The organism is Acaryochloris thomasi RCC1774 (genome assembly GCF_003231495.1).
In the GTDB taxonomy this organism is placed as follows: domain Bacteria; phylum Cyanobacteriota; class Cyanobacteriia; order Thermosynechococcales; family Thermosynechococcaceae; genus RCC1774.
Genome location: NZ_PQWO01000015.1, coordinates 57,672 through 115,055, shown reverse-complemented (window position 1 = coordinate 115,055; position 57,384 = coordinate 57,672). Strand labels below are relative to the sequence as shown.

The 57,384-nt window shown below is 50.8% G+C and carries 57 protein-coding genes and 1 pseudogene (1 of these 58 cut by a window edge); 36 read left to right on the top strand and 22 right to left on the bottom strand.

From position 1 onward, the window contains the following. Together C1752_RS20385 and C1752_RS30345 are read left to right on the top strand one after the other, a co-directional pair. Nucleotides 1-802 carry the 3' portion of a M20 metallopeptidase family protein gene (locus C1752_RS20385; RefSeq protein WP_110987897.1) on the top strand. 407 nt of this gene lie to the left of the window's left edge, so the window shows 802 of its 1,209 coding nt (coding positions 408-1,209); its start codon lies beyond the left edge, outside the window; the stop codon is at nt 800-802. A gap of 1 nt (nt 803) precedes the next feature. Next, nucleotides 804-1,365 (top strand): annotated as a pseudogene (locus tag C1752_RS30345) (Uma2 family endonuclease). 10 nt (nt 1,366-1,375) lie between these two features. Here the strand turns inward: C1752_RS30345 and C1752_RS20375 are convergent. Both C1752_RS20375 and C1752_RS20370 read right to left on the bottom strand, forming a co-directional pair. Then, entirely contained in the window at nt 1,376-1,678 is a 303-nt protein-coding gene (locus C1752_RS20375; RefSeq protein WP_110987896.1) for a hypothetical protein, read from the bottom strand. Between the two features lie 140 nt (nt 1,679-1,818). Further along, nucleotides 1,819-2,835 (bottom strand): Rieske 2Fe-2S domain-containing protein, encoded by a 1,017-nt coding sequence (locus C1752_RS20370; protein WP_110987895.1) that lies wholly within the window; start codon nt 2,833-2,835, stop codon nt 1,819-1,821. A 441-nt stretch (nt 2,836-3,276) separates the two neighbouring features. On the opposite strand from C1752_RS20370, the gene C1752_RS20365 reads away from it, so the two are divergent. From C1752_RS20365 to C1752_RS20350, 4 genes are all read left to right on the top strand, one after another. Continuing rightward, entirely contained in the window at nt 3,277-4,788 is a 1,512-nt protein-coding gene (locus C1752_RS20365; protein WP_110987894.1) for a UbiD family decarboxylase, read from the top strand. Nucleotides 4,789-4,852: 64 nt separating this feature from the next. After that, a complete protein-coding gene (locus tag C1752_RS20360; protein WP_199464465.1) occupies nt 4,853-6,277 on the top strand; it encodes a circularly permuted type 2 ATP-grasp protein in 1,425 nt (474 codons plus the stop codon). A 579-nt stretch (nt 6,278-6,856) separates the two neighbouring features. Then, entirely contained in the window at nt 6,857-8,035 is a 1,179-nt protein-coding gene (locus tag C1752_RS20355) for an ATP-grasp domain-containing protein (RefSeq protein ID WP_233501770.1), read from the top strand. 137 nt (nt 8,036-8,172) lie between these two features. Further along, the gene (locus C1752_RS20350; protein WP_110987893.1) at nt 8,173-9,114 is read left to right on the top strand and encodes an isoaspartyl peptidase/L-asparaginase family protein; all 942 of its coding nucleotides are present in this window, start codon (nt 8,173-8,175) and stop codon (nt 9,112-9,114) included. Nucleotides 9,115-9,143: 29 nt separating this feature from the next. Here the strand turns inward: C1752_RS20350 and C1752_RS20345 are convergent, their stop codons facing one another. Further along, nucleotides 9,144-10,082, bottom strand: a complete 939-nt coding sequence (locus tag C1752_RS20345) for an FHA domain-containing protein (protein ID WP_158535151.1) — start codon at nt 10,080-10,082, stop codon at nt 9,144-9,146. A gap of 235 nt (nt 10,083-10,317) precedes the next feature. Beyond that, nucleotides 10,318-10,497, bottom strand: a complete 180-nt coding sequence (locus C1752_RS20340; RefSeq protein ID WP_110987891.1) for a hypothetical protein — start codon at nt 10,495-10,497, stop codon at nt 10,318-10,320. 168 nt (nt 10,498-10,665) lie between these two features. Between C1752_RS20340 and C1752_RS20335 the strand changes: the two genes are divergently transcribed. Then, nucleotides 10,666-11,592: a tetratricopeptide repeat protein gene (locus tag C1752_RS20335; RefSeq protein WP_110987890.1), complete on the top strand. Its 927-nt coding sequence runs from the start codon at nt 10,666-10,668 to the stop codon at nt 11,590-11,592. Nucleotides 11,593-11,636: 44 nt separating this feature from the next. Continuing rightward, entirely contained in the window at nt 11,637-12,275 is a 639-nt protein-coding gene (locus C1752_RS20330) for a GNAT family N-acetyltransferase (RefSeq protein ID WP_146242388.1), read from the top strand. On the opposite strand, the gene C1752_RS20325 is transcribed toward C1752_RS20330, so the two are convergent. From C1752_RS20325 to C1752_RS20315, 3 genes are all read right to left on the bottom strand, one after another. Then, nucleotides 12,272-12,802 carry a YbhB/YbcL family Raf kinase inhibitor-like protein gene (locus C1752_RS20325; RefSeq protein ID WP_199464464.1) on the bottom strand — a complete coding sequence of 177 codons (531 nt, stop codon included), beginning with the start codon at nt 12,800-12,802 and terminating at the stop codon, nt 12,272-12,274. The two genes, C1752_RS20330 and C1752_RS20325, sit on opposite strands and share 4 nt — an antisense overlap. A 131-nt stretch (nt 12,803-12,933) precedes the next feature. Next, a complete protein-coding gene (locus C1752_RS20320; RefSeq protein WP_110987887.1) occupies nt 12,934-14,727 on the bottom strand; it encodes an ABC1 kinase family protein in 1,794 nt (597 codons plus the stop codon). A 186-nt stretch (nt 14,728-14,913) separates the two neighbouring features. Next, a complete protein-coding gene (locus tag C1752_RS20315; protein ID WP_110987886.1) occupies nt 14,914-15,249 on the bottom strand; it encodes a metal-sensing transcriptional repressor in 336 nt (111 codons plus the stop codon). 75 nt (nt 15,250-15,324) lie between these two features. Here C1752_RS20315 and C1752_RS20310 point away from each other — a divergent pair, with 75 nt between their 5' ends. After that, on the top strand, nt 15,325-15,963 hold the full coding sequence (locus C1752_RS20310; RefSeq protein WP_110987885.1) for a hypothetical protein: 639 nt from the start codon (nt 15,325-15,327) through the stop codon (nt 15,961-15,963). Here the strand turns inward: C1752_RS20310 and lptC are convergent. The 3 genes from lptC to metG all read right to left on the bottom strand — a co-directional run bounded on the left by lptC (nt 15,953) and on the right by metG (nt 19,508). Next, a complete protein-coding gene (lptC, locus tag C1752_RS20305; RefSeq protein ID WP_110987884.1) occupies nt 15,953-17,215 on the bottom strand; it encodes an LPS export ABC transporter periplasmic protein LptC in 1,263 nt (420 codons plus the stop codon). The genes C1752_RS20310 and lptC overlap by 11 nt on opposite strands. Next, nucleotides 17,178-17,801, bottom strand: coding sequence for a LabA-like NYN domain-containing protein (locus C1752_RS20300; protein ID WP_339373425.1), 624 nt, complete (start codon nt 17,799-17,801; stop codon nt 17,178-17,180). The genes lptC and C1752_RS20300 overlap by 38 nt, the downstream gene beginning before the upstream one ends. A gap of 114 nt (nt 17,802-17,915) precedes the next feature. Continuing rightward, nucleotides 17,916-19,508 (bottom strand): methionine--tRNA ligase, encoded by a 1,593-nt coding sequence (gene metG, locus C1752_RS20295; RefSeq protein ID WP_110987920.1) that lies wholly within the window; start codon nt 19,506-19,508, stop codon nt 17,916-17,918. A 241-nt stretch (nt 19,509-19,749) separates the two neighbouring features. On the opposite strand from metG, the gene ftsH reads away from it, so the two are divergent. From ftsH to C1752_RS20260, 7 genes are all read left to right on the top strand, one after another. After that, nucleotides 19,750-21,690, top strand: a complete 1,941-nt coding sequence (ftsH, locus tag C1752_RS20290; RefSeq protein WP_110987919.1) for an ATP-dependent zinc metalloprotease FtsH — start codon at nt 19,750-19,752, stop codon at nt 21,688-21,690. An 11-nt stretch (nt 21,691-21,701) separates the two neighbouring features. Continuing rightward, entirely contained in the window at nt 21,702-22,400 is a 699-nt protein-coding gene (locus tag C1752_RS20285) for a sirohydrochlorin chelatase (RefSeq protein ID WP_146242387.1), read from the top strand. A gap of 29 nt (nt 22,401-22,429) precedes the next feature. After that, nucleotides 22,430-23,236, top strand: coding sequence for a uroporphyrinogen-III C-methyltransferase (gene cobA / locus C1752_RS20280; RefSeq protein ID WP_110987881.1), 807 nt, complete (start codon nt 22,430-22,432; stop codon nt 23,234-23,236). A gap of 136 nt (nt 23,237-23,372) precedes the next feature. After that, nucleotides 23,373-24,356 (top strand): c-type cytochrome biogenesis protein CcsB, encoded by a 984-nt coding sequence (gene ccsB / locus C1752_RS20275; RefSeq protein ID WP_110987880.1) that lies wholly within the window; start codon nt 23,373-23,375, stop codon nt 24,354-24,356. Between the two features lie 21 nt (nt 24,357-24,377). Beyond that, nucleotides 24,378-25,391 carry a tRNA lysidine(34) synthetase TilS gene (gene tilS, locus C1752_RS20270; protein WP_110987879.1) on the top strand — a complete coding sequence of 338 codons (1,014 nt, stop codon included), beginning with the start codon at nt 24,378-24,380 and terminating at the stop codon, nt 25,389-25,391. 60 nt (nt 25,392-25,451) lie between these two features. After that, complete coding sequence (gene aat, locus C1752_RS20265; RefSeq protein WP_110987878.1) at nt 25,452-26,021, top strand: leucyl/phenylalanyl-tRNA--protein transferase; 570 nt, start codon at nt 25,452-25,454, stop codon at nt 26,019-26,021. 26 nt (nt 26,022-26,047) lie between these two features. Next, complete coding sequence (locus tag C1752_RS20260; RefSeq protein ID WP_158535150.1) at nt 26,048-26,545, top strand: rhodanese-like domain-containing protein; 498 nt, start codon at nt 26,048-26,050, stop codon at nt 26,543-26,545. A 29-nt stretch (nt 26,546-26,574) separates the two neighbouring features. Here C1752_RS20260 and C1752_RS20255 read toward each other — a convergent pair whose 3' ends face one another. Then, complete coding sequence (locus C1752_RS20255; RefSeq protein ID WP_110987876.1) at nt 26,575-28,212, bottom strand: acetolactate synthase large subunit; 1,638 nt, start codon at nt 28,210-28,212, stop codon at nt 26,575-26,577. Between the two features lie 8 nt (nt 28,213-28,220). Then, nucleotides 28,221-29,591, bottom strand: a complete 1,371-nt coding sequence (locus tag C1752_RS20250) for an NAD-dependent succinate-semialdehyde dehydrogenase (RefSeq protein ID WP_110987875.1) — start codon at nt 29,589-29,591, stop codon at nt 28,221-28,223. Nucleotides 29,592-29,844: 253 nt separating this feature from the next. On the opposite strand from C1752_RS20250, the gene C1752_RS20245 reads away from it, so the two are divergent. The 7 genes from C1752_RS20245 (at nt 29,845) to trpA (ending at nt 36,470) form a co-directional block, all read left to right on the top strand. Further along, nucleotides 29,845-30,798, top strand: a complete 954-nt coding sequence (locus C1752_RS20245) for an ABC transporter ATP-binding protein (RefSeq protein ID WP_110987874.1) — start codon at nt 29,845-29,847, stop codon at nt 30,796-30,798. Further along, a complete protein-coding gene (locus C1752_RS20240; RefSeq protein WP_110987873.1) occupies nt 30,799-32,472 on the top strand; it encodes a hypothetical protein in 1,674 nt (557 codons plus the stop codon). It abuts the gene before it with no gap. 149 nt (nt 32,473-32,621) lie between these two features. Next, nucleotides 32,622-33,032: a hypothetical protein gene (locus tag C1752_RS20235; RefSeq protein WP_110987872.1), complete on the top strand. Its 411-nt coding sequence runs from the start codon at nt 32,622-32,624 to the stop codon at nt 33,030-33,032. 225 nt (nt 33,033-33,257) lie between these two features. Continuing rightward, nucleotides 33,258-35,033 (top strand): aspartate kinase, encoded by a 1,776-nt coding sequence (locus C1752_RS20230; protein WP_110987871.1) that lies wholly within the window; start codon nt 33,258-33,260, stop codon nt 35,031-35,033. Nucleotides 35,034-35,133: 100 nt separating this feature from the next. Further along, a complete protein-coding gene (gene ndhL, locus C1752_RS20225; RefSeq protein ID WP_110987870.1) occupies nt 35,134-35,355 on the top strand; it encodes an NAD(P)H-quinone oxidoreductase subunit L in 222 nt (73 codons plus the stop codon). 2 nt (nt 35,356-35,357) lie between these two features. After that, nucleotides 35,358-35,666 (top strand): DUF3007 family protein, encoded by a 309-nt coding sequence (locus C1752_RS20220; protein WP_110987869.1) that lies wholly within the window; start codon nt 35,358-35,360, stop codon nt 35,664-35,666. 3 nt (nt 35,667-35,669) lie between these two features. Then, nucleotides 35,670-36,470, top strand: a complete 801-nt coding sequence (trpA, locus tag C1752_RS20215) for a tryptophan synthase subunit alpha (RefSeq protein ID WP_110987868.1) — start codon at nt 35,670-35,672, stop codon at nt 36,468-36,470. A 45-nt stretch (nt 36,471-36,515) separates the two neighbouring features. Here trpA and C1752_RS20210 read toward each other — a convergent pair whose 3' ends face one another. The 6 genes from C1752_RS20210 to C1752_RS20185 all read right to left on the bottom strand — a co-directional run bounded on the left by C1752_RS20210 (nt 36,516) and on the right by C1752_RS20185 (nt 39,737). Next, nucleotides 36,516-36,728, bottom strand: coding sequence for a DUF3565 domain-containing protein (locus C1752_RS20210; RefSeq protein ID WP_110987867.1), 213 nt, complete (start codon nt 36,726-36,728; stop codon nt 36,516-36,518). Between the two features lie 6 nt (nt 36,729-36,734). Then, nucleotides 36,735-37,439 (bottom strand): DNA alkylation repair protein, encoded by a 705-nt coding sequence (locus tag C1752_RS20205; RefSeq protein WP_110987918.1) that lies wholly within the window; start codon nt 37,437-37,439, stop codon nt 36,735-36,737. Nucleotides 37,440-37,602: 163 nt separating this feature from the next. Continuing rightward, a complete protein-coding gene (locus C1752_RS20200) occupies nt 37,603-37,881 on the bottom strand; it encodes a hypothetical protein (protein WP_110987866.1) in 279 nt (92 codons plus the stop codon). A 52-nt stretch (nt 37,882-37,933) separates the two neighbouring features. Further along, nucleotides 37,934-38,488, bottom strand: coding sequence for a GNAT family N-acetyltransferase (locus tag C1752_RS20195; protein WP_199464463.1), 555 nt, complete (start codon nt 38,486-38,488; stop codon nt 37,934-37,936). 477 nt (nt 38,489-38,965) lie between these two features. Beyond that, nucleotides 38,966-39,445 (bottom strand): Dps family protein, encoded by a 480-nt coding sequence (locus tag C1752_RS20190; RefSeq protein WP_110987865.1) that lies wholly within the window; start codon nt 39,443-39,445, stop codon nt 38,966-38,968. Between the two features lie 28 nt (nt 39,446-39,473). Continuing rightward, nucleotides 39,474-39,737: a sulfiredoxin gene (locus tag C1752_RS20185; RefSeq protein ID WP_110987864.1), complete on the bottom strand. Its 264-nt coding sequence runs from the start codon at nt 39,735-39,737 to the stop codon at nt 39,474-39,476. A 142-nt stretch (nt 39,738-39,879) separates the two neighbouring features. Between C1752_RS20185 and C1752_RS20180 the strand changes: the two genes are divergently transcribed. Both C1752_RS20180 and C1752_RS20175 read left to right on the top strand, forming a co-directional pair. Further along, entirely contained in the window at nt 39,880-41,616 is a 1,737-nt protein-coding gene (locus C1752_RS20180) for a SpoIID/LytB domain-containing protein (RefSeq protein ID WP_110987863.1), read from the top strand. 627 nt (nt 41,617-42,243) lie between these two features. After that, a complete protein-coding gene (locus C1752_RS20175) occupies nt 42,244-43,944 on the top strand; it encodes a pentapeptide repeat-containing protein (RefSeq protein ID WP_158535149.1) in 1,701 nt (566 codons plus the stop codon). 61 nt (nt 43,945-44,005) lie between these two features. Here the strand turns inward: C1752_RS20175 and C1752_RS20170 are convergent, their stop codons facing one another. Further along, nucleotides 44,006-45,109: a tetratricopeptide repeat protein gene (locus tag C1752_RS20170; RefSeq protein ID WP_110987861.1), complete on the bottom strand. Its 1,104-nt coding sequence runs from the start codon at nt 45,107-45,109 to the stop codon at nt 44,006-44,008. Nucleotides 45,110-45,468: 359 nt separating this feature from the next. Between C1752_RS20170 and def the strand changes: the two genes are divergently transcribed. Then, on the top strand, nt 45,469-45,996 hold the full coding sequence (gene def, locus C1752_RS20165) for a peptide deformylase (protein WP_110987860.1): 528 nt from the start codon (nt 45,469-45,471) through the stop codon (nt 45,994-45,996). 10 nt (nt 45,997-46,006) lie between these two features. Here the strand turns inward: def and C1752_RS20160 are convergent, their stop codons facing one another. Further along, nucleotides 46,007-47,383, bottom strand: a complete 1,377-nt coding sequence (locus C1752_RS20160; protein WP_110987859.1) for an L-serine ammonia-lyase — start codon at nt 47,381-47,383, stop codon at nt 46,007-46,009. A 201-nt stretch (nt 47,384-47,584) separates the two neighbouring features. Here C1752_RS20160 and C1752_RS20155 point away from each other — a divergent pair, with 201 nt between their 5' ends. The 8 genes from C1752_RS20155 (at nt 47,585) to C1752_RS20120 (ending at nt 54,508) form a co-directional block, all read left to right on the top strand. Further along, nucleotides 47,585-47,803 (top strand): hypothetical protein, encoded by a 219-nt coding sequence (locus C1752_RS20155; RefSeq protein WP_110987858.1) that lies wholly within the window; start codon nt 47,585-47,587, stop codon nt 47,801-47,803. A 104-nt stretch (nt 47,804-47,907) separates the two neighbouring features. Continuing rightward, nucleotides 47,908-48,102 carry a hypothetical protein gene (locus C1752_RS20150; RefSeq protein ID WP_110987857.1) on the top strand — a complete coding sequence of 65 codons (195 nt, stop codon included), beginning with the start codon at nt 47,908-47,910 and terminating at the stop codon, nt 48,100-48,102. Continuing rightward, nucleotides 48,095-48,559 (top strand): protein-tyrosine phosphatase family protein, encoded by a 465-nt coding sequence (locus C1752_RS20145; protein WP_110987856.1) that lies wholly within the window; start codon nt 48,095-48,097, stop codon nt 48,557-48,559. Before C1752_RS20150 ends, C1752_RS20145 begins: the two co-directional genes overlap by 8 nt. 4 nt (nt 48,560-48,563) lie before the next feature. Next, on the top strand, nt 48,564-49,724 hold the full coding sequence (locus tag C1752_RS20140) for a glycosyltransferase (protein WP_110987855.1): 1,161 nt from the start codon (nt 48,564-48,566) through the stop codon (nt 49,722-49,724). A gap of 65 nt (nt 49,725-49,789) precedes the next feature. Beyond that, nucleotides 49,790-51,319, top strand: coding sequence for a signal recognition particle-docking protein FtsY (ftsY, locus tag C1752_RS20135; RefSeq protein WP_110987854.1), 1,530 nt, complete (start codon nt 49,790-49,792; stop codon nt 51,317-51,319). Between the two features lie 363 nt (nt 51,320-51,682). Further along, nucleotides 51,683-53,092: a PP2C family protein-serine/threonine phosphatase gene (locus tag C1752_RS20130; RefSeq protein ID WP_110987853.1), complete on the top strand. Its 1,410-nt coding sequence runs from the start codon at nt 51,683-51,685 to the stop codon at nt 53,090-53,092. Between the two features lie 97 nt (nt 53,093-53,189). Next, a complete protein-coding gene (locus tag C1752_RS20125) occupies nt 53,190-53,741 on the top strand; it encodes a hypothetical protein (protein WP_158535148.1) in 552 nt (183 codons plus the stop codon). 161 nt (nt 53,742-53,902) lie between these two features. Beyond that, nucleotides 53,903-54,508: a Uma2 family endonuclease gene (locus C1752_RS20120; RefSeq protein WP_274704531.1), complete on the top strand. Its 606-nt coding sequence runs from the start codon at nt 53,903-53,905 to the stop codon at nt 54,506-54,508. 4 nt (nt 54,509-54,512) lie between these two features. Here the strand turns inward: C1752_RS20120 and C1752_RS20115 are convergent, their stop codons facing one another. After that, the gene (locus tag C1752_RS20115; RefSeq protein ID WP_199464462.1) at nt 54,513-54,806 is read right to left on the bottom strand and encodes a small RNA NsiR4-regulated ssr1528 family protein; all 294 of its coding nucleotides are present in this window, start codon (nt 54,804-54,806) and stop codon (nt 54,513-54,515) included. Nucleotides 54,807-54,982: 176 nt separating this feature from the next. Here C1752_RS20115 and yaaA point away from each other — a divergent pair, with 176 nt between their 5' ends. Then, on the top strand, nt 54,983-55,741 hold the full coding sequence (gene yaaA, locus C1752_RS20110) for a peroxide stress protein YaaA (protein ID WP_110987916.1): 759 nt from the start codon (nt 54,983-54,985) through the stop codon (nt 55,739-55,741). A 302-nt stretch (nt 55,742-56,043) separates the two neighbouring features. On the opposite strand, the gene C1752_RS20100 is transcribed toward yaaA, so the two are convergent. After that, complete coding sequence (locus C1752_RS20100; RefSeq protein WP_110987849.1) at nt 56,044-56,337, bottom strand: hypothetical protein; 294 nt, start codon at nt 56,335-56,337, stop codon at nt 56,044-56,046. Between the two features lie 108 nt (nt 56,338-56,445). On the opposite strand from C1752_RS20100, the gene C1752_RS20095 reads away from it, so the two are divergent. After that, nucleotides 56,446-57,243, top strand: a complete 798-nt coding sequence (locus tag C1752_RS20095; RefSeq protein WP_110987848.1) for an ABC transporter permease — start codon at nt 56,446-56,448, stop codon at nt 57,241-57,243. Nucleotides 57,244-57,384: the final 141 nt, after the last annotated feature.

Here is a 57,384-nt window from a genome sequence, read left to right as displayed (position 1 = left end):
CCTCAAACTGATCTTCCAACCCGCCGAAGAATCGCCGGGGGGAGCCAAGCCCATGATTGAAGAAGGGGCGCTCAAAAATCCTGACGTAGACGCCATTATCGGTCTCCATCTTTGGAACAACTTGCCCCTCGGAACCATTGGTGTCCGCAGCGGTCCCCTGATGGCGGCAGTCGAGTTATTTGAATGTCACATCCAAGGAAAAGGCGGTCACGGAGCGATGCCCCACCAGACCGTTGATTCTGTCGTAGTGGCGGCTCAAATTGTGAATGCGCTGCAGACCATTGTTTCTCGCACCGTCAATCCGCTAGAGTCTGCCGTTGTAACCGTAGGCGAACTCCATGCGGGGGTTGCCAATAACGTGATTGCCGACTCCGCCCGCATGACCGGCACGGTGCGCTACTTCAACCCCGAACTAGAAAACGTGATTGGCAAGCGCGTCGAAGACATTGTTGCCGGAATTTGCCAAAGCCACGGCGCGACCTACGACCTCAACTATTGGCCCTTGTATCCGGCCGTGATCAACGATGACAAGATGGCACAGCTAGTGCGTTCAGTGGCTGAAACCGTTATCGAAACCCCGGTGGGCGTTGTTCCTGAGTGTCAGACTATGGGCGGTGAAGATATGTCTTATTTTTTGCAGGAAGTGCCAGGCTGCTACTTCTTTGTCGGCGCAGCTAATAAGGAACGTGGCTTAGCCTATCCCCACCACCATCCTCGCTTCGACTTCGACGAAACGGCTTTAGGGATAGGGGTAGAAATTTTTCTGCGCTGTATCGAAAAATTTAGTTCAGAATCTCACTAACATGCTTCAAGTACCTCAAAAAGTACTCACGCTGGAAGCTTTTCTGGACCTACCAGAAACAGAACCTGCCGGTGAGTACATTGATGGAAATATTATTCAAAAGCCGATGTCGCAAGGAAAACATAGCGTCATTCAAGGAGTTAGTATCGGCCCTCAACTCTGTCGTCAAAGCGCAGCGAATAGCTCGGACATTCCCTGAACTGCGCTGTACCTTTGGAGATCGCTCTACTGTTCCTGATATTGCCGTTCTCCTTTAGGACCGTATTCCCCGTGATCAAAAGGGAGAAGTTACAAATATATTTTCTCTTGTGCCTGACTGGACAATCGAGATTTTGTCGCCGGGACAAAGTTATACAGAAGTTGTGAAAAATATTTTGCACTGTCTCAGTCATGGCACTCAAATGGGGTGGCTCATCGACCCCGCAGAACAGTTGGTTTTTGTTTACTGCCCTAATCAGTCGACCGCCTTCTACGAAGAAATGGAGGCGAAGTTACCCGTGCCTGATTTTGCTGAAGCCTTTGACTTAACGGTCAAAGAACTGTTTGCTTGGCTGAAAGAATAGGAAAACCGCGCTAGCCAATCATGCCGAGGGTGGCGATATACGATTGGTCTGCAGCATTAAAACTAAACCGGCGGATGATGGTTTCCACTGATTCGATGGGCAGCGTATCAATCACCGTTGCCCGAAACGTAATGGCCGGAACCTCAGGTACCTCTAAAGCACAGTGGTCAGAATGAATAAAGATGCGTTGAATCGGCTTTAGGTCGTAGGAGACTTCTACCTCCAGTTCAGGATGGCCGATAAACACATGGAACATTTCCATCTGCCGCCAGAACTGAAGCGTACTCCGCTTAAACTCAGGATGCAAGACCATAACGGTACCCCTGATTAAGTTTTGCTTAAGTTTGACTTATTATGCCCGCAGCCAAACTTGAGACTGCAGTATATTGCGAATTCTTTAAGCACTCGCAGCCGTCGAGTGCCAATATGCCCATGTTAGAAAGCCGCTGATGGCTACCGTTCCTGCCAATCAGGGCTGCTTTGCTCAATCTGATTGCGCCAGCGACGATAGCTAATCCCTAACTTGTCATATCCCACAGGTGTTCGCCAAATGTCCGCGCCTGCAGCAAGTCGATCTTGCTGACCTACGACCAACCGCAGGTCTTCGTCAATCACGCGCTGGGCCATCGAGCGCCAGAACCGATCTTTACCAGGCAGAAATCTGGCCCAGCCATAAAAATCCAGCGAAAGTTGATAGAGCAGTCGGGTTTTACCCTGACCTGCGGGTAGGCAGCAGTGTAGCTGATGCAGATGGCGACCGCAGGTTTTGCCGCGTAGACCAATGGTACTGATCACGTAGCAAGGTGGCTCAAAGGACATTTCAATGGGGTAAGGATCCCAATGTCCCGTCAGGGGAGTCTGGGGGGTCATAAACCTTACTAAGTCAGGTACAGACCAGCCCCTAGCAAACGTACCGGTGTGAGTGAAAGGTGCATGGGCAAGGTCCAGGAGATTTTCCAGCAGTAAGCCATGCTCAACGGGTAGCTCCATCGCGACTTCAGCATGGAGCTGAAACCCCTCTGGAAGCTGATAAATGTGTTCAGACAGTTCCGTTGGCTGTGCTGAACCTGGCCAGACCCAAATCATCCCATTTTGTTCTTGGCAGGGTAGGCTTTTGATCTGCACCTGAATGTGCTGACAAGATGGCATGTGGGTACAGCTACCGCTGGCATCGTACTGCCAACCGTGGTAGCCACACTGCACGGTTCCGTCTACCACTTGCCCTAGAGATAGCGGGCAGGCACGGTGAGCGCATTCGTCTTGGATACAGCCAACTTGCCCCTGGCGATCTCGAAAAAGAACCCAGGGCTGATCAAAAAGTTCAAAGGAGATGAGGGTTGCGTCCTGAAGCTTAGAAGAAAATTCAACAGCGTACCAATAGTCTTTCAAACCGCTAGCCAGGAGACCTGTCGTTGGCGCTGTCAGGGTTGTCTGACGCGTTTTCTTCTCTCTGTCAACAACCTGTTCCATTAAGGTGATGGCCTTGCTATAGTACCTGCGATTTCCTGACACGTTCAAATTTCGAGAGTTGCTCACAAGCTGTCAGCAGAGAACAAAACGCTCAGAACACTTTTATCCTAAGGCGATTGCACGGCCTCCATTAAGATAAAGTCCCCTGCCCATGAAGGCAAGATGGATGGACTCAGATGCGAAGGGGGTGGGCAAGGTTTTTTAAGGTCATGTTTATTGTGAAAATAGTGGAATAAAACCTGACAACTGAGTTTTGCAGTTAATGAGGCATTTCCCCGCAGTCTGTATAAAAAATTTAACCGAGCTAGCCTTTCTGGAATGGGGCTATTACTCTTCAGTGAGACCTTCCCACCCCCGATAAGTCACAAATAGGAGTCAATAAAATCCCCGTATAACTTCACTTCTCGCAATAATGAAGGATGTATCCACAATGAGAGAGTCATGGCTAGAGACCTACGGGGATTTATCAAGCTTCTAGAGCAGCGAGGACAATTGCGGCGGATTACGGCGCTGGTAGACCCTGATTTAGAAATTTCTGAAATTGCCAATCGCATGCTGCAGCAGGGTGGTCCGGCTCTTCTATTTGAGAATGTAAAGGGAACTGATCAGTCTGTCGCCGTCAATCTGATGGGCACGGTGGAGCGGGTTTGCTGGGCGATGAATGTGGAGCAGCCGGAAGAGCTTGAGGCACTAGGGCAAAAGCTAGCGCTACTCTATCAACCGAAGCCGCCAAAGACGCTGGCGCAGACGGTGAACTTTGGTAAGGTGCTTTTTGATGTGGTGCGCGCCAAGCCCGATCGTGACTTGTTCCCGCCCTGTCATCAGGTGGTGCTCAAGGATGAGCAGGTTGATTTGACCCAAGTTCCAATGCTGCGCGTTTATTCAGGTGATGCGGACAAAGTGATCACGCTGGGTCTGATGATTACCCGCGATCCAGAGAGCAAGATTCCTAATGTGGGTGTCTATCGGCTGCAGATTCAGTCTAAAAATACGATGACGGTGCAGTGGCTGTCGGTGCGGGGAGCCACGCGACATCTGCGGAAAGCTGCGGAGCGGGGGGAGAAGCTAGAGGTTGCGATCTCACTCGGCGTAGATCCCCTCGTGATCATGGCGGCAGCCACTCCTCTACCCATCGATTTATCAGAATGGCTATTTGCCGGACTCTACGGCGGTAAAGGCATTAACCTCTCCAAGTGTAAAACGGTGGATTTAGAAGTTCCTGCTGATGCCGAAATGATTCTTGAAGGAACGATTACCCCTGGTGACGTGGCGGTGGATGGCCCCGCAGGAGATCACATCGGTTTCTACGGCCCCGTCAATGAGAAGGCCCCGCTGATTCGCTTCAACTGCGTTACCCATCGCAAGAATCCGATCTACTTAACGGCTTTCAGCGGACGCCCACCCAAGGAAGATGCCATGATGGCCATCGCCCTCAATCGAATTTATACGCCAATCCTGCGGCAGCAGGTCACTGAGATTGTTGATTTCTTTCTACCGATGGAAGCGCTCAGCTATAAAGCTGCCATTATTTCCATCAAGAAATCCTATCCAGGGCAGGCGCGTCGAGCGGCATTAGCCTTCTGGAGCGCCCTCCCCCAGTTTTCCTACACCAAGTTTGTGATTGTCGTGGATGAGACCATTAATATCCGCGATCCGCGCGCGGTGGTGTGGGCGATCAGTTCTCAGGTTGATCCGGCGCGCGACGTCTTTATTTTGCCGGACAATCCCTTTGATAGCCTTGACTTTGCCACGGCTCAGCCTGGTTTGGGTGGCAAGATGGGGATTGATGCCACCACCAAGATCTATCCTGAGACCGACCGTGAATGGAGCGAACCCCTGACTCCAGATCCTGAGACGGCTGCGATTGTTGATCGACGCTGGGCTGAATATGGTCTGGCCGATTTGCAGCTGACTGATGTGGACCCTAACTTGTTTGGCTACGACATGAAGTGAGCTGAATACAGTGAGATGTCAAAGGCTGTGTCACAATCTTCAGCAGTCTGTACTTCTAAAAGCCGTGCTGTTTGATACCTACGATCCCGAGCAGTTTTATGACGAATACTTCTCTGCTCCAGGGCGTCCTCGCCCTGATATGGAATCGATTGTGCAGTGGCTACAGCAGCTATCGGCAGGCGATCTGGTGCAGGCCAATGCCAGGGCTGAAGAGGTTCTCGCCCAATTAGGTGCAACCTTTACCTTTGATGGCGAACCGCGTGTTTTGCCCTTTGATGTGATTCCCCGCGTGATCTCAGCAACGGAGTGGCAGCGGCTGTCGGCCGGTCTCAAGCAGCGAGTGGCGGCCCTCAATCTGTTTTGTGCCGATGTCTACGGCAAACAGCAGATCATTAATGACGGCAAAATTCCGAGAGCGGTTGTGGAGTCGGCAGAACGGTTTTTGCCGGACTGTATAGGAATGCAGCCTCGAAATGGGGTCTGGTGCCACGTGAGCGGGATTGATCTGATTTGCGATCGCAACGGCACCTGGCACGTTTTAGAAGACAACCTGCGCGTCCCCTCAGGAATCGCCTACGTGATCAAAAACCGAGAAGCCTTGACCCGAGTCCTGCCGCCACCCCAGTCTATTGGCATCGAACCCATTGCCCACTATCCTCAACAGCTACGCTCAACGCTCCTCAATCTCGCCTCAGACAGCAGTACCGCACCCAACATTGCGGTGCTCACCCCCGGCCCCATTGAGTCCGCATATTTTGAACATGCCTTTTTAGCAGAGCAGATGGGAGTGGCCCTCGTTGAACCGCAAGACCTCGTCATTGCAGATGACTCCCTCCATCGCAGAACCCCCACAGGACTGCAGCGAATTGAGATTCTCTATCGACGGCGTAACGCCGACTTCTTTGAACCACTCGATTTCGGCACCCGTCACGCCTCTGGACTCGCAGCCATCATCGAGCTGTGCCAGCAAGGACGATTAATCGTTGCCAACGCCTTTGGAACCGGCGTTGCTGACGATAAAGTGATCTATGCCTACGTCCCTGAGATGATTCGCTACTATCTGGGCGAAGACCCTCTGCTGCCCAACGTGCCCACCTATCTGTGCTGGCGAGAACAGGATCGTCAGTATGTTTTAGAACATCTCGATCAGTTAGTGATCAAACCTGCCGGTGGTGAAGGAGGCAAAGGATTGCTGATTGGTCCCCACGCTAGCTCAGCAGGGCGGGAAGAATTTGCGCAGCTTATCAAAGCTCAACCGAGAGCCTATATTGCCCAACCCACTATCTATCTATCTCGGATTCCGACCGCTGTGAATCGAACCCTAGAAGGACGACACGTTGACCTGCGGCCCTATGTTCTTCATCGTGGCGAAGACATCTATGTGCATCCGGGTGGATTGACGCGCGTTGCCCTTAAAAAAGGCTCCCTTGTTGTTAACTCAACCCAAGGTGGCGGCAGCAAAGATACCTGGGTGTTGTCCAACTCGTGAATGCCTTCCGAACTGTCCAGCTTCCAGATCTCGAAAGTTTAGAAAACTTGAAATATTAAGACAATATATTCTTTGGGCAGAAAATATTGGTGTGATGCATTGCAATTTGTCTAGGATACCCTTGCTCTCTAAAACTCTCAGACGGTTGTACCTCAAGGCTGTTTCTCCTGAGAGAAACAGCCTATGTCAAACATTGATGACATGCCCCCTAAGGATCAATTTTAAGTTGCTGCTGTGACTCAAATATCTGTGTTATATCTAGAACAGTAAAATCCGATACCATTTCGGGTTTTATTGAATAGCTCTCTACAAAATTGCGGAGTATCCCGTCTAGAGACTAAAGGCATTAGGCGTGTTGCATGAATAACCTTTATGTATCGCATGTCTCAAGGCCGTTTTTGATTGATAGCCATATTCATTGGCAGCCCATTCCTATTTCTAGCTGAACAGTTGTTAGATCAACAGATGTTTCGTCGGACGGAGCAAACCCTGATCTCTACGTGAGTCAGCTTTTCCCAAGTTTCAAGCTCTGCATCGATAGTGTCACGACCTTTGTAAGTGGATTAGTCGCTAATTGCTATGAAAATTTTTAACCACGACATCATGAACTGCACGCACCAGCAGGTGACTGGCAATTACTTGTATTCGGGGCGCGTTCTAGGCTTGACCGATCAGAATGATATTGTGCAGCTACATCCAGCGCTGAGGGGAGAGTGGCAGGCTATTGTTGGGCACTACGAACGCATTGGTCTACGCCATAGTCAGAACGTGATTTGGGATGTATCTTCAGCAGTCCGACTGGCCCATCCTCAGCTAGAGACTTCTGTTTTTTACTTCGGAGATGCAGAGAATCAAGAGAGCTACCGGAGCCAGCAGTTTCGCCAAGAGAACCAGCGCTGGCATGATGTTGTTCAGTGCATGAACAACAAAAATAACTTCATGGAGCTGGCACATCAGCTCCAGGTGACGGTGCCTAAGACCTTGTGCTTTGCTCAGAAGTCAGAGCTGAGATTGAACTCTGAGATCCCTTATCCCTGCTACGTTAAGCCATCTGTATCCGTTGATGGGATGGGAATTGTTCGTTGTGCAGACCGGCAGCAGCTTTCTCTGGCGCTATACGATATGCCAGATAATGTTTCCTTTCAAATTCAAGAAGAAGTTTTAGCGGCTTCCTTTCTTAATCTTCAGTATCGAGTCACTGAAGATGGCTTGGAGAGACACGCCGCCACCGAACAGATTTTAGACGGCTGCTCCCACAGCGGCAATCGCTACCCCACCGAATACCAGCCGTGGGATTTAGTCGAGCCAATGGCTCAGTGGATGGTTGATCAGGGGATGCAGGAGATCTTTGCTTTTGATGTCGCTGTGGTCTTTAGCTCCCGCGGTCCTCGCTACTATGCGATTGAATGCAACCCTCGCTACAACGGAGCTTCCTACCCCACGGGTGTCGCCCAGAAGCTCGATATCCAAAGCTGGATCTGTGAGACATTTACGACACCCCTTCGTGCGCTCAACGATATTGACCTGAGCGGGATTGAGTTTGATGCCCAAACCGGCGTTGGAGTCATCATCGTCAACTGGGGCAACGTCCATATGGGTAAAGTCGTCTGTCTCCTTGCAGGCTCCCATACTCAACAAGATCAGCTACGCACAACTTTAAAGCAGCGTCTGATGGGGACTCAGCTCCAGGAATCCACTTTGCCGCCTTCTTTTCATCCATTAGAGTCGATTTCGAATGTGGGTCAGGCATGGAATTAGGCATTACGCCTGGATATAAGTAGTCCTGACGTAGCTAGAAACAAAGCTAGAATCTCAAGTTATCTTCTCTAGACAATGAGTTGGTGCTAGGTTGGGTGCTGGTTTAAGATAAACCATTGCCCCTTCTGGTCTTCGCAATGTCAAATTCCTATTCCCTGATGGTTCACGGTGGGGCGGGTGCACTACAGCACATTAAGCGTGAGGGGAATGAGGCTGAATTTGAGCGCAGCATTTGCGGGATTTTAGAGCAGGGGCGAAAAATTCTTGAGCAAGAAGGAACGGCCTTAGATGCGGTTGAATATTGTGCAGCCCTGCTAGAGGACGATCCCCTCTATAATGCCGGTCGAGGTTCGGTTCTCAATGAGTATGGTGAAGTCGAAATGGATGCGGCTCTCATGAATGGTGTAGATCTATCCGCCGGAGCCGTGGCCAGTATTAAGGGCATCAAAAACCCTATTTCACTTGCTCGTCAAGTCATAGAACATAGCGAACATGTCATGTTAGCTGGGCACGGAGCCATGAAATTCGCTGAGTTTCATAATATCAAGTTTTGGCCTGAGCACTATTTCATAACAGATGCTCGCGTTCGTCAGCTAAAAGAGGCTCAAAAGTTAGGACGGATGGTTCTTGACCATGAAGACACCGAAGAGCCCCAGGAGAAGTTCGGTACGATTGGTGTTGTTGCTAGAGATCTTGAAGGCAACCTAGCCGCAGGTACATCCACTGGTGGCATTGTGAACAAGCGATGGGGACGGGTGGGGGATACGCCGGTGATCGGAGCGGGTGTTTTCGCCGATAACACAACCTGTGCTGTTTCCGCGACCGGCTATGGAGAACAGTTTCTGCGGACTGTACTGGCGAAGACAATTGCAGATTTGATTGATTTCCAGGGGCTTAATGCCCACGATGCTGCTGCAGCAGGAATTGGGTACCTCGTTTCTAAGGTCAATGGTTTAGGCGGCGTGATCGTTATTGATCGTCAGGGGCGATGTGCTGCACGGCATTCTACTTCCGGTATGATTTATGGCTGGATTGAACAATCTGGCGAGACGTTCCACAAGCTAGCATCACCGGCATGATCTTGCCCTAAGCCCGTAGATGTTTGCCGTTATTTTGAATGTCGAGTAATCATGGTCATATCCTGCATCTCTAGGGTTGGTGGTGTAACGACCTCCTGATGTGGAACCGCAACCGGTTGGGGGACAGGTACGCTGGCTGCGACAGGCAAATTGGAGGCCAACTGCAGCAGCTCCTCTAGTTTTTTAAGCGTCAGGAAAAGTTTGTCTTGGCGCAGCGTTGTGTCTCGGAAGGCGCGTGACACTAAATTGAGATGAACAACTACACCGGCTACGTTGTCTAGAAGATTCGGCTCACGGAAGGCTGGCAAAAAGTCAATGCACCCGAGGGCCGTCATTTGCTGGCGTTCTTCGAGAGCAATCTGACGCTGGGTGCTATCGAACAGTAGAATCGCTAGGTCGGGATGGTGCTCCTGACTCCAGCGGCAGAATGAAGCCAAGCTACCGCTATAGGCCTGTACGTCAATGATGAGAATCTTAGGAAGCTTCTGAGTTTTGACTCGATGTTCAATGTCGTGTCTGAGATTTGTTGCTCCAGTTTCCCAGCGCAGTGATAGATTTTGGGAGAGCAAAAGTTCCTGCCAAATTTTGCCCTGCAGTGATGATTGGTGCAGCATAACAATGTCTGCTCTATCCATTGCTGCAACATCTGCAGGATAGAACAGGCTCTGTTCGAAAAACAGTTCGGTTTGGCCGAGGTGAATGCGATCGCCGTGCTTAAGCAAGACGGGTTTGGAGACCGGCTGTTGATTGACGGTTGATCCGTTCCGGCTACCCAAATCGACGAGGAAGAAATGCCGACCCTGTAAAACTTCAATCCTGGCATGATGCCTGGAGATACTGTTGTCTAATAGTTGAATAAGGCTAGAGGGATGGCGGCCCAGAGTCCAGCTTGTCTGAGCGAGAAGCTGCAGCCGCTTGATACCAGTGGGTGCGCTTATTAGGAGTTGAGGGGTTGTATCAGCAGTCACGTTAGCTTCGAAAACTTGGATAAAGGCTTCGAGCTTAGTATGGGCAATCTGCTGTCAAAAATGAACTTCTCCTGAGAATTGAGGTGAACTTGTCTTAACGACTTTCCGTCAATGGTTTGTCAAGGACAGCTGTAGTTGCTTTCATTAGGGCCAAACGAAATCAACAAAATAAATAAGCAGGAAGGACTAAAGATTTGATTGCAACGGGTGGTTGATACTCTAGTTCGTATGGCAGCTACACAGATGTAGAGGGGAATGTTTTCTTGAACTCATCGATCAAGTCGTCCATCTCTTCTAAAGCTTGGTTTACGTCAATTCTGAGGGTCCCCAGATCGGGTTGTTCTAACAGTTTGACCAACATGTCGCGCTTGGATTCGATGAACACAATTCGCTCTTGCATGAGTATGGGATCCACTAAAATGCCTCGTGTTGATTAAAAGACCACAGGTAATTGTAACAATATGAGTCCGTCAGGCGCTGGATATCGTACGTCGATGGGGGAAGTATCGTGCGTTCACTACGGGGATGAAAATTTAAGCTAAGCTAGCAACTAAGCTTTTGTCGTCAATTATGGTTACAGACTGTGCTCTATCGATCAACACTTATTCCTTTGATGATCTGTCTTGGGCTAGGCAGTGCAGTCTCACCAGCTATCGGTCAGGCTATCGTTCCGCGGACTATTTCGGTTGATGCACAGTCTCTCGAAAAGACTGGACAGGATCTGCTCAAGGAAGCTGTTTATCTGACGCAGTTCCAACAGTTTGAGTCGGCTCTCTCAAGGGCGCAGCTCGCGGCGCAGTTGAACCCTAAGGCACCTGAAGGCTGGGCCTTGTTGGGAGGGCTGTATCTTAATCTTGAGCAGTCAGAGAAGGGCATCTCGGCTCTCAATAAATCTCTGGCTCTGGATGACTCGAACCCAGGCGTGCTGTTTAGCTTGGGGTCTGCTTATTTTAGTCAAGCAGATTATCCTGCTGCGGCTGATTCGCTCAAGTCTGGTCTGAAGCTGAAGCCAGATCAGCTGGAGCCGCTATTCGATTTGGGTAATACCTACTATAAGCTCGAGCAGTTTGATGATGCGATCGCAACCTACCAAAAGGCCATCGCGCAGAACGAGAAGTTTTGGCCCGCCTTGAATAACATTGGCTTGGTTCAATATGAATCAGGCGAGGTTAAAGAAGCCATGCGTCAGTGGCAGAAAGCGACTGAAATCGATGAAAAAACTGGTGAGCCGCTGTTGGCACTGGCCGTAGCTCACTATAAGCAGGGTAATCAAGATCAGGCGCTCACGCTGGCTCAGAAAGCTCTAGAGATGGACAGTCGCTATGGTGACGTTGATTTCTTGGTTGAAAATCTATGGGGTGAGCGCTTGGTTGAAGATACCAAGATGGTGTTCAAGCTCCCTAAAATTCGAGAGACCATTGCCCAGCTCGCCTCTGATGCTGGTCAGAGTCCGGCGGGTGACCTCGAGGTAGAAGAACCTGAGACGCTCAGTAAACCTGAAGCGCAGTAGCGCTTGGCAGATGGGGGCAGGCCCCACGTCCGAACTAATCGTAGGTGTCAGTTAAGTGGATGACGGGTCCGGTGATCTCTAACTCGCCAGCCCTTTGGGCGAACGGCTCACAGGTCTTAAGCGGCCCAAGCTTCAGCATTCGCACCGTTGAAGATCGGGACCTTTTAAGAGTCGCGCAGCTTCTCTGCGAAAGCTTTTATCCCCCCACCAGCTACTGGCACTGGGCACTGCCTGTGTTGCGAGTTGGCATTTATCAAGACTTGCGGACGCGATTCATCACGCAATCCCCAAAGCACGCCTGTTTTATTGCCGTAAAGACGGGGCCGGGAGACCCGTCAGCACAGAACAACATTATTGGAACGGTGGAAGTTACATTGCGATCGCTCTGGTTGCTCCGCCAGCCGGTGCCCTATATTTCTAACTTAGCTGTTGCTCCTAACCACCGTCGTCGGGGAGTCGCCCAACACTTGCTATTGGCCTGTGAACAAGCCGCGACGGCTTGGCAGACCCACTTTCTCTATCTCAATGTGCTGGAGACTAACATTGCTGCGCAGCAACTGTATACGAAGGCTCAATATTGTCGTTCTGAGCAGCAAGGTCTTTGGCCCCGTCTTAGACGTTCCAAGCGCATATTGTTACGTAAACATCTATCCACTGTGACGGAAACAGGCTATCGGCCTTAGCGTGAATATCGCCCCATCAATTCACCCGTGGCGATGATATGCTCCTTCGCGGCTAATAAAACTTTGTTCTTCTTGGCTCCCGGCTCTATCTCGATTTTCTGGTCGAGAGCATAGATCTTAAAGAAGTACCGATGCGTTCCTGAGGGTGGACAGGGGCCCCGGTAGCCAATCTTTCCAAAACTATTTTTGCCTTGAACACTTTGCTGAGGGCCTTGGGTAACGGGGGTAACACCACCAGGAAGCTGCAGCGTTTGAGGAGAAAGATCATAAAGAACCCAGTGGACAAACGTCCCACCCGGCGCATCTGGATCATCCGCAATCAAGATCAGGCTCTGAGCCTCTGACGGTACAGCATCCCAGCTCAACGGTGGAGAGCGATCCTCTCCATCACAGGTATATTCTGAGGGGATTGACGTGTCGGCAGCAAACGCCGAACTTTGAAGCTGAATCGTCGGTTCTAATTTTGGAAGCTCGGCGTCTACATCGTTTGTTCTACAGGCAGTCAGGGCTATAAATATAAGGCCCACTACACTCAAATTTAGAACTATTCTTGGTGAAAGCTGTAAGACTTGCATCTCCCACTCCTAAGCCCCCAGAGGTCAACACCCACAGTAACCGATCAGGGCACCCTCGAAATGAGTGAGAGAACTACAAAAGACTAAGTCACGCTAGAGCGATCCAGCTTAAACAGCAGCAATCTCAGCAGCAACGTCAGTGGAATGGCAGCAAAAGCAGCTAGGGCCGTTGCGATGCCGGTCAGATTCGCAATGAGTAACTGCGTTGCACACAGAAACAAAATGCTAAATATCAGCGAGTAAATGACACCCAGGCTAGTTGTGTTGAGTTTTCGTAGTTCGCGGTTCGCCTCAACTGAGCTAACGCGCATCTTGATATCGCCCTGCTCTAGCCTATTGAGCGATACCTCGACGCGCTGGGGGAGGCTCAGGCTTGTATTAGTGAACTCTGCTGCTTGACGGCCAAATTGGCCCAGCAGATTATTGGGAGCCGCTCCGCCAGAATCCTGAGCCATAATCTCTTCAGCAAAGGGCGTTGCGACATCCATAAAATTGAAGTCTGGGTCAAGAAATTTACCCAGGGCCTCTAACGCTGATAAAGACCGCAGAACAAAGGTAAAAGCTGCCGGGAACCGGAAGGGCTGGTCGTAGGTTAGCTCGTATAAATCATCATTGATTGCAGCCATTGAGATCTCGCCATGATCTGAGAAGGCCCGATCAAAATAAGAGTCGAGCATGTACTGCACTGAGCGGCGCACTGGACCGAGATCAGAGTCTGGTGCCAACGCTCCGAGTTCCACCATCGCCTGCACCACCAAGCTGGCATCGTTTTGCAAGATCCCCCGGAAGTTGAGCAGTAGCCGATCCTTTGTTTCAGGCGGGAGTTGACCCATCATCCCGAAGTCATAGAAAATCAGCGCCCCGTCGGGATTAACTGCGATGTTGCCGGGGTGGGGATCGGCATGAAAAAAGCCGTGATGAAGGATTTGACTCAGGTAGGAACGGGCACCTAATTGTGCGATCGCAACTCGATCAATCCCGGCTGCACCCAAGGCATCAACATCATTGACCTTGATGCCTGGAAGATATTCCATCGTCAGAAGGCGGGTCGTTGTATAGCGCCAGTGAACCCGGGGCACAATCACATCGGTCTGACCCTTGAAGTTACGGCGAAATAGATTCGCATTCCGGCCTTCATTCAGATAATCTAGCTCCCCCCATAGATTTTGATGGCATTCTTCGTATATTCCTAGCCAATCTCGCCCGTCTTGTCCCCAAGGCGTACGATACTGCACAAATTCAGCAAACCCCCTCATAATACCGAGATCAATACTGAACAACTGCTTCAAGCCGGGGCGCTGCACCTTGACCGCCACCTCCTCTCCAGAATGAAGCTGGCCGTGGTGAACCTGTCCCAAGCTTGCAGAGGCAATGGGAACAGGGCTGAAGCTTTCGAACGTAGCTGCAACAGAGTCCCCCAGCTCCTGCTCAATAATCTCAGTCACCTGCTCATACCCAAAAGCTGGCACCTGATCCTGGAGCTTTGAGAGTTCCTCAATGTACTCGGTGGGAAAGAGATCTGCACGAGTGGAAAAGAACTGGCCAACCTTGATAAAAGTTGGGCCTAGATGCAGCAAACTCTCTCGAATCCATACGGCCCGCTGACGACGACGTAAGGCCTGGGCCTCTGGTGTGGCTTGACGAGAGGGATAACTCCAGTCCTGTTGATCCGTCCAGAGATAGGCTAAAAATTGCACCCCAATACGGCCGATTTCAATCAGGCGTCCCCAATGACTGTAAGTGCCTTGAGCCCATCGATAAGAGTCATAGGGCTGGGTAGACTCGGCAGGAAGATTGGGATTTGCTCTAGGCGGTTGATTGGCTGTAGGAAGAGCAGGATTGGCAACAGCAGAGAGGGGAGAGTCAGCGGATTTCAAACAGATATCTCCAAAAGTTGGATTTATCTCACGACTATCGAGCTAGACATGAGAAATAGTTATATTAATATTTATATATGATATGTGATGGGTTCCCGTTCCGTATCAATCTTCCGATTGATCATGGCTGTCAGAAGCACTTTCATCCCTGGCTAGCCTGAGGTGGCTCTTAAATTCAGTACGGCTCTAAGCTAGAAAACGATCTAAAGCAGCCTTAAGTTCTTGAATCTCAACTTCCATATCACCTTCTTGGGCCGAACGGACGATGCACTCGGTCAGGTGTTCGTCAAGGATAATCCGCGCAACCCGATCGAGCCCACCCCGCACTGCCGCAATCTGGACCAATACATCAGGGCAAGAGCGACTCTCTTGCACCATTGACTTGATGCCTCGGACATGGCCCTCAATGCGCGATAACCGATTAACAATGGAGCGCAGCGTGTCAGGATTATGCACATGAACATGGTCAGTATGCGAATCGGAAACCTGCTCGGCAGGGGATTGACCGTTAGAAGTTGACATTACAGTTCAAGAAAAAGAGATAAGTTGATTCGCCATTGTCTCTATCCTAGCTAGAATTTGCCAGAGATCTCTAGAATGCTGATTGAACAACAAACGCATCACCAGCCAGCTACCGAGATCGGGGCTCCCCTGATCATTTGTCCGGGATTCCATGATCGGTCTTGGACAGAGGCTTTTTTGCACAACGTTAGCTTCCCAGAGACTCACCCCATCTGGCTATTCCCCACAGATAAGTATCCAGCCTGTTCAGGGATTCATCTTTTGGAATTTGTGCAAAGTTGCATGGGGGATGACGGTCGCCAAAAGCCAGGTGCAGTCTCTTCCTATAGTCCCCCTATTTTGATTGGCTTTAGTGCGGGAGTTGTAGGGGCAATGCAGGCGGCCTGGGCTTGGCAGCAGCTAGGCGGACAGATTGCCGCAATCTTAGCCATTGACGGGTGGGGTGTGCCCTTGGTCAGTGAAATTCCCTGCTATCGACTCAGCCATGACTTCTTTACGCACTGGAGCTCTGCCCTTTTGGGATCGGGGCATGACAGTTTTTATGCTGTTCCAGAGGTGACCCACGCAGACCTGTGGCAAAATCCACAGCGGGTTGAGGGCCGGTGGATTAGCCGGAATCGAGATTCTGAACCTCAATCATCAACTGCTGCCGCCTTTATCCAGAAAATTGTGCGTCGCCACGAGACTCTTGCCCCTGTAAAAACTATGGAATGATCTCCGTTACGACGTTCCCGCCACTAATTTGAATCATCTGCTCTTGAATTTTGCCAACTGCTTTAGGCCCCTGCAGAGTCAATGCAGGTGAACTTTGGGTATATCGAACCTTGCCCCGAGCATTAATTCGCTGAGTTAATAGCTGCCACACAAGCTGCTCTGTCTTAAGACGAGACCGATCTCTCAATCCTGTCGCTTCCACTTGGCCATTGAACTGGACCGTCTGTCGTTGCTGGTCAAACTGTCCTCGGTTCGCAATGACCTTGACGCCTTGTTGGCGGTGGCGCACTTCAAGCAACTGTTCACTGCTGATGAGCTGGCGTTCAAGATCCCAAACAACTTGTCTGCTGGTTAGTTCGATGGGGGGTGTCGATAGCTTGATCTGAGCTGGGTTCTGCAGCGTGACAATCTGACGCTTCAAGTTCATGCGAGCGTTGCCTGCCAACGCCTGATTTCCTTTACCCGTATCTCTTAACTGCTCAATCTCAACCCTCGGCGTGGTGGAATCTGCTTTGCCTGCCCCTGCTTGCAGGAATTGCTGATCGACTTGCCACATAAGCTGATCTGTTTTTAATCGAAATTTAGCGGGACGAGTCTCTGCTGTCACCTTCCCTCTGGCCCGTATCCGTTGGGTTCGAGATGAAGCCTGTAACCGCTGCGCCCACAACTGAAGCTGTGGATGCGTTACCCTCCAGCCTGACGTGGCCTGCAGCAATCCTAAATCAGCTTGCCATTCTAAACGAGGCCCCTTAAACACAAGATCGCTTTGTAGTTCTGTGGCGACGATTTGCCCCTTCAAACTTATCATCTGGCCAAATTGTTTCACTTCTCCGCGATCTGCGGTGATTTTGAAAACAGGCTGCCCTTGCTCATAAAGCTGCCCGTCTAAACCCTGAACGTGGGCAACGGACAGATCTTCTCCATATGTTACTTTCTCTGCCTGCAGCTTCCACAGAAGCTGTCCTTGATCGTTGGTTTGCTTTAGGGTTACTTGTGCTAGCTCAGAACCACCTTCAACCTTAGGTTTCACGGTTTCTGAGCTGGGTGGGGACGAACGACTGGCACAGGCCACGAAGGTCAGACTTAAAAGGCAAAGTACAAGTAGCTGGCTTAATGGGCGGAGACTACGCCGCTGACTTGTCAGAGTATAGTGAGCGTCTTGTCGGTAGAACGGATCCTTGCTTTGGTGGGATAAACGCCACATTACAAAGCCGTCACTCGATCGCAGCACTCGCTTCTTTGCTCGCTTCATCTGCTACCCCAACGTTAGAGAGAGGTCGGTAGCTGTAGCCAGAGCGAGGGGCTTTCTGAATCTGCTCTTTAATAATGTCGAGATCAATATACCGATCCGAAACGTTAATCAGGCTATCGCTCGTCATTGAACGAAGGCTCACGACCTCTACTCGAATGCCCTGATAGCTTATGGCATTAACGGCATAGGCTAAGTCACCATCACCGCTGACTAAAATAGCGGTGTCGTAGCTGCCGACTAAAGACATCATGTCTACGGCTATCTCGACGTCAAGGTTCGCTTTCTTAGAGCCGTCGGGTAGCTGTACCAGCTCCTTTGTGATCACCCGATAGCCATTGCGCCGCATCCAGAGCAAAAAGCCCTGCTGCTTTTCATTGGTGGGATCAACACCTGTATAAAAAAATGAACGCAGCAATCGAGAACCAGCCGTCAAGCGACACAGCATCTTTGTGTAGTCGATTTCAATGCCTAGCTGTAGAGCTGCATAAAAAAGATTTGAGCCATCAATAAAAATTGCGACTCGTCCCCGATTCTCTAGAACCTGCTCAGGAGAGAAGAGCGGTTGATTTTCATTATCAGCGTTCATCATGAAGTATGTAGAGCCTCGGTGAGTTACTAAAGGGGGATGTTATTGAGAAAATACTTCAGGGGCAATAGCGATAAGCTAGCTTACTGCGCGATAGGTTTAGAAGGGGCTGTGCTAGGGAGTCGGCTCAGAGAGAGCAGGCAGCTTCTGGAAAACAGGTTGTGGACACTCAAGCTGTTGTTGGCTGGGCAGCAACCCCCAGCGGATGTGATTTAGGTCGATGGCTTGGTCCTCGGTTAAGTCACTGAAGTCGACATTAAAACCTAACTGCCGGTAGACCCTGTTACTCAATGCGGGAGTAATCGGAGAGAGTATATATACTGATAGTCTAACTGATTCTAAAACTGTGTAAAGGATTTGCCCTACTAATTCATCTTCTCCCTGCTTGTGAAGTGACCAGGGTGCCTGCTCGCTAATAAACTTATTCCCGGTTTGAACGAGAGACAGAGCGATCTCACAGGCTTGACTAAACTTCAGAGACTCGTAGGCTTCTGCTGCTCGTTCTCCTGCCGTCTGTGCTGTTTTAACGAACTCAAATTTAGTTAATTGGTCTCGATCAACCTGGGGGACTTTGCCATCGCAGTACTTCACGGACATATTAAGCGTGCGATTGAGTAGGTTCCCGAGATCATCTGCAAGATCGGCATTCAGAATGTTGATAAACCGTTCTTCGTTAAAGTCGCCATCACGACCAAACTCAATTCCCTTCAAAAAGTAGTAGCGCACGGCATCAACGCCGTACTGGTTGACTAATGCTACGGGATCTAGGGTGTTGCCTAAGCTCTTGCCCATCTTTTGCCCATCTTTTGTCAAGAAGCCATGACCAAATACTCGGTCGGGTAGTGGTAGAGTCGCGGCCATTAACATGGCGGGCCAGTAAACCGCGTGAAATCGAAGAATGTCTTTGCCAATTATGTGAACGTTGATCGGCCACCAATGCTTGAGGGCGTTGGCTAGCGTGGGTTCGTCTTCTGGCTCTAGCAGGGCTGTGATATACCCCAAGAGTGCATCAAACCACACGTAGAGCGTATGGCTCGGGTCTGTGGGGACCGGGAAGCCCCAGTCTAAGTTGACCCGTGAAATTGAGAAATCCTGTAAGCCCTGATTCACAAAGCTCAGAACTTCGTTGCGGCGCATCTCCGGCTGGATGAATTCTGGGTGCTGGTTGTAAAAATCAATTAGTGCCTGTTGGTACTTTGAGAGCCGAAAGAAATAGTTTTGCTCATCTCGCCATTCCACTGCCTGATTGCTGTGAATGGGGCAGTGTTTCTCGGGTAAGAGGTCACGTTCTTCTTTAAATTCTTCGCAGCCAACGCAGTACCAGCCTTGCTGATGACCTAGATAAATATCACCCTGATCCCATACTTTTTGGAAGAACTCGGCAACGATGGCGGCATGGCGTGGATCTGTGGTCCGGCTAAAGCGCTGGTACTGGATTTGGAGATGCTGCCAAAGATCGACAAAGCCTGTAACGACTTCGTCGCAGTGCTCTTGAGGCGCCTTCCCCCGCTGTTCTGCGGTTCTCTGGATTTTCTGGCCGTGCTCGTCGGTTCCTGTGATCAAAAGAACGTCAGATCCCCGGAGTCGCTGCCATCGGGCCAGGGCGTCTGCCGCCATTGTGGTATAGGCGCTCCCAATATGAGGTCGATCGTTGACATAGTAGAGAGGAGTTGTCAGCGCAAAGCGGCGCTGGGAGCCAGCAGTCATAGCAGATCCGTGCAGTGTAAAAGGCCTATGGTTTTTGTATGATACACGAGGGGTTTGCTTCTCTTGGTTGTGAGGAGGATCTCTACTGAGTTTGAAAGTGCTGTGAATCTGGGAAATAACCTTAAGCCCTTTCTGAGAGGTTGCTGAGCTGAGTCGAGTTAAATTACGCTGGAGATAGAGGAGCATGGACTACAACAGACCTGCACCCGTCCTGATTTCACTTAAACGCTACCCGCATCGCATGAAACCAGCATCAGGTAACAATAAATTGGTTAAACGGTTGTCAGCTTTTATGCTGGGACTGTTGTTGACGCAGGGCCTTCCTGTACTGGCTCAGGCGAAGAAGGAGCCGCCTTCTTATAGTGACTTTCTTCGACAGGTCGAAGCGGGTCAGGTCGAAAAGGTCGATCTTTATGAAAAGCAACGCGTTGCTAAGTTTCGCCTCAAAGACCAGTCTAAGGATTCTCCAGAGCAGGAGGTACGCCTGTTTGGCCAAAACGAGTATCTTGACTCTCAATTCGCTAAGACGCTGCGCGCGAACGATGTCAATCTAAACGTTTTTCCTAATCAAGGTGAAAACCCCCTACCCGGTATTCTGCTTCAGGTTTTTATTGGTTTTTTACTGGTTGTTTTACTGCTTTCTTTCTTGCGCCGTGCGGCTAGCAATACCTCTAGCGGTCCGGGTCAGATTCTGAATTTTGGCAAGTCTAAGGCTCGGTTCCATATGGAATCGGAGACGGGTATTAACTTTGCCGATGTTGCGGGTATTGAAGAGGCAAAGGAGGAGCTGCAGGAGGTTGTGACCTTCTTGAAGCAGCCGGAGCGGTTTACGGCTGTGGGCGCTAGAATTCCACGCGGTGTTCTGCTGATTGGTCCGCCGGGAACTGGAAAGACGCTTTTGGCTAGGGCTGTCTCGGGTGAAGCGGGGGTGCCTTTCTTCAGCATCTCTGGTTCTGAATTTGTGGAAATGTTTGTGGGCGTGGGTGCATCGCGCGTCCGAGATCTGTTTAAGAAGGCGAAGGAAAGTGCGCCTTGTCTTGTATTTATTGATGAAATTGATGCTGTTGGTCGCCAGAGGGGTGCGGGTATTGGCGGCGGAAATGATGAGCGAGAACAGACGCTTAATCAGTTGCTCACGGAGATGGATGGTTTTGAAGGGAACAGCGGCGTGATTATCATTGCGGCGACGAACCGACCTGATGTCTTGGATTCGGCTTTGCTGCGTCCGGGTCGTTTTGACCGACAGGTGATGGTTGATTTGCCCAGCTATAAGGGGCGCCTGGGGATTTTGGAGGTTCATGCCCGCGACAAGAAGCTCTCTGATGATGTGGCGCTTGATTCTGTGGCCCGTCGAACGCCTGGTTTTTCTGGGGCGGCTTTAGCTAATGTGCTGAATGAGGCGGCGATTCTGACGGCCAGACGTCGGAAGGAGTCGATTGGCGATTTGGAGGTTGATGATGCCATTGATCGGGTCACGATTGGTTTGGCGATGACGCCTCATTTAGACAGCAAGAAAAAGTGGCTGATTGCCTATCATGAGGTGGGGCATGCGCTGTTGGCAACGCTACTGAAGGATGCGGACCCGTTAAATAAGGTCACAATTTTGCCTCGTTCGGGGGGCGTGGGTGGATTCTCTCAGCAGGTTTACAACGAAGACCGTGTTTTCCAGAGTCGAGCCTGGTTTTTTGATCGGATCACAATGGCTTTAGGAGGCCGAGCTGCGGAGGTTGAGATCTTTGGCGACGCTGAGGTGACGTCTGGGGCCAGTAGCGATCTAGAGTATGTGGCGAACTTGGCCCGCAGTATGGTGACGCGCTTGGGTATGTCTGATTTGGGTCATGTGGCGCTGGAAAGTGAACGAAATGATGATGTATTCCTTGGGCAGGGCTGGTCAAATCGTCCTGAGTATTCTGAGGATATTGCGGTTCAGATTGATCGGCAGGTTCGGGAAATTGTGCTGCACTGCTATGGTCAGGCGCGGCGTCTGATTCGAGAGAATCGAGAGCTGGTGGACAAGTTGGTGGAAATGCTTTTGGAAAGAGAAACGGTCGAGGGTGAAGAGTTCCGGCAGCTTGCGATCGCATATGGTCAAGACCTCTCGAAAAAGCCTCCGGTCCCCGAAAAGCGACCCGCTATCTCTGCGGCGGCCTCCGTCCTTTCTCCGCCTTCACTGTTGTCCTGAGCTATTTGATCTTGGAGACCCATTATTTTCTGGTGGCCCACGGCAGTCGGGATTTGCGATCGCAACAATCCTTCCAGCAGCTCACAGCCCTGTTCACACAAGCTGCAGCTCACCGAGGGATCAAGCCAGAGCAGATTCACTCCGGCACCCTAGAGCTGGGTCTCCCGTTAGAAGAGCGCCTTCAACAGCTAGGTCAGTCGCTAGCAGAACCGGCAACAGTCGAGATTCTGCCGCTCTTTTTGCTGCCTGGAACCCACGTCATGTCGGATATTCCTGAAGCTATCGCTGTCGCCCAACAACAGGTGCCGCAGGTTCATTTCAATTTGCGGCCACATCTAGGCTCGCATCCTGGCATTTTGGAACTGCTGCGAGCTCGCATCTCCACGAGACATCCCTGGATTCTAGTTGCCCACGGTAGCCGCTACCCTGGCGGTAACGCAGTCGTTGAAGAGCTGGCAACAGCATTGGACGTCAAACCTGCTTACTGGTCGGTGGAACCTAGCTTGGAAGACAGCCTCCGCCCTATTGTGGAGCAAGGACATCGAAACGTTGGCGTACTGCCCTACTTCCTGTTCTCTGGCAAAATCACCGATGCGATTGCTGAGCAAATTAATCAGCTAAAGTATAGATTCGGTCAACTTAACTTGGCCTTAAGCTCTCCCTTAGACCCTAGCCCTGCCCTAGCGCAGTTACTCATTGATTTAACTTAAGCAGCCTGCTTCGATTGGTGATACCTGCGATGTCTTCCGAAACTCAAAAGTCCTGCGTGGGCAAGGTGTACCTTGTTGGTGCAGGCCCTGGTGATCCAGGCTTAATGACCCTGAAAGGCAAAACACTGCTCGAGTCGGCTGATGTTGTGATTTACGATGCCCTCGTTAGCCCTGAGGTTCTAGCGATGATCGCATCTCGGACCGAGAAGATTCATGCTGGCAAACGTCGAGGCCACCATTCTTTACTGCAGGCGGAAACAACAGCCCTCATGATTGAGAAGGCCCAAACCCATGCTGTTGTCGTCCGTCTCAAAGGTGGCGACCCCTTTATTTTTGGGCGCGGTGGTGAAGAGATGATCGACCTTTTAAATGCGGGTGTTCCGGTCGAAATTGTTCCAGGCATTACCTCTGGTATTGCTGCTCCCGCCTACGCAGGGATTCCGCTTACCCATCGAAATTGCAGCTCTTCAGTGACGTTCGTGACCGGCCACGAGCAGTCTGGTAAATATCGCCCTCAAGTCAACTGGCGAGCCATTGCTCAAGGCTCAGAAACCATCGTGGTCTACATGGGAGTCCACAACTTACCCCATATTCTTCAAGAACTACAGTTGGGCGGACGAGAGCCTGAAACGCCAATCGCCCTGGTGCGTTGGGGGACTCGTCCTGAACAAGATCAGATTGTGGGGATTCTGGAAACGATTGAAGCCCAGATGATAGAGGCCGACTTTACAGCGCCTGCGATCGCAGTCATCGGTAACGTCGTTCATCTTCATCAAATTTTGGCGGACTGCCGTCCTCAGTCATTGGAAATCCATTCATCCTCCTCCCCAGCTTAATCTATTAGATTTGTCCGTTACGTTTTCTGGCAGGATGGCAGGGGTCCTAAACCCTCAGAGAACACTTAGGGAACATTAATCGGTACGATATAGGTAGCGCTGACTACACCTGCCACCCAATTGGGGAGAACACAATATGGATCTGGTTACCCTCCAGGGCACCCTCGACAACGTTTCCTTTGCGATCCTATTTGCCACCATGCTGATCTACTGGATAGGCGCAGCCTTTCCTAAGATTCCGGCTTTACCCGCTTTAGGAACTGCGGGCATGGCAATTGCAAACCTCTGTATGGCCTGTTTGCTAGGGGCTAGATGGGCTGAGGCGGGATACTTTCCGATCAGCAACCTTTATGAGTCTTTGTTCTTTTTAGCTTGGGGTGTCACAGGTGTTCACCTCGTGGCGGAATACCTCAGCCGCAGTCGTCTAGTGGGTGTTGCCACCGCCCCCGTTGCCATGGCCATTACAGCCTTTGCCGCTTTGACCCTACCGACTGAGATGCAGGCGTCGGCTCCCTTGGTTCCAGCTTTGAAATCAAATTGGCTGATGATGCACGTCAGCGTGATGATGATTAGCTACTCTGCGCTGATGGTGGGATCGCTCATGGCGATCGCATTCCTTGCTATTACCTGGGGGCAACCCATTGAACTCAAGGGCAGCTCCGTGGGTACGGGTGGCTTCCGAGAGCGACTCCAGAAAGCCAGTACAGTTCAGCAGCCATTGGCCGCAACCTCAGGGCAGGGCGGCACTGCTGTTTTAGAGAAAGTTGAAGCACCCGTTGCCTCTCTGTCGATGAAGCGTTTGAGTCTGGCTGAGACCCTAGACAACCTTAGCTATCGCATTATTGGCCTAGGATTTCCCCTATTGACCGTAGGCATTATTGCCGGTGCGGTGTGGGCCAACGAAGCCTGGGGTGCGCCCTGGAGCTGGGATCCGAAGGAGACCTGGGCGTTGATTACTTGGCTGGTGTTTGCCGCTTATCTTCATGCTCGGATTACGAAGGGTTGGCAGGGCCGCAAACCGGCGTTGCTTGCGACTGCGGGTTTTGCCGTGGTCTGGGTCTGCTATTTGGGCGTTAATTTATTGGGCAAAGGCTTACACAGCTACGGCTGGTTCTTTTAATGCTCGTGAGTGTGAAAGGATTTGTCCTGGACTCTGCTTCATGCCCGGCTACAGCGAACGCTTAAACAGCGATTGCTACTGCCCTTAAATCATCGTATTTTGATCGCGTTCTCTGGGGGGCAGGATTCTTTCTGTCTGCTGAGACTCCTGCTTGATCTTCAGGACAGATGGGAATGGGATTTGGCGGTGGCGCACTGTGATCATCGCTGGCCTCCAGACTCTACGGCCAATGCTCGGTATGTGGCCGACCTCGTGCGGCGGTGGAATCTACCTTTCTTTGGACGGACGGCACCTTCTGTACTCAAGGGAGAAGCTGAGGGACGGGAATGGCGCTATCAGGAGATGGCTGAGATTGCTCAGCAGCAGGATTTTCATGCTGTGGTAACGGCTCATACTGCGAGCGATCGTACTGAAACCCTTCTCTACAATCTGGTGCGCGGCAGTGGCGCAGATGGCCTACAGGCTCTCACCTGGCAGCGTCCACTATCGGGAGAGAGAAAACTGGTGCGCCCGCTGCTAAACGTGACTCGTGCGGAGACCGGCCAGTTTTGCCGAGACATAGGGCTACCTGTCTGGCAAGATCCGATGAATCAAGACTTGCACTATCGGCGCAACCGCATCCGTCAAGGCGTTTTGCCTTACCTGCGAGAACATTTTAATCCGAAGGTGGATACGGCCATTGCCCAAACGGCGGAGCTATTGCAGGCTGATGTTGCTTATTTAGAAACGTCTGCAGCGGCGCTGCTAAAAGCAGCCACGGTCACAGAGGCTGAACAGGTACAGCACGACGATCAGCAGATGCTGGCTCGCTTAGACCGAACGGTGCTTGAGACTGCACCTTTAGCGCTCCAGCGGCGTGCTATTCGCCAGTTTCTGCACAGGCACCTAGATATCGCTCCTAATTTCGAGCAAGTGGAGAAAGTTGTGGTTTTGATCTCAGCGCCCAATCGATCTCGAACCGACCCCTTAATTGCCGGGACTGTTGCTCAAGTTTGGCAGTCTTGGCTGTGCTTATGTCACTTGGATGATTTCTAGATGGATTGGTGAAGTGTCAGAGCTGATAGGCTGAAAGCTGGAAACGTGGTTCTATCACCCATGAACTTTAATATTCCAAAGATTGTTGAGCGATATCGTCAGGGCTTTTTTTTGATGGCTGACGATGACTCTCTGGGATGGTATACCAGCGTGCAGCGAACGCTGATCCCATTGGATGATCGCTTTCGCTATCCGCGATCTTTGCAGCGGGTGCTGAATCAGAATCGGTTTACGGAGGCCGTTGATTGGGATTTCCCGGCAGTGGTGGCGGGCTGCGCTAATCGTGATTCAACTTGGATCTCGAAAGATTTGCGCTCACTGTATTTGGCACTGCACGAGGCGGGGTACGCCCATAGCTTTGAGACTTGGCAGGATGGACAGTTAGCGGGGGGGATCCTCGGAATTGTGATTGGGGGAATCTTTATTGGGGAGTCGATGTTTTTTAATATCCCTGAGGGGTCGAAGGTGGCGATGGTGAAGCTGGTGGAGCATTTGCGATCGCAACACTTCCAACTCTTCGACGCTCAAATCATAAATCCTCACCTCGCGCGATTTGGAGCCTACACAATTTCAGATGAAGAATATCAGCAGCAGCTCCAGCAAGCCGTCCTGCAGCCCTGTCTTTTCTAGAAATGACTCTACTAATGGCTGAAATCATGAAACTTTTCCGCCGCTTGGGTGCAGCCTTGGCTTTCATTTTCATGACCGCCTGTGCCTCCGCACAGCTCAACTGGCAGAGTCTGAAAGCTCAAATCCGCAATCAGTTCCCTTCAGTGGAACACATCACCACCACAGACTTCAAAGAAAACTATTCAGGCAGCGCTTTAGTCGTTGACGTCCGCAACGCTGACGAATTTGCCGTCAGTCACATCCCCGACGCAGTTCACTTTCAAGACGCAGATCAATTAGCGGCCTGGATTAAGCGGCAGCCGACACAACCTGTCGTTGTTTATTGTTCCGTGGGCTATCGTTCTGCCCAAATGGCTAAGTCTCTGCAGAAGCTAGGATTGCAGCAGGTCGTGAATCTAGAAGGCTCGATTTTTGAGTGGGCTAATCAAGGAGAACCTGTCGTTGCCCCAACCGGACCGACCCAGAAAGTACATCCCTTCAATGAGAAATGGGGACAGTTACTAGAAGAAAAATATCATCCCTAGCGAAGACTCATGCTGCGAACCCTGCTTTTCTAGGTCGCGCAGCTCAATTCCCCAGACTTTTGGCTGAACATCAGATTTTCTCGGTAGTCTACAGGGCAATCGATGACCGTGGGTACATCTTGCTCCAGCGCTGTTTTTAGCGTGGGGACTAAATCATCAGCACTCTCAATCCGATACCCCTTTAACCCCATGCTCTCGGCCAGCTTGACGAAATCTGGATTGCCAAACTTGATGAAGGCCGACTCACCATAGTGCTGCTGCTGCTTCCACTCAATCAGGCCATAGCCACCATCATTGAAAATTAGCGTTGTGAAGGCCGTGCCCACCCGCAGAGCTGTCTCTAATTCCTGCATATTCATCATGAAGCCACCGTCGCCCGTCACTGCTACAACATTGCGATCTGGGTAAATCAGCTTCGCCGCCAGCGCTCCCGGAATCGCGATGCCCATTGCCGCAAAGCCATTGGAAATTAAACAAGTATTGGGGCGATCGCAGTGATAGTGGCGCGCCATCCACATTTTGTGAGCGCCCACATCCGAGATTACGACATCATCAGATCCCATCACGTGTCGGAGATCGTAAATCAGCTTTTGCGGACGAACCGGAAAGCTCTCATCATTGGCATACTGCTCGTAATCCTCCCGCATTTGAGGCCGCAGGCTAAGTCCATAGGGATCCGGTTTGCCTTGACGATCCGAGCGACTGAGCAGCTTCAGCAGCGACTCAGAAATATCACCCACGACCTCTGCAATGGGAATGTAGCTGCTATCAATCTCTGCTGGCTCGGCCCCTACATGAACAATCGGGATGTTACCATCGGGGTTCCATTTTTTGGGTGAGAACTCAATGAGGTCATAGCCCACCGCAATCACAAGATCCGTGCGGTCAAAGCCACAGCTAATGTAATCGCGTTGCTGTAGCCCTACAGTCCACAGAGACAGTGGGTGGGTATAGCGCATGACGCCTTTGCCCATAAACGTATTGGCGACCGGAATATTTAATTGCGTGGCGAGCTGGGTTAGTGCTTCACTCGCCTGAGCCCGAATCGCTCCATTGCCAACCAATATGAGCGGATTCTCAGCTCGGGAAATTGCCTCAGCCGCCTGCTCTAAACTTCGGGATGAAGGATAGCTCTTCTCGACCTTGTCTCGCAGCAAAGGCGCTCCCACAGCCTCCATGCCAGCAATATTCTCTGGCAAATCAATATGAACGGCCCCAGGCTTCTCAGCCTGGGCCAGCTTAAAGGCCCGTCGGACAATTTCAGCTGTATTGCTAGGTCGAACAATCTGCTTGGTCCACTTGGTAACAGGATTGAACATCGCCACCAAATCAAGGTACTGGTGAGATTCAATATGCATCCGATCGGTGCCCACTTGGCCGGTAATCGCAACGAGAGGAGCGCCATCTAGATTGGCATCTGCAACGCCAGTCATGAGATTGGTGGCACCTGGTCCGAGCGTTGAGAGGCAAACCCCAGCCCGTCCCGTTAGCCGACCATAGACATCTGCCATGAAAGCAGCCCCCTGTTCATGGCGGGTGGTAATAAACTGGATGGAAGAGTTACGTAGGGCCTCCAGAACCTGGAGATTCTCTTCTCCTGGCAGCCCGAAAATGTACTCTACCCCTTCATTCTCAAGGCACTTGACCAGAAGCTCAGCAGTATTCATGGGTTTGTCTACTTGATCCAAATCGTTTTGAGGTTTACAAATTCGTGAATGCCAGGGATGCCCAGCTCTCTTCCATAGCCTGATCGCTTAATGCCCCCGAAGGGCAGACGCGGGTCTGACTTCACCATGCCGTTGATAAAAACAGCTCCAGCTTCTAGCTCGACGATGCAGCGTTCCTGTTCCTCAGGTATAGCAGTCCAGGCACTTGCACCCAGGCCGAAGGGCGTATCGTTGGCTAACTTGATCGCTGCATCTAAGTCTGGGATACGAAACAGCAGGGCCACAGGGCCAAAAAACTCTTCATAGTAGACAGGGTTGTCGGGGGCAATATCCGTGAGAATTGTGGGTAAGTAGTAGTTCCCTGGCTCAGCCTTCTTATTACCGCCGATCAGCACTCGAGCACCATTCTGTACAGCCGTTAGCACCTGTTGATCTAGCTCCGATAGGATGCTCGCCGTCGCCAATGGGCCAACATGGACCGTCTCGTCCATGGGATCGCCAATGGTTAGATCGTTGAATGCTGCAACCAGCTTCTGCTCAAATTCATCAGCAATGGCATCCACCACAATAAACCGCTTTGCGGCAATACAGGATTGACCGTTGTTGAGCATTCTGGCTTTAACGGCGGTCTCAGCAGCTAGGTTCAAATCAGCACTTTCAAGGATGATAAAGGGATCGCTACCGCCTAGTTCTAGGACGGTCTTTTTAATCTGAGTGCCTGCGACTGCCGCTAAGCTAGCCCCCGCTGGCTCACTTCCCGTCAGCGTCGCGGCCTTGACTCTTGTGTCTTTAACAACTGATTCCACCTGTGCTGCTCCGATCAATAGAGTCTGGAAGACGCCGTCTGGAAAACCTGCTCGGCTCAAGATGTCTTCAATCGCCAGCGCACACTGGGGCACATTGGAGGCATGTTTTAGTAATCCCACATTACCTGCCATTAAAGCAGGCGCAGCGAACCGAAACACCTGCCAAAAGGGAAAATTCCACGGCATGACCGCCAATACAATCCCTAGGGGTTGGTAGCTGATAAAGCTTTGGCTGGCGTCTGTTTGAGTATATTGATTGGCCAGGAAGTCTGCGGCGTTTTCGGCATAGTAGCGGCAAACGCTGGCACACTTTTTGACCTCTGAAATCGCCTCTTGCAGCGGCTTTCCCATTTCTAGAGTCATCAATTTTGCATAGCTGCGACTGTTGTTAGGGTCTTCTAACAATTCAGCCGCTTGGGTCAGCCACTGGCTGCGATCGGCCATTGTTGTTTGCTGATAGGAAGCAAACGCCTGGTCTGCCCGCGCGATCTTTGTCTGAACCTGCTCGGCAGATAGGGCATCAAAGGTTTTGACCGTCTCTCCGGTTGCAGGATTAATCGTTGCGATACCCATGATTTGCCCTTCTTTTGCACGCTGGACGGGAGAGATTCTCCCCTGCTTTTATCATCGCAAAATAAATCGAATCTGGCGGTTGTGGTGCCGATTCTCCTCTAAAAACAGGAATTCTTAACTATCTTTTTCCTTCAAAACATTAAATTTGAGATGAATGTAGGGCTGACATCATGAGCCAGAGAGACTCAGATCACAGGGAACATTGTGTTGTTCTCCTACGATCTCTGGTGTATGGATGTGAATCGGTAGCATTATGTCATCTGAAATAGCGGTTCAGACGCGAGGGCTGACGAAGCGATTTGGGCACCACGCTGCCGTCAGCGATCTTGATCTAGAAATCAAAGAAGGAGAGGTCTTTGGGCTAATCGGTCCCAATGGAGCTGGTAAAACCACGCTGATTCGGATGTTGGCAACGGCGGAACAGCCGACGTTGGGGGAGATTTACATTCGAGGGCAGCGCCTACAGCGCAATCAAACAAATGCCGATCTCAAACGTTTGATTGGCTATCTGCCAGATGATTTCCCGCTTTACGAAGATTTAACAGTGTGGGAATATCTCAACTACTTTGCGCGGCTATATCAGTTACGTCAGCCACGCCGCCGCCAGCGACTGTCAGAGGTGCTGGAGCTGGTGCAGTTAACCCACAAGCGTCGTAGCTCAGTGGCTAGTCTGTCACGGGGAATGAAGCAGCGTCTCGGTCTGGCTCGAACCATTATTCATGAGCCGATTTTGCTGCTGCTGGATGAACCGGTCTCAGGGCTTGATCCATTGGCTCGGGTGCAGTTTCGAGAGCTGATTAATATTTTGAGAGAGGCGGGGATGACGGTGCTGATCTCTTCTCATATCCTTCGTGATCTGGCGGAGCTGTGCACATCAGTGGGGATTATGGAGCTGGGCTACCTAGTGGAGAGTACGTCGCTACAGAATCTCTATCAGCAGTTGAGTGAGCAGCAGATTTTGATTTCAACGCTGGGCGATATCAAGGCTCTGGAGTGTGAACTGCGACAGTGCCCTCAAATTGAAGGCTGGCAGGTCAATTCAGAGACACAGCAGGTGAAGGTCCATTTCACGGGCGATCAGGCTGCGGCGGCTGATTTGTTGCGGTCTCTGATGGCGGCTCGTATTCCCCTCTACAACTTTCAGTGCATTCAAGAAGATCTCGAAACTATTTTTCTTGACAAGCTCGATCACAAACAGGTGTCATAAATGGGCAAGTTACGCTTTCCGCTCTTCATTGCGGGTACGGAAGTACTGGGCGATTTAAATCCGCAACTGTTGCGGGAGCTGCAGGGGAGGCTCAAGCTCCGTAATGTTTTGCTGGCAGTCTGCTGTTCACTTCTTGGCCAGGGTTTTTTCCTATTCTGGCAGTACCAACAGTTGGACCTGATCCGCGGACTTTGTGAGAATGCAGCTGATCCCAAAGGCAGAAACTGTGTCCAGCTTGGCACTCACTATCTTTTGGTGAATTGGCAACAGTGGTGGTTGGCCGTGTTCGCCTGGGGCAGTTTTTTGCTGCTGCTTGTTTTAGTCGTTGGCGGTAGCTTTTTGCTGATCAGCGATTTGTCCAAAGAAGAGCGCCGAGGAACGCTGACCTTTGTCAGCCTCAGCCCTCAGTCGGCCTGGACAATTCTTGTGGGGAAACTTTTGGGCGTCCCGATTCTGATTTTTTTATCAGTGATGGTGGCTTTACCGCTGCGCTACATCTCAGGTTTATCAGCCCAAATCCCTTTCTTAAAAATTTTAAGCTTCGATGTATTGGTTTTGGGGTGCGGGTTGTTTTTTTACAGCGTGGCTCTATTAATCGGTTTGGTGGGCTATTGGCTGAATGGATTTCAGGCTTGGTTGGGGAGCGCTATTATTTGTGCCCTCCTGTTTTTGTTCAACAATCTCTATATTTCGCATAGTTCAGTTGATTGGATCTATGGTTTCTCTCCGGTAACGCTTTTGCCCTATCTTGCACAAACCTCTGATCCTGCCCTGCCCTATAGAGGTAGTTTGCCGTCTCTATTGAATTGGCAGTTCTTCGGCCTCCCTTTAGGGAGTAATGGCTTGTTCGTACTTATGTTTGTCTTGGCAAATTATGGCTTGTGGACTGGATGGTTATGGCAGCCGCTACAGCGCCGATTTCGTAATCCCCAAATCCCCTTACTAAGCAAGAAGCAAAGCTATTGGGCCACGGCCTGTGTTGTGACTTGCTGGCTTGGGTTTTCTCTAGGGCCGAAAGGTAGTACTGAGGAGCTGATTAGCTTTTTACTCATTCTCCATATGCTGTGGTTTGTTTTGCTGATGGTTCTACTGCTGCCTCACCATCAGGCGCTGCAGGATTGGGCCAGATTTCGGGGAACCTATCGCTCTGCGAGGGGGCGAGTTCAGCGCACGAAAGATTTGATCTGGGCTGATGACAGTCCGGCTTGGGTTGCGATCGCACTTAATCTCGGTATCGCTAATTTCCCGATCGTAGCTTGGGCCTTCTGGCACCTCAAAGAAGAGCAGATGTTGCTGTTGATGGGGTTGCTCTTCAATTCCACCTTGATCCTAGTGCTGGCCCTATTCAATCAAGTTGTGCTGCTGCGACCGATCTCAAACCGTAACCTCTGGGCAACAGCCACCCTAACGGTGCCGGTTGTTCTTCCCTTAGTTTTGATGACGCTTTTGGGTGCAGATACTACGAACACAGGTGCAATTTGGTTTCTGCTAACGCCCTTTGCCTTCATGGCGGTTGAGGCTATTCCCTTGGCCCAGATTCTGACGGCTTTGGGGCTACAGCTTGTTGCGATCGCAGGCCTCACAATGCAGTTAAACCGTCAGCTCCGACAGTCTGGTGAGTCCACAACAGAGAGACTTTTAGGGGGAGAGATTCCCGTCGCACTAGGGGAATGACGGCGATCGTGTTGCGGCCATCTGGCGATCTCTATCTAGCGATAGAGCCGAATTACGAACCCTCTCGCACAACTTCAGCCGCTGGCTTGATCTAGCGGTCGTCCTTACTCGGTATAATCTAGCCCGTATCCATAACGAAGGTTTGCGCTATGAAGCTAAGTTTTGCGTTCCGCAAAGGGCTATTTGTGTTCACGGCTAGCTTGTTCCTATTGCTGTCCTTGGTTGGACAGAATCCCCTACAGGCGGCTTCTTTGGACACGGCACCGGGCTACTCTCAAATGATTGCCCAAGCTGATGCAGGCTATTCCACTAACATTAGCCCCGGCAAACAGTTTGGCGACAATCCCCCCGCTGCTGATCTTTCCACTCTCAGCCAGCGAGAAGAGGGGTTTGAGATTGGTAAAGTTGTGCGAAAGGTTGAGGCCGCGACTCAGACTATTCCTGGTTCTCGCATGAAGGACATTGGTAAAATTCAGCAAGATCCTGTTAAGCAAGCAGGCGCTAAGGCTGAGAAAGCTGCGGGTGGATTAATTGACAGTGTGAAAGAAGCTCTTGATTAAGACTTCCCTGAGTGGTCGTGGAGATATTTTTCCCACGACCGCTTTGTTTCTCTAAAAGATAAGGCTCCGTCTCATTGAATTTTTTCGTTTACCCCACCATCGTCTGCTGCCCTCTTCTTCGAGCAATTGCAAATCTATACAACTTCTACGCACAATCTTATAGATCTGGTAAGCAATGAGTACCATAGTGTTGAGTAACTGCGGCAGTGAGGGAGCCAGGGTGGCATGGGGTTAATTATTCAGAAGTATGGTGGCACGTCTGTCGGCTCAGTTGAGCGGATTCAAGCCGTTGCTCAACGGGTCAAAACCACCGTAGAGGCGGGCAATGCCTTAGTTGTCGTCGTATCCGCTATGGGTAAAACCACCGACGGCTTAGTAAAACTCGCCAACGGACTCTCCAGCAACCCCTGCAGCCGCGAAATGGATATGCTGCTGTCCACGGGAGAACAGGTGACCATCTCACTGCTGAGCATGGCCCTGCAAGAAATTGGCCAACCGGCAATCTCGCTGACCGGCGCTCAAGTAGGCATCGTCACCGAACCGGCCCATACTCGTGCCCGGATCTTGAACATTGACCCCCAGCGCTTAGAGCGCCATCTCAAAGAAGGAAAGGTTGTGGTCGTTGCTGGGTTTCAGGGAACCAGTAACAATGCAGATCGGGATGTCACAACCCTTGGGCGGGGTGGCTCCGATACTTCAGCTGTGGCTCTAGCCGCAGCGCTCCGAGCTGACTGCTGCGAAATATACACCGATGTTCCCGGTATTCTCACCACTGACCCGCGCTTGGTGGAAGATGCTCAGCTCATGGACGAGATCACCTCCGATGAAATGCTAGAGCTAGCAAGCCTTGGGGCAAAAGTGCTGCATCCTCGGGCGGTCGAAATTGCCCGCAACTACGGGGTTCAAATGGTGGTCCGCTCTAGCTGGACTGATGAACCAGGAACGCGCGTAATCTCCCCGATCATCTCTGCGCGTCCCCTCCAGGACTTAGAGCTGGGTCGCCCCGTCGATGCGGTTCACTTTGATCACGATCAGGCAAAGGTGGCGCTGCTGCGAGTTGCCGACCGCCCCGGTGTTGCCGCAGGGTTATTTGGCGAGCTGGCCCATCAAGGGCTAGATGTGGATTTAATCATTCAGTCTATTCACGAAGGCAACAGCAACGATATTGCGTTCACGGTTTCGAAAGATACTCTCAAGCAGGCTGAAGCGGTTTCCGTGGCTTTTAATCCGCCTCAAGGGGACAACCAGGCGGAAGTATTAGTGGATCGAGATGTTGCCAAGGTTGGCATTGTCGGAGCTGGAATTATTGGGCGACCTAGTGTTGCAGCCCAAATGTTCCAAACCCTTGCTGATGCTGGCATCAACCTGCAGATGATCTCTACGTCAGAGGTAAATGTGAGCTGTACTGTGGCCATGGAGGATTGCGATCGCGCCATCCAACTCCTTTGCCGCACCTTTGAAGTCGCCAGCTCCCCTGTCCAGACTAGTCTGAGGACCGAGCAGGCCTCTCCTCCGGTGAGAGGCATTGCTCTCGATCTCAAGCAAGCTCAGCTCGCCATCCGCCACGTCCCCGATCATCCCGGCATGGCGGCTCAAATCTTTCAGGCACTCGCGGCCAAGAATATCAGTATTGACATGGTGATCCAGTCCCAGCGATCGCGTCCTGTTGAGGGCGTCATGACCCGCGATATTGCCTTCACTGTTGGGGAAACGGATCTGCAGGTGGCGCAGCATGTGCTCAAAGACGCCGCTGACCAGCTTGGCTGTGGCCCGGTGACTGCCGATTCAGAAGTTGCAAAGCTTAGCATTGTCGGAATTGGCATGTTAGGGCGACCTGGCGTTGCGGCTCAAATGTTCCAGGCCTTGGCCGCAGAGCAGATCAACATTCAAATGATTGCCACCTCAGAGATTCGGGTGAGCTGTGTGATTCCTCTAACGGATGGCGTTAAAGCTCTCAAGGCGGTTCATGCAGCCTTTGACCTAGGTTCGCCGCACCACTAAGCAACTCGGTAGTAAAATAAAGTGGCCCTGGAATCTTCTGTAGTGGAGATCGTGGTCTCACACTGGCCCGTCGCGGCTTCACGTTATTAACTTCGATTTTATGAATCTTGTTACCGCTACCACGATTCTATACGTCAGCCTGTTAGGCGGCTATCTGCTGGTGATTCCAGCTTTCACCTATTTTTACCTCAATCTACGGTGGTATACGGCAGGTTCCATTGAGCGCCTACTGATGTACTTTTTTGTCTTTTTCTTCTTTCCGGGGCTGCTGTTGCTGAGTCCGTTTCTCAATTTTCGTCCTAAGCCTAGGCAGATTACGTAGCGATGCGCCGTATTGATGCCCTTGCGATCGGGTTTGGCGTTTTTATCGCTGGCGGTCTGATTTACGCTGTCTTTCGATTGGCGGGTATTGAGGGTCAAAACGCTGGCATCTGGAGTCAGGTGATTTTGGTGGCGGGTCTGATTGGCTGGGTCGCCTCATACCTGCTGCGGGTGGTGACTCAGAAGATGACCTACAATCAGCAGCTTGAAGAGTATGAAGATGCTGTTTTGCAAAAGCGTCTTGATGAAATGACGCCCGAAGAACTGGAACAGCTCCAAGCTGAAATTGACGCTGAATCTAACGAATCCTAAGTTATGACCTCTGTTTCTGATTGTTTTGCTCGACTGCGCGATCGCGGTCAGTGTGCTCTGATTCCCTTCATTACTGCGGGTGACCCAGATCTTGAAACGACTGCGGCGGCTCTGAAGCGCCTAGACGACAGCGGGGCTGATCTGATTGAGCTGGGTGTTCCTTACTCCGATCCGCTTGCGGATGGACCTGTGATTCAGGCGGCTGCCACAAGGGCACTGCAGCGGGGCACTCGCTTAGATGATGTGCTCTCAATGGTGACGACGTTGATTCCTGACTTGAGAGCGCCCGTTATTTTGTTTACCTATTACAACCCCATTCACTATCGTGGGGTGGATAAATATCTGCAACAGGTGTCTCAGGCGGGCGTTAAGGGGCTTGTGATTCCTGATTTGCCGCTTGAAGAGGCGGATACGCTTCTGCAAAAGGCGTCTGATTTGGGGGTTGAGGTGACGCTGTTGGTGGCCCCCACTAGCTCAAAGGAGCGTATCCATAAAATTGCGGAAAAGTCGCAGGGGTTTATTTACTTGGTCAGCACTACTGGCGTGACCGGGATGCGAACCAAGGTGGAGTCTCGGGTTAATGAGCTGTTGCAAGAGCTACGACAGGCAACGGATAAGCCGATTGGAGTTGGCTTTGGCATCTCACAGCCGGAGCACGCCCGTCAGATGATGGATTGGGGGGCTGATGCGGCAATTGTCGGTAGTGCTTTCGTGAAGCGGTTGAATGAGGGGGCACCGGCACAGGGTTTGACTTCCATTTCGGAATACTGTCGGTCTCTGAAGTCTGCGCTTGTGAGAGAGTAAGATTTCGCTCTGGAGAGAATGCGGTAACCTCTCAGTTGCTGTAACTTAGGATGCTTCGCCATCTCTCGGAGCGCCGATCTCGCACTTTTTGCATTGGAGTCTGTAGCCAAGCATTGAGGCGCGTCCTGCTTTTGTCAGCACCCAGGGGCGTTCAACGATGGGTGGGTCGTGCCGAACGTGTTGGAAGTGACCGCAGGCAAGTTCCGCGACCCAGTGATTTTCAGTATCTTTGTGATACCCGATAATGCTTTGTTCCATAGGGAGCTAGATAAAGCCCTTAAGATACTTCTGGCGCTTTGGCTCAGGGAATTTCTCGATGGCATAGCGCAGCATCGTTCTAGGCATTTGTTTGTAATGCTGTTTCAAGAAGGCTTCTTCAGTTGCTAGGTCACGTTTGCCAATCTCTCTGAGCATCCAGCCAACGGCTTTGTGAATCAGGTCTTCTGAATCGTTAAGGAGTTGTTCTGATATGGCTAGAGTCTCTTCGAACTGGTTGTTTCGGATGAAGTGAAAGGTTGAGATGATGGCGATACGCCGTTTCCAGAGGCTTTTTGATTGAGCAAGTTTGTGGAGAGGACGTCTGTCTCTGTTTTCTAGGTAGGGACCAACGATGTGATAGGCGGAGAGGTCTACGAGATCCCAGTTGTTGATGTACTGGGTGTCTTTGAGATACAGGGTGTAGATGCGGGTCTGTTCTTCTGGGTTGCCTTTGGTAAATTTGCGAACCAGGATGAGGAGGGCGCACAGGCGTTCTTCATGGAAGGGCGATTCCAGTAGTTCCTGAACTGCGGTAAGGGGTGTGTTCTCGAATTTCTTGGCTTGTTCTCTGAGAACGGGGACTCGGATGCCGAGAAACTGATCGCCTTCGCTATATTCGCCCTTGCCCGTTTTGAAGAAGCGTTGGGATTGGGTTGCGATCGCAGGATCTGCCAAGCGTCTGAGGATGCTACTAATTGCTTGGAATGTCATTGGAATATCTTTTGTTATGCACTCCCTTTTCCCTTTCACAGCCTTGATATTGGGATGAGATCGAGGCGTTTGCTCTAGCTGCTGCAAACATCGAGCAATTTTCTTTGCCAGGGCTTGATCCGCCTTGACATAAAACTTCTGAGTGTCTGGATGAAGAACAACCTCATACATCAGAGCGAAGTTTTCTCCAAGGTGTATAGAGGGGAGTAGGTGTCGATTGATTCTCTCTGACTTGCTCCCACAAACTAGGGATAGCGAGCAGCTCTTGGGTCGCCGCTTCACCTGCTGCGCTTGTCAAGAACGCGGCAAAATCAGCTAGAATCTTTAATCGTTCTGGTGATAGTTCCTGAAGTACTGTATTGAGCTGATCCCGTAACTCTGCTATGGAACTTGGGTCAGAGGATGCTCGATCCTCCATTGGGTCCTGATCTGTCGGATTCATCAATCACCCCTAGATGCCGGGCTGCTCATCTATTGTAGGACAGCATTATGAATCAGCTATTCTTGCTGGAATGCCAAGCAGTGCGGCTTAGCTGATATACGAAGCAGTCATCAGTTCCGAAGTGGCGGCGATCGCAACATCGAAACCCCAATCGCTCATAAAAACGATGGGCGCGAGTATTACTTACCAACGGATCCAGCAGCACGCCGGTCACTTCCGGATCGTCAAAACATCGGGTTAGTGCCAACTGCATCATTTGTGTCCCATGCCCCTGCCCTAAGTCAGATGCCTCACCAATCCAGATATCTATCGCTCTCAGGTTCGCTGAGACATTTCCCCAATAGTGGCTATCCTCGCGGGCCGGATCGATGATTTGCATAAAGCCAATGGGGCTGCCGTTCAGCTCCGCGATCAATTGCTCACGCCAGTCAGGATCTCGGAGAAGTTCGACCTCCCATTCCCAATCATCATCGGGATCGGAGGCAATTACATGGGGCTGCTGATCCCAGTGACGTAAAAGCTTCAGATCTTGGGGTGTTGCGGGACGTAAGTTAATCACAAATCGACCTGCCAGCACAGCTGTATATAGGCTATCGCTTTGAGTCATACGGCTGTGAGAGGATGCTCAGCCTTATATGACTGCCCCTGATGGAGGGGCTATGCTAACGATCATCGCAGAAGATTGTGCGTCTATTGTATACAACGTTGTATATACACCAAAGCTTCTGAACTGGAGACGCCGATACTCCTGTCGGCATAAATGCTGGAACGATTGCTGACGCCTCAGCCCCAGGTATAATAATCAACGCAGGGTTTTGATTGAGGGTATGGTGGTCAACCACTTGCCTTACATCCCGGCAATCACGTCAAACTATGTTTGACCCACATCGGCAGATAGATTGAGGCAGAATCATGCTTGCGTTTCTTTTTCTATGCATCAAGATATTCTTGTTTGCAGCATTCGGGATACCCATTACCCACGCGATTTTTCGGCTGATTACAGAAGCGACCAAGAAAGAAGCTTAAAAAAATCATCCGCCACGGCAACCGTGGCGGATGGATAAAATCAATCAACAAAGCAGCCCTACAGGAGACTCCGCAGCATCCAGGCTGTTTTTTCGTGAATCTGCAGGCGCTGGGTTAGTAGATCTGCTGTGGGCTCGTCGTTGGCCTCATCCGCAGCCGGGAAGACGGAACGTGCTGTTCTGACGACGGCCTCTTGACCTTCTACAAGCTCACGAATCATTTCTTCCGCGCTGGGCACGCCCTCTGCTTCTGGAATGGACGTGAGCTTGCTGTATTCCTTATAGGTTCCAGGGGCCGGAAAGCCTAAAGCGCGAATTCGCTCTGCGATCGCATCTACTGCCAGTGCCAGTTCGTTATACTGCCCCTCAAACATCAGGTGCAGCGTCTGGAACATCGGACCGGTCACGTTCCAGTGGAAGTTATGGGTTTTGAGATAGAGCGTGTAGGTATCTGCTAAGAGGTGCGATAGACCCTCGGCAATTTGCTGCCGATTTTTTTCGTCAATACCAATATTAATCGGCATGGAAGAGACTGGCATGATTGAGATCTCCTATTAAATAAAAAGACTAAGCAAGATGCATGCGGAGGACCGCAGGGGTTGCCCGCCGCACCCGACAGCGAATGGTGTGGTGGCCTAGTCGAGAACAAGCCTCGTACCGATGACAGCCCGAGAATCCATAGTATCGCCCTTCAACCTCTAAAACCTCAATGGGTTCCTGGAGACCCACCTCAGCGATGGAGCGCATTAACGCGGCGACCTTGCTCTGATCATTTTGACGGTAGAGCGGGCGGTGAATCTCTTTGAGAGCTATGTTTTTAACTCGAACCACAGTCAATCACTTGTTTCTTTTTCTTAAATCATAGTCGTTATGACTACGTTTTGCAAGATCATGATCTAAGGATTGGCATGAAGCCTCGTCGCCGTATACGCTAGCATTCAAGAAATATCAGCATGTTGGGTTAAAGACTGTAATGACGGGTGCAATCGGTAAGCAGAGGTCGTACGTCGGCGGCAGCTTCATTGCCGTGGGTGTCTTACTGGCCGCCCCTGCAGGAGCCGCGTCGAATCCAACCCTCAAGATTGGCATTGTGCAGCGGTTTGGTGAGCAGCCTAAGGACACATTGACAATCCAAGCGCTTCCCGGTGATCGGCTTACCCTGAAATTCGCCGATCAGGGACAGGTTAAGACCCTGGCGACCAACAAGGTCCAGTTTGATATTCAGCCACAGCCTTTGCCCAAGCCTGTTATTCAAGAGCGGGTGGTGTTGGGTGTGTTTCGCAGTTTCGAAAGCGCTGAGACTCAGGCGCTGGATTATCGAATGCAGGGTATTCCGGTGGAGGTGGCCCAGCCCAACAAGTGGCAAGTTTGGGCAAAACGAGATCGCTACTCCACTCCTAAGAAGCGTAAAAAGCTGGTCAAAACCCTAAAAGAGCAGGGGAAGTCAGTCTTCTTAGATCAACAGCGTCAGGTCCAGAAACCTTTGCTGAGCTGGGTTGTTGACGGCTATCGCTACAGCCGTGACTCTGTGAGCATTACGTCGGGTAAATCGGTGCTGCAGGTTCAAAAAAACAGGTATGGCGGCACCCTCAAGTTTCAGCCCAATACCTACGGCAGCTATACCCTTGTTAATCAGGTGCCCATAGAGACCTACCTCAGGGGTGTGGTGCCCTACGAGATTGGCTTTTCGGCTCCTTTGACTTCTATTCAAGCCCAAGCGATTATTGCGCGCACCTACGCCCTGCGGAATCTGCGCCGATTCAAGATTGACGACTATGAGCTGTGTGCGGATACCCAATGTCAGGTTTATCGTGGATTGTCGGGTGCGAAGTCTCGGGTTGATGATGCGATCGCAACCACTGCGGGCCAAGTGTTGACCTATGACAACGAACTGATTGACGCTCTTTATTCCTCAACCACAGGCGGCGTCACGGCCTCCTTTGAAGAAGTCTGGGAAGGCGATCCTCGCCCCTATCTGCAGACCAAAATCGATGCCGCCCCCAACCCCGTCTGGGATCTCAAAACCCGCAGTCTTGCAGACCCTGCTAACTTCAAGGCCTTCGTCAACCTCAAGCAGGGCTTTAATGAAGTCACCTGGCCGACCTTCCGGTGGCGGATTGAGGCACCTTTAGCTGAAATGAATCAGATTTTGCGTAAATTTCTCAGGCAAAAGCAGCATCCCTTAGCTGAATTTGGCACGATTCAAACGCTAGAGATCACGAAACGCTCCCACGGGGGGCGCGTTCAAACGCTCAGGGTGACTACCGATATCGGATCCGTCGAACTGCATAAGGATGAGATTGTCCAAGGCATTCGGGGAGCTAAGAGTTTGCTCTTCTACGTGGAGCCGATGTATGAGCCACAGCCTCCTATCGTCAATGCGCCAGACCCACAGAGCCCTGCTCCGCCGCCGGAGAAAGTGCTGAAAGGCTACCGGTTTGTGGGAGGTGGTTGGGGCCATGCTGTCGGTCTAAGTCAGACCGGCGCTCAGCATTTGAGCAAGCTCGGCTGGTCGGCATCGAAAATTTTAGACTTCTACTACCCTGGGACAACCCTAGAGCCATTAACCGATACGATTGCCCGCTGGCGAGAGCCAGAGATCCCCGCTCCCAGCCCTGCCGCACCAGAAGAACAGAATGGAGGCTTTTTGGGCCTGAAACTGCCTCAAATAGACTGGCAGGGTTTTTGGGAATGGCTACCTTTCACTTAGGCATTTGTATGAACAGTCTTAGGGTTTAGCAAAATATGTGGGCGTATCCTACTTTTGCACTTGGTTCCCAGCCCCTTCTCTCAGCCTTGGGAGAAGAGGGGCAAGATAAAAGTACTCAAAGTCCCTTGCCCAGAATTGGGTGAGGGCCGTGCAAGACTTTAGCTAAAGTCGGATGCTCCCCAATATGTTAGAGATCCCCGCATCCCATCAGACTAAGAAACGGAGGGGATCTCGGAAGACTCAATATTATGATCAGCCACTTTCAAAGATCCTCTCCGCAGGAAGTTGAGATTGAGAAAATCTGCCGTGTTTACTTTTTGCAGCAGATCTTTCTGATCCATTAAATTATTGAAAGAGCGGCATGATGCTTCAATTAGCCGATAGAGCCTCAGCGTCCTACGACGGAATGGCGACACAGCGAAGCTAGGATGTCAGTCATTGTCGGCGCTAGGCTAGGATGCATAGGTGTTCCAATGACCACCTTCAAATATCTAATCTTTAAAATTCTTCTATATATCGACAGAATTCCTGAAAATGAGCGAATCTTCTACAAATTGGGTTGCGATTCTAACTTTACACAACGAACCAGGCTCACCGGCAGCGGAACAAGCCTCGGAACCCTATATCTTGTCCAAAGAAGAGGCAACCTTCATTGGCCGATCTAAGGATTGTCAAATTTATCTCAGACCTGAATATTCCAATACATCTCGGTACCACGCAAAAGTAAAGCTAGAAGATGTTGATGGGGAAATGGTCTGGCTGCTGTGGGATCTAGAAACGCCCAACGGTACTTTTGTAAACAACAAAAAGATAGAGAGTTCTCAACAGCTACAGTCTGAGGATCGCGTTACTCTTGGCAAGCCGAACGGCGCGCGATTTGTTTTTGAGTGGAAAGCAATAGAGCTCACGCAGCTCAATGAAATATTCAGGCAAAAGCCTTCATACGATGAGACCATTATTCCCAGTGTTGACGAATTAAAACAGTTAGAAGAACAGACCCAGATTGCTGCAAATAGATCATTTGACAGGCAAACAAACGCACTGAATATAGATAGATTCGACCTGAATCAAAAAGAGCTGGCTCCTGATACAGACGACCGAGCAGATAACGTGTTTGCTTCCTCTGATGTAAGCTCTAAATCAGACCGGAATAATAAGAGCTTAATTCAGTTATTGGCAAAGGGAGCTATTGCACTAATCTTTATCTTGGTAGCACTGTCTCTGATTTATAAAATTCCCGAATCTATTGAGGGGAGAAAACGTAGAGAAGAATCTCTCGCCTCTTATATCAGTAATATATCAAGACTATTAACTGATAAGAAATTAAGTAGCCTTAGCCTCTCTGATTCCGATGCTCGAAAGGCTAGAGAATCAGCGAATGCTCAAACTCTGACAACGCTGAAAAATCTAGATGGTGAAGCGAAAGGCACCCTCTTTCGGTTTTTGCATGGGGCGAAACTCGTCAAGATTCAGCCTCAAGCGTTGAGTGAAGAATGGTTCTCAAGAGAAGACTTCTCTTCTAAGCAGGTCGTTCGATTTTTGAATCAAGGTCTAGCACAAAAAGAACTGGTTTATATAAGAGGTTTAAGAGTTGAAAAAGCAAGGCCTACATTGTTCCCTGTCTTTCTCGCAAGTCCGGCCACGGTCAATCAACAACTTATGGCCAGCGATAGTAAAGGATGTAGGACCTTAGCGCAAAAGGATAAAAGAAATCTGGGCTGTTCTTGGATCTTTGAATTTAGTGCCAAATCCTATGAACAACCTTTCGTGACCCCAGTTCAGCTAAGCGGGGCTGATTTGATAGGGGTGAAGCTCAAAGATGCCCCACTGGAAAGGAGCAATCTTGAAGGGGCCTATCTCTCCTTGCAGAGCTGCAAAGAAGGTTCGTCAGGAAACTTCTTCGTCGATACTTTTTATCAGAAACCCATCCGCTGGTTCCAAAGAAACAAATGCAGCGCAGATTTTAGCGGGGCTGGATTGCAAGATTCAAGGTTGTTTCGGTCTGTGTTGATGGGAGCGAATCTACGCAACGCGAAGCTGGACTATGCCGATCTTCGACAGGTTGATTTGCGGGGGGCAAACCTCTCTGGCGTTTCTTGGCAGGGCGCTGTGTTGAAGGGGGCTTGCTATCTTGAGGAAGATTGGCAGAAGAACTTCCCAGAACAAGGCCCTAACGGAGGGGCCTTTGATCCCGTTGCTGAGGGGATGAAAGCAGTCTCGTCTGACGTCTCTAACGTTAACGATCCTCTGCTCTTCAAAGAATGTAAAAGTGTCGCTGCCTCTAATCAACCGACAGCAAAACAGAAGCCCCAGCAGAAAGACAACTGAGGCCGGTCGTCGTATAAGTTCGATTGTTGTATAAGCCTAGATTTTTATACAGGGTTCCTTGCTACTGCGAAAGAATCTTGAATCGTCTTTGGATCACCTGCGTTGTGGGATGGGTCGGACCTAGCTTGATCTTGGCAATTGCGATCGCTTCTTGATAGAGCGACTTCGCTTCTTTGTAGTTTCCCTGGCTTCCGTAGAGGGCCGCTAGGTTGCTAAGGCTAATGGCTACAGAGGGGTGCTCTTGACCTAAAAGCTCTTGTCGCATCTCTAACGCCTGCTTAAAGAGCGATTCCGCCTCCTCATATTTCTGCTGCTTGCCATAAAGCTCCGCCAGGTTGTTGAGGCTGGTGGCCACCGATGGGTGTTCTTGGCCCAGTAGCTCTTTTCGCATCGTCAGAGCCTGCTTGAAGAGTGGTTCAGCCTCTTCATAACGACCTTGCTTTCCATAGAGTTCGGCCAGATTGTTGAGGCTAGTCGCAATAGAACGATGCTCCTGTCCTAGTTGCTTGCGTTTAATTTCTAAAGCCTGGGTGTGCAGCGGCTCAGCTTCTCGATATCGTCCCTGTTGCCCGTAGAGTTCTGCCAAGTTATTGAGGCTGTAGGCAACATTGATATGATCTTGGCCCAGTTGTTGACGATAAATCTCCAAAGCTTGCTTGAAGAGGGACTCCGCCTCAGTGTATCGCCCTCGTTTACCGTAGAGTTCAGCCAGATTATTGAGGCTGGTGGCCACCGCAGCGTGCTCTTGACCAAATCGTTTTTTATAGATTGCGAGAGCCTGCTCAAAGAGCGGCTCAGCGTCTCCATACCGTCCCTGTTTCTCGTACAGTAGCGCTAGCTTATTGAGGCTGGTGGCCACTGATGAGTGTTGTGTCCCCAACTGTTGCTTACGCCGCTCAAGTACCTGTTCTGCTAAAGGAATAGCCTCAGAATACTGGCCTTGTTGAGACAGTTGATCGATACGTGCTTGAAGCTGCTCTAGCGATTCTGCCTGAGCCAAGCGTCGAACAAGAGAGCTTGATGCTGGAGGATTTTCGGCAGGCCGTGCGATCGCAACTTGAGAAGCGTCTCCCTTCAAAGCGGGCCAGCTAGAGGTGAGCACAGCACTTAAACAGGCGAACGTCATCACTTGAAAGCTTCTGAACGATAACGGTTGTCCTGACATTCTTTCCTCAAATTATGATTTCCCCTGTCTTCAGGATACAAGGGACTTGAAGAAGCGTGTCTCGCTAACCTGGGTTAAAGGTCTGAGCCTATAGACCTGAAAGATACTGATATCTCCATTGCAATAAACCTGAATCGGCTAGTTGTGTTTGTTTATTCTTTCGCCAGAGTCTAGGATTGCAACAGCGCAATGCTCACCCTTTTCCCTTGCTCCCTTCAGGAATCTTTGCACTGACGGAAACTTGATATTTACGCTGAATGTAGGTTGATCCACCTAAAGGTAAAAGCTGTGCTAACACGGCACAAGTCTCTTGACGGCTAACATAAAATGAAGAAGAGTCCAGCAATCTGAGCAATATTATGGACACCGTATTAGAAATTTCTCAACTCGGCAATCCAGTTCTGCGGGCGTCAGCGAAGCGAGTTGACCACATTCAACATGCCGAGGTTCAGCAGCTCATCGATCACCTCATTACCACCATGCTGGAATCAGCCGGTGTGGGGATTGCAGCTCCCCAGGTCGGTGAAAGTCTGCAAATTATGGTGGTGGCATCACGTCCGACGCTGCGCTACCCCCAAGCGCCTTCGATGGAGCCGGTGGCGATGATCAATCCCGAACTCATCAGTCAGTCTGACGATCTGCTTAAGAGCTGGGAAGGCTGTCTTAGCATTCCGGGTATTCGAGGTCAGGTGCCCCGTTCCCATTCGATCACGATCGCTTACACCGATCGTCACGGACATGCCCACCAGCAGGAGTTTACCGATTTCGTTGCTCGGATTGTGCAGCATGAATTCGATCATTTGCAGGGCACCGTCTTTGTCGATCGAGTCGAGAGCACCCAGGAACTGATGACTGAACAGGAGTATCAAAAGCAAGTGTTTTCCTAAACTGCCTGCCCTAGCATTCAGTAATACTGACGGCTAAGCCTCCTAAAGCAGTCTCCTTAAATTTCTCTGACATTTCGAGCCCCGTGTGTTTCATCGCGGCAATGCAGTTATCCAAAGGCATAAAATGCTCCCCTGTGCCACGTTTCGCTAAAGACGCAGCCGTGTAAGCCTTGATCGCACCAAATCCGTTGCGTTCAATGCACGGAACCTGCACTAATCCTCCGACTGGGTCGCAGGTCATCCCGAGATGATGCTCTAGTGCAATCTCTGCTGCATTTTCGACCTGAGAAGGCGAACAGCCTCGTACTGCACAAAGCCCCGCTGCTGCCATCGCCGCTGCTGATCCCACCTCTCCCTGACAGCCCACTTCGGCCCCAGAGATCGAACTCCGGTGTTTGATAATGCCGCCAATTGCTGCTGCTGTCAGTAGAAACTCATGAACCTGCTCTGAGGTGCCCCCCTCATGACTCACGAAGTAGTAGAGCACTGCCGGAATCACGCCTGCGGCCCCGTTTGTGGGTGCGGTAACCACCATATGTCCTGCTGCATTCTCTTCATTAACAGCCATTGCATAGGCACACAGCCAGTCGTTGAGAGAAGCTTCAGGGCAGGTGTGGAGCTGTTCAACCAAGGTCTTAGCCCGCCGTGAGATGCCCAGTCCTCCGGGGAGCGTTCCCTGAGCCGCTAAACCCTTCTGAATACAAACCTGCATGGCTTGCCAAATGGAGTCTAGCCCCTCTTGCAACTGATCTTCTGGGTGGTGAACATGTTCGTTGCGCTGCTTCATCGCTGCGATGGAGAGGCCACTGTCGTGGGCCATTGTCAGCATTGATCGCGCTGAGTCGAAGGGGAAGGGACACGTTGCTGCTGATTCCGCTTTGACGGGAGCCACCAACTGACTAATTTCAGCCTTTGTGTGAATAAAGCCCCCTCCGATAGAGAAGTAGGTTTCATGCAGTAAAACACTGCCCGTCGAACTCAGTACCTCAAAAATCATGCCGTTGGGATGCTCTGGGAGTGGCTGACCCCGGCTAAAATCGATATCTTCACTGGGAGAAAAACTCAATCCGGACCCATCTGCAAAATTGATGTGGGACTTTTGCCACAGGGAGTGGGCCAAATCAGTTACATTCCTTTCTGTCAAAGACCGGGGCGTAAACCCATGAAGTCCTAAAACAATTGCCCGATCTGTACCATGTCCTTTGCCGGTGAAGGATAATGAACCCTTGAGCGTGCAGCGCACATGGGCGGCCTCTCTTTCTGGAAGCGTAGACAGCCACGCCTGCATCTGCTCTCGAAATCGATGGGCCGCGACCATCGGTCCAATCGTGTGTGAACTAGAGGGACCTACGCCAATCTTGAAGAGATCAAGAACGCTAATGAACATAAGCCTTCTCACCGTTTGACCCGCAGACTACCAAACCTCGAAGCTGATAAGTGTAGAGCATGACACAGATGCTCGTGGAACCGCTCAATCCTGAGAAAGCTTGAGGGATTTGTTTAAAAAACGCAATATTTTACTAAGCATTGGCAAAGAGATTTTGAGCCATAATTGAAGTGAATCTCCCTCCTCACAGGATATATCACCATGACTGATTTACTGACACGAGCGTTTGAACAACTGCGAACTCTCTCTGCCAATCGTCAAGATGAGATCGCCTCCAGGATTCTAGATCGGCTTGACGACGAGGCTCAGTGGAATGATGCATTCGTACAGTCTCAAGAGGCTCTCAATGAGCTTCTGCACCAAGCGATGGCTGAGTACCGTGCTGCGAAAAATCGTGAGCTGAGTGCAGGGGAACTGTAAGCATACCTTTGAGTTGATAGGCTGCAGGCTAATAGGTATGACATCCACCACTTCTCAGCGTGAAGTGGTGGATATTTTTTGCGGCTATCTGTTGAGAAAACAGTATGGATAGTGATGCCGATTTCATGGGCTACACCCATCACAATCTGTTGGATGGACTGCAACCATTTTGGATCGATAACGTCACGTTGTTAGCATCTAGCTTGGGGGCTATCCTAGCAATGGGCCTCCGGTCTTGTGGTCTTTTTGCTCAAGGGACCACTTCACTCTCTCATTTAGCGGTATTTGTGCATGCCTGAACGTTTCTCTTGGGTTTTACCTAAAAAGCTGGCGGTTGGTTCTTTCCCTCACACCACGACGTCTGTCTCTAAGCTACGACGGGAGGGAATTACGGCTGTTCTCTGCTTGAACGAAGAGTCGGAGCCGCCTGTGCCTTCCGAAATTTTGCACAGTTTTATCTGGGAGCGGGTCCCTATTCCTGATGGTTACACCGGAGGGATTCCTTCTGAGGAGCAGTTCGAGCAAGCGATTAAAGTTCTAAATCGTTGGTACCGTAAAGGCCATGTGGTTTACGTCCACTGTCTTGCGGGGGTCGGACGATCGGCTTCGGTCTGTGCGCTGTATCTGACGCAAGAGCTAAGTATTCCGCTGGAAGATGCGATCGCATCTCTCAAAGAACAGCACAAGTATGCCGCCCCCGATCAGCATCAGATCAAGGTGATGCAGAGCTTCCTCGCCTCACTGTCTCCGAACTAGCGTTGTGGTCTGGCTGAGTCTTCTGTCTTTGCTCATTTGGCTCCTGCTGATCGCGGCTTGGGGGCAGTTTTGGCGATCTAATCAGCGGCTGCCGGAAGCATCTTCAAGCCTGGATGAATGGCCTGACGTCTGCGCCATTGTCCCCGCTCGGAATGAAGCGGATGTGCTGCCCCAGAGCTTGAAGTCTTTGCTGACTCAAGATTATCCAGGAAAATTCACCGTTATCCTAGTCGATGACCAAAGCGATGACGGGACCGGTGCCGTCGCTCAGCGGGTTGCCGTTGAACTGGGGCAAGAATCAGCTCTCCAAGTCATGACCACTAGTCCGCTCCCGCTGGGGTGGGCCGGAAAGCTGTGGGCCATGAACCAGGGCGTTGCGGCCCTTGGGCAACAGAGGGATTCGCCCTACATATTGTTTACCGATGCCGATATTTGCCATCACCCTAGCAACGTCCGGTCACTGGTGGCTAAGGCGGAACAGGAGCAGCGCGATCTTGTGTCTCTGATGGTGCTGTTGCGCTGCGATAGCGCCTGGGAAAAGCTGCTGATTCCGGCCTTTGTCTTTTTCTTTCAGAAGCTGTATCCCTTTCCTTGGGTGAACAATCCTAACCGGAAGATGGCGGCAGCGGCTGGGGGATGTATTCTGTTGCGATCGCAAGCCCTCAAAAAAGCAGGTGGACTCGTCACGATCAAAGACGCCCTGATTGATGATTGCTCCCTAGCCGCTGCCGTCAAATCATCAGGACCGTCGGGAAATATCTGGCTAGGATTAACGACCTCAACTGTCAGCCTGCGGCCCTACACGTCCCTAGACAGCATCTGGACCATGGTGGCCCGTACCGCCTTTACCCAGCTCAACTACTCCCCCCTCTTGCTGATCGGCAGCATCGTTGGCATGAGCTTAGTCTATTTGGCCCCTCCTCTGAGTCTGCTGTATGGCTGTATCGCTGGCGTTCAGAGCATCGCGATTGTCGGAGGTGTCACTTGGCTATTGATGGCAATAGCCTACTGGCCCACTATTCGCCTATACCGCCTCTCGCCGCTGTGGACCTTCGCGCTTCCCCTAATTGCGGTGTTTTATAACCTCATGACCCTTGACTCTGCCCGCCGCCACTGGCAAGGCAAAGGTGGAGCCTGGAAAGGGCGCGTCTATCCCGCCCGCTGAGGTTTGCGTTGGGGTAAAGTTAGGGGAAGGCTGCGTGCCCCAATGCCCCTTCAGAATTGAGTCAGATGGTTTTCAATTGGTTTCGTCGTCAGTTTGCTCCCGAGTCTCCAGAAGACGAAATGCCAGATGTTGATGAAAGCGTTTCAGAGGTCGAATCTACTCCGAAATCGGACGATTCATCAGCAGAAGCGGATGACCCTGACACCTCTGGGGAGGCTAAGCCCGACTATCTCAACTGGGCCAAAGCCGCCTTTGAGAATATTCAGCAACAGCAAGAGGCCGCAGCTGAGACGCCTGAGGCTACAGAACCTGCCGAGCAGCCAGAACCCGCCGAACAACCTGAAGAACCTACCGAACAATCTGCGACTATTTCTGAAGCGTCTGAAGAAACTCATACAGACGAGACAGAAGTCCTGGCGGAGGAATCTAGCGAGAGCAGTGCTGAGGCTGAAGAGGCCGCAACGCCCGAGCCAGTGATGGAACCCTCAGAACCAGAACCACCTCCTATCCCAGAACCAGAACAAACTCCACAGATTTTGAGTCAGGGGGCTGACGCCGTTAACGCAGAACCCGTCGCAGAAGCGGTGGACTTTGATGAAGGCTTTATCTGGTCAGCAGAAGTCTTGGCGGCTCAGGGACGACGTCCTGAAGACGTTTCAGTCGAAGAGATTACCTGGCTAAAGAAACTTCGGCGTGGGTTGGGCAAGACCCGGCAAGGTCTGGTCAATCAAATTAAAGCCGTCGTCGGTCAAGGCCCACTCAATCAAGACGGTGTCACCGAAATTGAGACGCTGCTGCTGCAGGCTGACGTCGGCGTGACCGCCACCGATCGTGTTCTAGAGGCGCTGCAAACGAAGCTACGCGCAGAAACATTGCCCCCAGACGAGGCCATTGACTACCTCAAGCAACTTCTGCGTGAAATGCTAGAGGAGCCTTATCAGAAAGACTATGCCCCGGCGATTACCCCCGAGCGGGGAACCCTGAATATTTGGTTGATGACCGGCGTCAATGGGGCTGGAAAAACCACCACCATTGGCAAAATTACCCATGTGGCTAAACAGTCTGGCTACAACTGTCTGATCGCTGCTGCTGATACCTTTCGTGCTGCTGCTGTCGAGCAGGTCAAAGTGTGGGGCGCACGCAGTGGCGTCGATGTAATTGCCAATCCTGGCCAAAACACTGACCCGGCAGCGGTTGTCTATGATGCGATCGCAGCTGCTCATTCCCGAGAGAGCGACCTGTTGCTAGTGGATACGGCCGGTCGCCTGCAGAACAAAAAGAATCTGATGACTGAACTGGAAAAAGTACGCCGGATCATTGATAAGAAAGCCCCCCAAGCCAAAGTGGAGTCTTTATTGGTCTTGGACGCAACTTTAGGCCAGAACGGACTGCGGCAGGCCCAGGTCTTTTCTGAAGCCGCTCAGCTTACGGGGGTTGTGCTCACGAAGCTCGATGGAACAGCGAAAGGCGGCGTTGCCCTTGCGGTGGTCCAGCAGCTAGGTTTACCCATCCGCTTTATTGGTGCTGGTGAAGGTATTACTGATCTGCGACCTTTCTCTAGCTATGAATTTGTCGAAGCGTTGTTAAGTTCCTAACCTGATGAAATCGTTGTTTTTTGAACCTGAGCAACATAAATGTGAAAACCTAATTTTCCTTAAAGATGGAAAAATTATTCCTTAATCCTTAATCTGGCTCATATTCCTGACATAACTGTATCCTGAAGCATAATGTCGCCCTCGTATCAGCTAATTAAAGTCTATTGCGCTATGCTCCGGGAAGATCTGATGTGAGGGTTGAACAACTTCCACTGTCTATACTGAGCTGCATCGCAATTCAAACTTTATTTGATGTTAGATAAATAAGTCTTAGTGTGTTAACAACAGTGTTAAGCTGTCTGTTCAGAACAGCCCTCGCACTTTTCAGTGAGCTTGCGTTAGCCAACTGACGTTTTTGACAATATGTCTGCCATTCCAGCGCCACAACAACCCTCTCAGTCCGTGGGATATGACTATCCAGGGATTGCGGGTAACGTGACGACATTAGCCGCGCTACAGCAGCAAGTTGCCGACCTGCAGCGAGAGCAGGCCAAAGCTCAGGATTTGCTGAGTTCTTTGAGCTTTTCGCTGCGTAGTTTCAATAATCTCAATCAATTTCTGGCGCTGATTCCTCTGATCGTTAGTCGGGTGACAGATACCAACGCTGCTGCGCTAGTGCTCTTTCGGCCCAATGGTCAGGTCTCTTTGGAGCAGCTTTATTGCCATGAAGGTCAACAGTGTCAGAAACTTCGCCATACCCTTGACGATGCCATTCAACAGCTTAAGGTGTCATCTAAGTCGCCGGGTTCTCCTAGTGATTTTCTAGAGCAGATCTTAGATCAGCAACTGGCCCAGGACTATCGATGGTTTAGTACCTCAATTTTGGTTCGAAACTTAGAGCCTCATGAACGTGGTCGTCTCTACCTTTTTAGTCGTGAGCCTAGTTATGAGTGGACTGATACCCGACAAAAGCTCGCGCAGTTGGTGGCCGATCAAACGGCTGTTGCCATTGAGAATGATGAGCTGACTCAGCGAGTCCGTCAGCAGGAGCGTCTCACCCGCGAACTAGAGATTGGTTCTGAGATTCAGGCTCGCCTTTTCCCGCACCGCTGTCCCCATATTGACGGTGTTGAGCTAGCGGCTAACTGTCAGACCGCCAGTCAGGTTGGTGGGGATTACTACGACTTTATCCCGATCCGTGCTCCTGGTGAAAAGCCCTACGATGGTCTGTCACCTGTGGAACGCTGGAGTTTGGTGATTGGCGATGTCATGGGGAAGGGGGTGCCTGCGGGGCTGATTATGACCATGACGCGGGGCATTCTGCGAAACGATATTCTTAACCAGCATGCACCTGATCAGATTTTGCAAAATCTAAATCAGGTGATGTTCACGGATTTAGAAAGCTCCAATCGCTTTGTAACGCTGTTCTACTCTGAGTACGATCCGCAGAGGCAGGTTCTACGTTTTAGCAATGCGGCTCATCATCCGCCGCTACTGTGGCGGGCCGCAACCGATGCAATCGAGCGCTTAGATACCGATGGCATGTTGATTGGGCTAGATATCAATACGGTCTATCAAGCGGGAGAGACTCGGCTTAATCCTGGGGATACGCTTATTTACTACACCGATGGGTTTACGGATGCGGCGAATCCTGAGGGCGATCGCTACGATGAGGAGAATTTGCTGCAGGCGTTCCGGTCGGCGTGCCATATGTACAGTAGCCCCAAGGCAATTTTGGATTATTTGTTTGATGAAGTACAAACGTTTATCAGCACAGAGACCCGCAATAGTGATGATATGACGTTAATTGTCTTAAAGGTTAAGTCATCCTAGGGATAGGATGCCGGGATGATGTAGGGTGTCATAAGCTGAAATGGCTAGCCTTCTGTTTTGACGAAAGGTTGCCAGTTTATTTTGCACGGAGTTTTTAATGCTGAATAAGAGTCCTTTCATGGCGGTTGCGCTGGTTGGTATTGCGGCCTCATTGGTGGCCTGTGACTCAACTCTGAAGTGGCAGGACTATGCTTCAGAAGCAGGTGGATACACAATCTCTATGCCAGGGGAAGCGGAAGAAAAGACGCGTAAAGTCCCGATTCCTGGGGGGCAAGAGCTAGATCTGAAGCTCGCCGATGTTGAACTTTCTGATGCAGCTTATCTGGTTTCTTACCTCGATTATCCGGGAAATCTTTTGGGAAAGGTCGACACGCAGAATCTGCTTTCTCAGTCTCTGCAGGGGGCTGTCAAAAACAGTATTCAGGGTGAGATTGTGAAGGAAGAGGCGACCACCGTTAGTGATGTTCCCTGTCGCAAGTTTCAGGCGAAGGGGACGGTGAAATCAAAGGATGCCTCGGCACAGGGAATCTTTTGCCTACAGAAAAGTCGGCTATATCAAGTGCTGGCGATCGGTGAAACGAAGGATGATTTTGCTCCAAATGCCGATCAGTTTTTGACATCGTTTCAGATCGACAAGCCAGAGACTTGATGGGTTAAGCGCTTGAGGCATTGAGAGTAGCGGTGGAGGGATGTTGATTCCAGTCTCTAAGCTTAGCTGCTCCATCGGTTCTCTGTGGTGACTGCTTATGATGTGTCGGTAGGCTATCTGCTCAGGTTTCTATGGTTTCGGCTCTGCGGAGATGAGATCGCATTCTCTTACACAACGTTAGCTGGCAACAATTTGAAGCCCTCCTTCAGGACTTGGGCGACCACCGTGCTGCCCGTGTTGCCTACGATCGCGGTACTTTGGAAATCATGACCCCTTTCCCTGGGCATGAATACTACAAAGAAGTCCTGAGTGATGCGACTAAAGATATCGCAGACGCTCTAGACCGTGATTATGAAAGTTATGGGTCTACCACCTGGCGTAGAAAAATCAAAGAGGCGGGTTTAGGGCCGGATAACTGTTTTTATTTCCAGAACGAGTCGCTTGTACGCGGAAAGCTGGAGTTTGATCTCGATCGAGATCCATCCCCTGACTTATCGCTAGAGATTGATTTGACCCGTAAGTCTCTGAATCGACTCCCTATTTATGCTCGATTGGGAGTGCCAGAACTGTGGTGCTATGACGATGGGGAAATCACAATCTACCACCTCCAAGAAGGTGAGTATGTTGAAGCGGCCCAAAGCCTAGTTTTTCCTGAATTGCCGATTCAATCGCTGCCCTATGTCATTGAAGAACACCGTCAGCAGGGACGACGTGTCCTGCGTCAAGCGATTAGAGAGTGGGCAAAAACGTATCGGACGACGTTCTGAACTATTATTTGCTGCCGTAGTAAAAAGCGATCTCTTTCTCTTTTAGCGGTGCCCAATCGGCATCGACTAGCATTCGATTGAGTTCATCTTGGGGTAGATGCTTTGCGCCAATGCGGACGGTGCGCGATCTCATTGTGTTTGTAACCCCACTGCGCTGGCGTCCGGCTTCAAACGCCATCACTTTGTTGTAGACCTCTAGCTTGACCGGTGGGATCGGGGAGCCATCTAGGTCTAAGCCCTTTGCAATCGCAACATCCACTGCATCTGCACCCGTGGTCGAAGATTGAGAATTTGTCATCATCAGGCTCCCGCTCAGTTCCTTTGGGATTGTATCAGGCTAAGCTGCGGCTTATGCCTAAGCAATCGATGTATCATAAAGGCCGCTTCTATGATCTGTCCCAAAAGATCTTGCGGAAACATTCACCCCACAAAATCAATAGATTCGCTCAAGCTACAGGATTCAAGGTCACTGCCATGCTGATGGTTATCTCTCCTTCAAAAACGCTGGAATTTGAGGGACAGCGACACTCTATACATACCGTGCCGGTCAAGCTTGAGCAAAGTCAGCAGCTTATTCATCAACTCAGACCCTTTAGTCCCGAAGAGCTTATGCAGTTGATGGGCATCAGCAACAAGCTCGCTGATCTCAACTACGAGCGGTATCAAACCTTTCAGACGCCTTTCACGCCAGAAAATGCAAGACAGGCACTGTTTGTTTTTAAGGGGGATGTCTACAAAGGGATTGAGATTGAGAGCTATGGCGCAGATGACCTGGACTTTGCTCAAAATCATCTGCGTATTCTGTCTGGCCTTTACGGTATTCTCAAGCCCCTCGACTTGATTCAGCCCTATCGCCTGGAGATGGGAACAAAGCTTGCCAACCCGCTGGGTAAAAACCTTTATGAATTTTGGGGCACTCAAATTGCAGAGGTTCTCAATGCCGACCTTGCACAGAACCCAACGCTAGTGAACCTGGCCTCTAATGAATACTACAAAGCCATTAAACTCGATCAGCTCCAGGCCAACCCCATCAACATTCACTTTAAAGAAAATAAAAACGGCACCTATAAAACCATTGGTTTATTTGCAAAACGGGCACGAGGACTAATGGTTAACTATGCAATCCAGCATCGAATCACAGAGGCGCAGGATCTGAAAGCTTTTGATATTGAAGACTATCACTTTCACCCAAAGCTGTCTAAACCTCAAGATTGGGTCTTTAGCCGAGGCTAATAAGGGGAAGTCAATCAACCGGCTTTGGAAAGGGCTCGGAACATGGAGCACTGCGATGGCCTATGATGCGACCAAAGCAATTGTTTAGGGCCTGACCGTTAGCACGAGTCGTCAGGGGTTGCAGCAGGCACTGGCGAATCCTGGCTTCTCGACTCAGGGTGCGACAGGGCAGGTTGTCTTTTTGCCTACAGGAGATCGAAACGGTCAGGCTGTTCTAGTTAGAATTCTCCCTAGTCAGCGGTCGGGTACGGGATTTGATTTTATGGCTTTTCAAACACAAGGTTCTCCTAAACCCTAGCGATTTATTCTGTCTTCCTTGTCTCCTCTCCTTGGTGCCAGTCGGGGCAAAGTGTGTTCTCTACTAGCCAGCCATAGGGGTAAATGCCGCAAATCAAAGTGACTCTGAATTCAGCCGTCCCGTAGGTTTTCCCGTGATAGTGACTGCAGCCGTGGCAGGTTGTTGAGCAACTAACGGTTTTGATCGGGAAGCCGATTTGCGATCGCAAGATCTGCCGCTGGCTCTGCCGCCCATGCCACCGACGATGAATCCTCTTAAAATGGCTTTGGTTTGCAAGCGAGAATGAATGCGATCCCATAACGGCTTTGCTCCTCAATACTCATTTATAGGCTAACGTTTTGCGAGAAGCGATATCTTAAAGAGAGCCACCAGAACATTGACCTAGTGACGAAGCGGTAGTGCCAGAATGCGACGATACTTTGAGGTTTTAAGACTCTTTTGGGCCACCGCAATCGCCGCCGAAATGGAATACCGCATCAACTTCGTCCTTGCCGCCTTCAGCAGCTTTGGCAGCCTCTTAGGAAGTCTATTTGGTCTTTCTCTCTTTTATCCTCAAGGTGCTGACAATAGTGTTGAAACCTTTCAGGGATGGTCATGGCCGGAGGCACTTTTGGTTCTGGGTCTCTTCACCCTTCTGCAGGGTATCTCTGCCACCTTTTTAGTCCCTAATCTCAACCGGATTGTACGCCATGTCCAGGAAGGAACGCTAGACTTTATTTTGCTCAAGCCGATCAGTAGTCAATTCTGGCTCTCAACCTATTCGATTTCACCTTGGGGCCTGCCTGACATTACCTTTGGATTACTTCTGATCGGCTATGCTGGCACTCGCCTAAGCCTGGGCCTCCCGCAATATCTGGGCAGCATTATTCCTGTCGCCTTGGGCGTGATCATTCTCTACAGCCTTTGGTTCATGCTAGGGGCCACAAGCATTTGGTTTGTGAAAATCTACAACGTCACAGAGGTGCTGCGTGGCTTAGTCGAAGCCGGACGCTATCCGATTGCGGCCTATCCCACGGCCTATCGTATCTTTTTCACATTTATTGTCCCGGTTACCTTTCTCACCACTGTTCCTGCCGAAGTGATGCTGCAGCGGACCAGTGGGGTTTGGTTGTTCGGTTCCTTCGGACTTGCCAGCCTATTATTTTTAATCGCCAACCGTTTCTGGAGATTTGCGCTCCGTTCCTACACCAGTGCCTCTAGCTAGCGGGGCAAGCCGCTCCAACACAATTCTGATCTGAAAACATCCCCGGCCAAGATTTCTCTTGGCGAATGCGAAGGGCTGCCTTTTTTGCATGGCAATCTAGCAAAACTCGCAGGCCAAGCAGCGTGATCATCAAAGTGCGTC

Bases quoted from the DNA above. Each gene is read 5' to 3' on its own strand.
- ftsY (WP_110987854.1), top strand. From the start codon at position 49,790: ATGGTTTTCAATTGGTTTCGTCGTCAGTTTGCTCCCGAGTCTCCAGAA.
- C1752_RS20145 (WP_110987856.1), top strand. From the start codon at position 48,095: ATGCCTGAACGTTTCTCTTGGGTTTTACCTAAAAAGCTGGCGGTTGGT.
- C1752_RS20180 (WP_110987863.1), top strand. From the start codon at position 39,880: ATGACGGGTGCAATCGGTAAGCAGAGGTCGTACGTCGGCGGCAGCTTC.
- def (WP_110987860.1), top strand. From the start codon at position 45,469: ATGGACACCGTATTAGAAATTTCTCAACTCGGCAATCCAGTTCTGCGG.
- C1752_RS20310 (WP_110987885.1), top strand. From the start codon at position 15,325: ATGCTGATTGAACAACAAACGCATCACCAGCCAGCTACCGAGATCGGG.
- C1752_RS20300 (WP_339373425.1), bottom strand. From the start codon at position 17,801: ATGAACGCTGATAATGAAAATCAACCGCTCTTCTCTCCTGAGCAGGTT.
- C1752_RS20350 (WP_110987893.1), top strand. From the start codon at position 8,173: ATGTCAAATTCCTATTCCCTGATGGTTCACGGTGGGGCGGGTGCACTA.
- C1752_RS20260 (WP_158535150.1), top strand. From the start codon at position 26,048: ATGAAACTTTTCCGCCGCTTGGGTGCAGCCTTGGCTTTCATTTTCATG.
- C1752_RS20365 (WP_110987894.1), top strand. From the start codon at position 3,277: ATGGCTAGAGACCTACGGGGATTTATCAAGCTTCTAGAGCAGCGAGGA.
- lptC (WP_110987884.1), bottom strand. From the start codon at position 17,215: ATGAAGCGAGCAAAGAAGCGAGTGCTGCGATCGAGTGACGGCTTTGTA.
- C1752_RS20200 (WP_110987866.1), bottom strand. From the start codon at position 37,881: ATGAATCCGACAGATCAGGACCCAATGGAGGATCGAGCATCCTCTGAC.
- C1752_RS20370 (WP_110987895.1), bottom strand. From the start codon at position 2,835: ATGGAACAGGTTGTTGACAGAGAGAAGAAAACGCGTCAGACAACCCTG.
- C1752_RS20210 (WP_110987867.1), bottom strand. From the start codon at position 36,728: ATGGAACAAAGCATTATCGGGTATCACAAAGATACTGAAAATCACTGG.
- ccsB (WP_110987880.1), top strand. From the start codon at position 23,373: ATGGATCTGGTTACCCTCCAGGGCACCCTCGACAACGTTTCCTTTGCG.
- yaaA (WP_110987916.1), top strand. From the start codon at position 54,983: ATGCTGATGGTTATCTCTCCTTCAAAAACGCTGGAATTTGAGGGACAG.
- C1752_RS20115 (WP_199464462.1), bottom strand. From the start codon at position 54,806: ATGACAAATTCTCAATCTTCGACCACGGGTGCAGATGCAGTGGATGTT.
- C1752_RS20315 (WP_110987886.1), bottom strand. From the start codon at position 15,249: ATGTCAACTTCTAACGGTCAATCCCCTGCCGAGCAGGTTTCCGATTCG.
- C1752_RS20100 (WP_110987849.1), bottom strand. From the start codon at position 56,337: ATGGGATCGCATTCATTCTCGCTTGCAAACCAAAGCCATTTTAAGAGG.
- metG (WP_110987920.1), bottom strand. From the start codon at position 19,508: ATGACTGCTGGCTCCCAGCGCCGCTTTGCGCTGACAACTCCTCTCTAC.
- C1752_RS20125 (WP_158535148.1), top strand. From the start codon at position 53,190: ATGCTGAATAAGAGTCCTTTCATGGCGGTTGCGCTGGTTGGTATTGCG.
- C1752_RS20195 (WP_199464463.1), bottom strand. From the start codon at position 38,488: ATGACTCAAAGCGATAGCCTATATACAGCTGTGCTGGCAGGTCGATTT.
- C1752_RS20155 (WP_110987858.1), top strand. From the start codon at position 47,585: ATGACTGATTTACTGACACGAGCGTTTGAACAACTGCGAACTCTCTCT.
- aat (WP_110987878.1), top strand. From the start codon at position 25,452: ATGAACTTTAATATTCCAAAGATTGTTGAGCGATATCGTCAGGGCTTT.
- ndhL (WP_110987870.1), top strand. From the start codon at position 35,134: ATGAATCTTGTTACCGCTACCACGATTCTATACGTCAGCCTGTTAGGC.
- C1752_RS20130 (WP_110987853.1), top strand. From the start codon at position 51,683: ATGTCTGCCATTCCAGCGCCACAACAACCCTCTCAGTCCGTGGGATAT.
- C1752_RS20220 (WP_110987869.1), top strand. From the start codon at position 35,358: ATGCGCCGTATTGATGCCCTTGCGATCGGGTTTGGCGTTTTTATCGCT.
- cobA (WP_110987881.1), top strand. From the start codon at position 22,430: ATGTCTTCCGAAACTCAAAAGTCCTGCGTGGGCAAGGTGTACCTTGTT.
- C1752_RS20160 (WP_110987859.1), bottom strand. From the start codon at position 47,383: ATGTTCATTAGCGTTCTTGATCTCTTCAAGATTGGCGTAGGTCCCTCT.
- C1752_RS20235 (WP_110987872.1), top strand. From the start codon at position 32,622: ATGAAGCTAAGTTTTGCGTTCCGCAAAGGGCTATTTGTGTTCACGGCT.
- C1752_RS20205 (WP_110987918.1), bottom strand. From the start codon at position 37,439: ATGACATTCCAAGCAATTAGTAGCATCCTCAGACGCTTGGCAGATCCT.
- C1752_RS20095 (WP_110987848.1), top strand. From the start codon at position 56,446: ATGCGACGATACTTTGAGGTTTTAAGACTCTTTTGGGCCACCGCAATC.
- C1752_RS20150 (WP_110987857.1), top strand. From the start codon at position 47,908: ATGGATAGTGATGCCGATTTCATGGGCTACACCCATCACAATCTGTTG.
- C1752_RS20250 (WP_110987875.1), bottom strand. From the start codon at position 29,591: ATGGGTATCGCAACGATTAATCCTGCAACCGGAGAGACGGTCAAAACC.
- C1752_RS20245 (WP_110987874.1), top strand. From the start codon at position 29,845: ATGTCATCTGAAATAGCGGTTCAGACGCGAGGGCTGACGAAGCGATTT.
- C1752_RS20230 (WP_110987871.1), top strand. From the start codon at position 33,258: ATGGGGTTAATTATTCAGAAGTATGGTGGCACGTCTGTCGGCTCAGTT.
- C1752_RS20255 (WP_110987876.1), bottom strand. From the start codon at position 28,212: ATGAATACTGCTGAGCTTCTGGTCAAGTGCCTTGAGAATGAAGGGGTA.
- C1752_RS20190 (WP_110987865.1), bottom strand. From the start codon at position 39,445: ATGCCAGTCTCTTCCATGCCGATTAATATTGGTATTGACGAAAAAAAT.
- C1752_RS20240 (WP_110987873.1), top strand. From the start codon at position 30,799: ATGGGCAAGTTACGCTTTCCGCTCTTCATTGCGGGTACGGAAGTACTG.
- C1752_RS20375 (WP_110987896.1), bottom strand. From the start codon at position 1,678: ATGGTCTTGCATCCTGAGTTTAAGCGGAGTACGCTTCAGTTCTGGCGG.
- C1752_RS20170 (WP_110987861.1), bottom strand. From the start codon at position 45,109: ATGTCAGGACAACCGTTATCGTTCAGAAGCTTTCAAGTGATGACGTTC.
- C1752_RS20355 (WP_233501770.1), top strand. From the start codon at position 6,857: ATGAAAATTTTTAACCACGACATCATGAACTGCACGCACCAGCAGGTG.
- ftsH (WP_110987919.1), top strand. From the start codon at position 19,750: ATGAAACCAGCATCAGGTAACAATAAATTGGTTAAACGGTTGTCAGCT.
- trpA (WP_110987868.1), top strand. From the start codon at position 35,670: ATGACCTCTGTTTCTGATTGTTTTGCTCGACTGCGCGATCGCGGTCAG.